A 56,692-nucleotide genomic window follows, 5' to 3' on the forward strand; every position below is an offset into this window, starting at 1 on the left:
CCGCCTGGTAGTGGCGTTCCAGTTCCGCGAGGGAGCACATCGTGCTCGTGTCGATGCGCTTGTCCTCGGCGTGTCGGCGCAGCGTCGCCCAGAACGAGACGACCAGCTCCCAGCGCAGGCTGCGGCGTCGTGGCCGGTTGAGCAGGTCGTGGATGGTCGAACGCGGGAGCCGGGTGACGGGGACGCCGTCCACCACTGCTCTGTTGTTCTGCAACTCCTCGGAGATCTCTTCGATGCGCTGGTAGGTGGGTGATCGCACCATGGTGTGGCAGGTCACCAGCGAGGAAATCAGCGCGTCGAAGCGACGCGCGCGATCGCCGTCCGTCATGCCCTTGTGTCCGATCCATCGCAGGTGAGCACGGTGATTGCCATATTTGCACCATCGCCACAGATGGTTCGCCAAGTTTCACATTTCGCATCCCTCGTCTCCGGAGGAACATCCCATCCCGGATGTTTCCGGCTATAGATCCTTTCGTTCGGACCTTGTCCGGGAGACGCGAACTGGCTGCCGGACGGGCCGTCGGCGGCGCAGAGTAAAGGCGATCATGATGGCCTACAGGAAAGGCACAGGCGATGTCCATCCGTAACACCCGGCCGCGCGAACGGGACGCGACCGCCGACGACGCGCTGATGGCCCTGTCGCTGATCACGGTCTGGTCGATGCGCACCGGCCGTTCGTTGCGTCCGGTGCCCGTGAGCGAGCTGACGGCGCAGGAGCTGGAGGACTTCTGGGCTGATGATCAGATGGTTGCGCCGGACGGTGCTTCTGGTGTGTCCCGGCCGTGAATGGCGGTCGTCTCGGCGTCTCGCCGCCGTCTTCGCTTCTGCTTGATGAGCTGCCGCCGCATATGCACACAACGTTTGTTGGCCTGGACATCTGCGGTTTCGGTGATCCGCGCCGGACGGCCGACGTGCAGCGCCTGCTCCGGGCCACGATGTACGACTTGGCTGCCGAGGCTTTCAGGATGAGCGGCGTTCCGTGGGCGGAGACCTACCAGGAGGACCGTGGCGATGGCGCGCTGATCGTCACGTCGCCTGCCGTTCAGGCCGCTGAGCTTTTGGAGCCGTTGGCGCACCATGCGGCGGTGTTGCTGCGTCGTTCCAACCGGTTGGCGGGCGAGGTGACGCGGCTTCGGCTGCGGATGGCGATGCATGTGGGTGACGTGCAGCGGGATGAGCATGGGCTGATCGGGCGTGCGGTGATTCATTTGCATCGGCTGCTGGAGGCGGAGGCGTTCAAGCGTGTGTTGGCGGCGACGCCGGATGCCGATCTGGGGATGCTGGTCTCCGATGAGCTCTACCGTTCCGGGTTGGAGAGCGGGGTCATCGACGAGGACGCCTATGCGTCTTTGCGGGTCTTGTGCAAGGAGACGCGGGGCAAGGCGTATCTGTGGCTGCCGCCGAGGTTTGCGGGACGGTAGCCGCATGTGCCTGGGGCGTCCGGGTTAGCTTCGCGCCGTCTGGGCGGCACGTCGTAGCCTGAGGCGTGATGAGTGACTTGGCGGGCGAGAGAACAGACGTTGCTCGACTGCCACTGTCTGAAATGTCCGTCTCTTTAAAAGTGCTCACGAATCGTGTTACTCGCTGGTAGAGCCCCAGGTCAGGGAGCCTGCTCCCCGCGCACGCGGGGATGGACCCTCGTGGCCTTCCTTGGTGATGCCGATCGGCTTCTGCTCCCCGCGCACGCGGGGATGGACCCGCCGCCCGCAAGCTTGGCCCGCTACCCGGTGTCTGCTCCCCGCGCACGCGGGGATGGACCCACGATCTGCCCGCCGGTCGTCTCGTTGATCAGCTGCTCCCCGCGCACGCGGGGATGGACCCCCCTTGGCGCCGACGGTGATGTTGTCGGTATTCTGCTCCCCGCGCATGCGGGGATGGACCCACTGCTCCACCGAACAGCAACCCGTCCACCTGCTGCTCCCCGCGCACGCGGGGATGGACCCGCGTTCGCGAAATTCAGCCGAAAAGCGTGGGACTGCTCCCCGCACACGCGGGGATGGACCCATCGACCCGACCGACGGGTCGGACTGGGTGAACTGCTCCCCGCGCACGCGGGGATGGACCCAGGCACTCGCGCGGGGCGACCGGGCCCAGCAGCTGCTCCCCGTGCACGCGGGGATGGACCCCCGAACCCGGGCGGCAGGACAACGCGGGCGCTCTGCTCCCCGCGCACGCGGGCGGGGATGGTTTCTGAGGGGTGTGGGTGCCGGGCTTGAAAGCTGTGTGCGGTGAGAGAGGCAGGGCGTAGGGACTGTCTGAGAGACGCTGGTTGCCTAGTGGAAGGTCCAGTAGCGCGTTGTTCCCGCTCCGCTTGTTGTCGCGAAGCTTTGGCCGTCTGGGGCGAACACGATGGTCTGGTAGCTGTCGGTGTCGCCGGGCAGCGTCGCCGTGTTGCGGCGGGTTGGGACGTGCCACAGGCGGATGTTCTTCTCGTCCGCGCTCACCAGCGTGTCGCCGTCCGGGCTGAACACCAGGGCCTTGATCTCGCCCTCGACGCCTTTCAGGGAGGCGCGGAGGTCACCGTCGGATGCGTCACGGAGTTCTACCGCCCAGTGGCTGCCGTTGGAGAGTGCGATGGTCTCGCCGTCGGGGCTGAACGCCAGGCAGGGGATTGAGCTGGCGGATTCGGAGGAGATCGCGTTGCCCTTGCCGGTGGCGATGTTCCAGCACGTCAGGCGGCCTGACAGGTAGCGCGGGCCAGCGAGGGTCTTTCCGTCTGGGGAGAAGGTCAGCGCGTTGGCGGTGTAGTCCGTCTTCATCTGGGTGTTCTTGTCGGTGGTGGTGTCCCAGATCTCGACGTATGCCGGGCCTTGGCCGCCACTGGCGGCCAGCGAGCGGTTGTCGGGGGCGAACATGAGGGCCTGGTCGCCCTGGGCTTTGGCGATGGTCTTGCGGGCCTTGCCCGATGCCACGTCCCACAGGCGCACGCCGCCGTTCTTGACGGCGCTGGCGAGGGTTCTGACGTCCGGGCTGAACGCCATGGGGCGCTGGTAGCCGTCGGAGTCCTCGATCTCGTGGGTGGTGACCTGCGCGGTGGCCAGGTCCCAGCGCAGGATCGACGCGAAGCCCGCGCCGTACAGCGTCTTGCCGTCGGGGGAGAACGCCAGGTCGAAGACGGCGACCTCCGAGCTTGGCAGGTTGACCGCCTTCGGCACGCCGATCGGGGTCTTCGGGGCCGCGCGCCGTCTGGCGGCGGGCGCGTCCTGCGGCCACAGCAGCACGGTTGGGACGCTGACGGCGGCCGTCGCCGCGACGGCCGCGCCGCCGAGCAGGACGGCGCGGCGTGGCAGGCGACGCGAGGGTGTCGTGGTGAGCGCGGTCAGGACGTCCGGCAGGTTGGGGCGCTGGGCCGGGTTCTTGGCGAGGCAGGCCGCGATCAGGTCGCGCAGGTGCGGGTCGGCGGCCAGGCCGTCCAGGTCGGGCGGTGCGCCGACGATCCGGTGCACGATCGCCGGGATCGTCGGCGCGTCGAACGGGCCGCGGCCTAGGGCGGCGTAGGCCAGCACGCAGCCGAACGAGAACACGTCGCTCGCCGGGCCGGTGACGTCGGCGCGCACCTGCTCAGGTGACATGAACGAGAAGGTGCCCACGACCGCGCCCGTCGAGGTCAGCGCGGTCGCGTCGGTGGCGCGGGCGATGCCGAAGTCGATGATGCGCGGGCCGTCCGGGGCCATGATGACGTTGCCGGGCTTGAGGTCGCGGTGCACCAGCCCGCACGCGTGGATCGCGGCGAGTCCCTCGGCCAGGCCCGCGCCCAGCTCGCGGACGGCGCGCGGCGCGAGCGGTCCTTGGCGCAGCACGACCTGCCGCAGGGACGGGCCGGGGACGAACGCCGTCACCATCCAGGGCGAGGCGGCGTTGGGGTCGGCGTCCACGACCTGCGCGGTGTGGAAACCGCCGACGCGGCGGGCCGCCTCGATCTCGCGGGCGAAGCGGCGGCGGAACTCCGGGTCGGCGGCGTACTGGGCGCGGACGACCTTCACCGCGACCTTGCGCCCGCTCGGCGAGGCCCCGAGGAACACCTCGCCCATGCCGCCCGCGCCCAGGCGTCCTTCGAGGCGGTAGGGGCCGATCTGGCGGGGGTCGTCGTTGCGCAGCGGGTCCACGGGTCAGACCTTCCAGAGGGTCACGGTGCCGTCGGGCTTGCTGCCGCCCACGCCGGCGACGGTGCGGCCGTCGGGGGTGAGGGCGATGCGCTCGACGGACTGGGAGTGGCCGACGAGGGTGGTGGTGAGCGCGCCGGTGGTGGCGTTCCAGACGCGGATGGTGCGGTCGGAGCAGGCGACGATGACCGCCGAGCCGTCCCGGGAGAACTTCACGTCCTTGGCGTTGGCTTCGCCTGTCTTGATGGTGAGGAGGGAGCGGCGGGTGGCGGGGTTCCAGATGCGGACGGTCCCGTCCGCGCCGCTGCTGGCGACGCGCTTGCCGTCGGGGCTGAACGCGACGCCGGTGACGCTCTCGGTGTGGCCGACGAGCTGGCCGCGCTTGCGGAGCGTCCGGCCGTCGAGGAGCAGGACGGTGCTGCCGGGCGGCTTGTTGTAGTAGCCGTCGACGCCGACGGCGACGGTCTTGCCGTCCGGGCTGTAGACGATGGCGTTGACGCCGCTGTGGCCGAGGTCGTGGGTGGCGAGGGTGCGGCCGGAGGCGGCGTCGAAGAGGCGGGCGTGGGGGTTGGCGCCTGCGATGGTGCGGCCGTCGGGGCTGTAGGCGATGGCGTTCAGGCCGAATTCGCTGATGCGGAGGCTCACGCGGATGCGGCCGGTGGCGGCGTCCCAGAGGAGGAGGGAGCCGGGCGTGCTGGAGGAGCTGGCGACGGTCTTGCCGTCGGGGCTGAGGGCGAGGGCGCTGACCCAGCCCGTGCGCTCGATGGTGCGGAGGGCGCGTCCGGTGCTCAGATCCCAGAGGACGATCTTGGCGTCCAGGCCACCGGCGGCGAGGGTGCGGCCGTCCGAGGCGATGGCGACTTCGGAGAGGGTCTTGATGCCTTCGGCGGCGAGCGAGCCGCTGGCGGAGACCAGGCCGTTCGGGCGGGGTGGCGCGGCGGGCGGCGACGCGCCGGCGTTCCCGTCCCGGGTCAGCAGGTAGGCGGCCGGGCCGCCGACGACGGCGGCCGCCGCGACCGCGCCGCCGCCGATGAGCAGCGTGCGGCGGTTGACGGGGGTGGCGGGCGCGAGGGTGGGGGCGTCCTGCTGGCGGGTGGCGACGAACGTGGCGTTGGCGTGCGTGCCGGTGGCGTCGTCGGGCGGGAGGAAGGTGGCGGGCCTTGGGGACAGGGCGACGATGCTCTGCGGCGCGGTCATGAGCGTGTCGAGGGTGGGGCGCTGGGCGGGGTCTTTGGCGAGACAGGCGGCGATGAGGTTGCGCAGGTCGTGGGGGAGCGCGGAGAGGTCGGGCTCGTCGTGCAGGACGCGGTGCACGATGGCGGGGATGGAGGTGGCGTCGAAGGGGCCGCGGCCGGTGGCGGCGTAGGCGAGGACGCAGCCGAGGGAGAAGACGTCGCCGGGTGGCCCGGAGGGTTGGCCCAGGACTTGTTCGGGCGGCATGTAGGCGTAGGTGCCGACGACGACGTTGTGCGAGGTCAGGACGGTGGCGTCGGTGGCGCGGGCGATGCCGAAGTCGATGATGCGGGGGCCGTCGGAGGCCATGATGGCGTTGCCGGGCTTGAGGTCGCGGTGCACCAGGCCGGACGCGTGGATGGCGGCCAGCCCTTCGGCGAGTCCGGCCGCGAGCCTGCGGACGGCGTCGGGATCGAGCGGCCCACGCTCGGCGACGACTTGCTGGAGGGACGGGCCGGGAATGAAGGCGGTGACGAGCCAGGGGGAGTCGGCGTTGGGATCAGCGTCCACGACCTGCGCGGTGTGGAAGCCGCCGACGCGACGGGCCGCTTCGACTTCGCGGGCGAAGCGCTGCCGGAAGCGCTCGTCCTCGGCGTACTCGGCACGGATGACCTTGACGGCGACGCGCCGCCCGCCGGGGGAGACGCCGAGGAAGACCTGCCCCATGCCACCTGCGCCGAGTCGCGCTTCTAGCTGGTAGGGGCCGACCCGTTGGGGGTCGCTGGCATGTAGAGGTTCCACAGGGTCACCCGCCGTTGGGCTCGGAAGCGTCCCCGGTTTTCTAGCAGACAGGGATGTTCTTTCAACACCTTGTTGCTGTTGGTGTGATGCAGTGCATGGAGGTGGCGGTGGAGGGTGTCGGGCTGGTGCGCTTGCCGCTCTTGCTTGACGTCGGCTCGGCTGTCAACGCGCCCGGACCAGTTCGCGACCAGAGACGGGCCACGACTGGGGCGGCACAACAAGTTGGGCTAGCCCCAGCCAGACGCCGTACTCTGAGGCGCGATGACCTACCTGACTTGCCTGACCCACCTGGCGGACGGGAAGACGAACACCGTACAACTGTCGCTGCCCGAAATGTCCGTCTCTCCAAAAGTGCTCACGAATCGTGTTACTCGCTGGTAGAACCCCAGGTCAGCGAGTCTGCTCCCCACGCACGCGGGGATGGACCCGAGCGCGTACCCGTACCAGTCCCGGCCCGGGTCTGCTCCCCACGCACGCGGGGATGGACCCGGATACATGTCGGCGGGCTCCTAGCTCTCGGGCTGCTCCCCACGCACGCGGGGATGGACCCGAGGCTGTGCGCTTGGCGGAGGCCGCTGAGTACTGCTCCCCACGCACGCGGGGATGGACCCGCCGAGCCGATGGCTCTGATCACGTTCGCGGACTGCTCCCCACGCACGCGGGGATGGACCCCGCAGCGGCGGCGCGATCAAGGGCAACCGCTTCTGCTCCCCACGCACGCGGGGATGGACCCGGCCGGACTGCCGACGGGCTACGGAGGAAACCCTGCTCCCCGCGCACGCGGGGATGGACCCGTACTGTTCAGGGACTGGGTCATGAAGAAATGCTGCTCCCCGCGCACGCGGGGATGGACCCCTGGTCCATCGAGTATGTGCCTCTTCTTCAGGCTGCTCCCCGCGCACGCGGGGATGGCTCTAGAGGTCGTGGGTGCCGTGCTTGACGGCGGTGATGAAGGCGGCCCAGGTGGTGGAGGGCATGGCGAGGACAGAGCCGTGCGGGTCCTTGGAGTCGCGAGCCAGGTGGAAGTGCTGGACGGCCGCCACCTCTACGCACTGATCGGTGGCCTGCTGACTGTGGCTGCTCTTCGTCCACTGGGCATGGCTGAAGTCCGGGCTCATCATGGCCGCCTCTTTTCAGCTCGTCCGTACAGGTCGGTGGCAGATCCGACCAGCTCCATAGAAGTAGCCGGGGCTAGGGCTACCGCGCGCAAGTGCTCAAATGCGACGTTAGAGCGTGAACGTTGCCATGTCGATTGAGATAGGGGCCCCGGTGGCGGTGACTTACCTGGCGGACGGGAAGGCGAACACCGCCCAACTGTCGCTGCCTGAAATGTCTGTCTCTTTAAAAGTGCTCGCGAATCGTGTTACTCGCTGGTAGAACCGCAGGTCAGTGAGCCTGCTCCCCGCGCACGCGGGGATGGACCGGCATGGGCATGCCCGAACCGGCGGAGGCCATGCTGCTCCCCGCGCACGCGGGGATGGACCCGCGGTCTCCCACATCCAGCCGCAGTGGCAGTGCTGCTCCCCGCGCACGCGGGGATGGATCCGAAACGGCCCGCCCCTCCCGAAGGAGGAGCGGCTGCTCCCCGCGCACGCGGGGGATGGACCCCGGAACCGACCGGTAGGCAACAGCTCCAGCGTCTGCCCTCGCGTGCGCGGGGATGGCTTAGAGGTCGTAGACGCCGTGTTTGATGTTCGTGATGAGGGTGGCCCAAGTGGCGGAAGGCATGGTGAGGACGGGGCCGTTGGGGTTCTTGGAGTCGCGGGCTAGATGGAGGTGGTGCTGGATCACGGACACTTCGACACAGTCAGAGCCCTCGGCGGAACTGTGCGAGCTCTTGCGCCATCGGGGCTGGGGGGCTTTGAGCATTTTCATTCAGGCATACTCCTCAACGGCTGCAGCGATGAGGTCCACCGATTCGCCAGGCGGCAGGGCCGCATCGCAAATCAGACCGAATCTCCTTTGGAGCCTATCCACTTCCCGTGTGCTCTCCACATAGAGCTCGCCGCCGTGGGACTCGATGTAAGCGATGGCGGGATCATCCGGGTCGCTGTACTCGAGAAGTACGAGAGAACCTCCCAGGCCAGCGTGCACGCCTGTAGAGAAGGGGAGAACCTGGAGAGTGATGTTGGGGCGCTTGTTCGCTGAGACCAGAGCTGTCAGTTGCTCCTGCATGACGTGTGGCGCTGTTGGGCCGCGCCGAATCACGGCCTCGTCCAGTACCAGGTGAAGTTCTGGCGCGGACGGTCGGGTGAGCAGCGCCTTGCGTGCGCTGCGTGCTTGGAGACGGCGCTCCAAGATGGCTTCCTCCTGATCGAAGGCTCCTGCCTTGATGATGGAGTAGGCGTATGCCTCGGTTTGGAGGACGCCGGGCACGAAGTGCGGCTGCCATGCACGGATGGCGGCTGCCTCGTCTTCCAGGGCGACGTATGAGGACTGGAAGACGTCGGAGTACGCACTCCACCAGCCGCGTTGACGAGCTTGTTTTGCAAGTTCGATGAGCTCGGCGCGCTCGGCGAGTGTCGCGCCGTACAGATCGAGGGCGTCGCTCACATCAGACGGCTTCGGTCGGGTGCGGGCAGCCTCGAAACGGACCAATTTGGTACGGGACCATCCGAGTCGGGCAGATGCCGCTTCGGTGGTAAGACCCGCTCGTTCTCGATATATGCGCAGTTCACGGCCCAGCCGACGGTGGCGGACGGTGGGGCTCTTGAAGCCGGTCATGCGTTGGAGTGTGACGACTGAGGCAGGCCGAAACAATCAGTTTCAAGAGAATCATGGAATTTTTGCAGCGTTGCATGGACAGAGCGCCGGAGGCGGGTTCACTATGGCGAGAGCGAGCACGCAACCACGGAGAGCGACCGGGGCGAGGTGGGACCGCCATGATCATTATTAGCAAGAGGGACGGTGTCACTCGACCCTCGCACGCGTCGAGACCCGCACGCGTGATGCGCGTGTAGCGGGCAGTAAGCCGCCGCGCGGCCGGTACAAGTTCCTAGGCTCGGCCCGGCCGCGCGGCTCATCCCCTCACGGAGGACGTCTATGAGAATACGCCGCACAGGTACCGCGCCGCAGGTCTGCGCGGACCTCCAACGTCACCACCTCGACCGCCTTTCCTGGGCGCTCGTCGAAGCCGGCTGGGCCGTCAGCTTCCGCTCCGCCGACCTCATCCCGCTGATGCGCGTCGTCCAACCCGCCTTCCCCCTCGTCGGCGAGTCCGTCACTGTCCACGCCCACCGCTGGCGGCTCTGGTTCCACGACAGCTCCGGCCGCGCCATCGCCCCCGTCTCCGACCTCCGGCGCGCCGTCGCCGGGATCGGCGTCTCGCTCGCCCCCTGCCGCCCCGCCGCCTCCCGGCGGGACGCGGCATGAACGGCGCACCCCACCCAGCCCTCGCCGTCCTCTGCCACCGCTTCCCCGGCGTCGAGATCTGGCGCGGCCGCTACACCGGGCACTGGCTGGCCATCGCGGGCGGCTATCTTCTCCAGGCCGTTCGGCCTGACGACCTGGCCGCCGCGATCGTTCACTTCACCGAACCGCAGGCGCGAGGGCCGTTCCATGGCTGGTGAGCAGCGGCGAGTCTTCACCGCCTCGCCTGAGCAGGTCCGGGTGGCGCGGGGTTGGGTTGCTGATCTGCTCGGCTCTGATCATCCTGCGGCCGACGACTGCGTTCTGCTGGTCTCGGAGACCTTCACCAACGCTGTTTTGCACGGTGGCGGGGCGCGGGTTGAGGTCTGCGTCCAGGTTGGTGAGCGCGCCGTTCGGGTTGAGGTGATCGATGACGGCGGTCGTGGCCTGCCCCATTACGTCGATGATCCGCGTGGCGAAGGTGGGCGTGGGTTGCCCATCTTGCGGGCGCTCGCCAAGGAATGGGGGTTCGAGGTATTGCTCGACGAGCGGCTTCGGGTCTGGTTCCGCATCGAGGCCGAATAGCCAGGAGCCCCGGTCCTGTGACAGGACCGGGGCTCTCTGATGTCACCAGGAGTCGTCTTCGCGTTCCGCCTTCTCGACGCCTTCCTCTGTCGGAGGCAACGAGTCCGACTTGTCCGTGTCCACGCCTGGGACGCCGGTGCCGCTGACGCCCGGTTCGTTGATCTTGCCTGGCACCGTGCGGCCCCGCGCGTCGCTGTCGCGGGTCACCGGGGCGAACTCTTCGTCGTGTGGGTCCTTCGGCTCGTGGCCGAGGTCATCGCGGTCCGTCATGAAGTGGATCTACCCGCTGACGTCCGCTTATGCGTCGGAAGACGCTTTTACACCGCCGCCGCGACGGGCACCGTCCGCAGTGCCTCGTCGTACCGGTGCACGATCAGGTCCGCCACCTCCGGGGCCGCGCCCAGGACGGGAGAGACCGCCGTCGCCCCCGCTGCCAGGGCTTCCCGGCGCACCTTGTCGGCGAAATGGCCCGGTGCCAGGAAGTACGACGCCACCGCCACGCGTGGTGCGCCTGCATCTAGGAGGGCTTGTACTGCCTCGGCCGGAGTTGGGTGTGATGCTGACGCGTAGGCCGGGACCACTCCTCGCCAGCCCCTTCCGCGCCACTGGCGCGCCATCGACCAGATTGTGGCGTTCGCGGATGCGTCGCTTGAGCCCGCTGACACCAGCACTACCGCTGTATTGGGGTCGCCGGTCTCTACGCCTGCCTCAGCCAAGCGGCGTTCTAGCGCCTTGATCAGTAGTGGGTGTGGGCCCAGCGTCGTGGCTATGCGCAGGTCCAGGCGTGGGTGGCGTTGGCGTACCTGGCGTAGTGCGCCTGGGATGTCCGTCTTGCTGTGGTACGCCGCCGTCAGCAACAACGGCAGCACCACGGCGCGGTGCGCGCCCCCGTGCGCCAAGCCGTCCAGCACCGTCGCCGGAGTCGGTGCCGCGTGGTCCAGGAACGACGCGTGCACGGGCAGATCTGGACGGCGTTCGCGCACCGCCTCCAGCAGTTCCGCCACCGTGGCGGCGGCGCGCGGGTCCCTGCTCCCGTGCGCCACCGCCACCACCGGTGTCCTCATCACAGGTGGATGCCGCATTCCGTCTTGCCCATCCCCGCCCAGCGCCCGCTGCGCGGGTCCTCGCCCGGCGCGACCGGGTTCGTGCACGGCTCGCAGCCGATCGACGGGTAGCCGTCGTAGTGCAGCGGGTTGATCAGCACCCCGTTGTCGGCCATGTAGTTGTCCATGTCGTCCTGCGACCAGTCCAGGATCGGGTTCACCTTGACCATGCCGCGCCGCCGGTCCCACTCGACGACGCGACGGTCGCGGCGGCTCGCGGTCTCGTCGCGACGGATGCCGCTGAACCAGGCCATGTAGCCCTCCAGCGCCTTCCCCAGCGGCTCCACCTTCCGCAGGTGGCAGCACAGGTCCGGGTTGCGGCCGTACAGGCGCGGGCCCAGGGCGGCCTCCTGCTCGGCCACCGTCCGGGACGGCGTCACGTTGATCACGTTGACCGGGTAGACGGCCTCCACCGCGTCTCGGGTGCCGATCGTCTCGGCGAAGTGGTAGCCGGTGTCCACGAACAGCACGTCGATGCCGGGCTTCACCTTCGACACCAGGTGGATCAGCGCGGCGTCCGACATGGAGGAGGTCAGACAGATCCGGTCGCCGAACGTGGCCGACGCCCAGCGGATGACCTCCAGCGAGGAGGCCCCCTCCAGGGCGGCCGCGGCCGATTCGACGATGTCCTCAAGGTCGAGCGTAGGTCTGTCGGTCTCCAGCAGCGTCACCGGGGGATCTCCTTGTCTTGCCGGGGCTTGCCCACACCGAGGAACTTCAGGCGGAAGGAGCGCACGCAGTCCGGACAGAACCACGCGCCCTCCTCCTCGCGGGGAACCAGGCGCTCTTCACCGCAGTACGGGCAGTAGAACGGCGCGGCACGTTCGCTCATTCTGTGTCTCCCACGAGACGCCGGGGCGGCGGGCAGGCGCCGTCTTCCCTCGTCGCAGGCCTCTCGGCCCAGACGGCGCCGCGCCCCTGCGGCTCGTTGAACTCGTTCGTTACTTGAGGTCGGCTTCGTCGGCCCGTTGCGTCCACGCGGCGAACGTCTCGCCCTCGGTCCGCTGCGCGTCGTAGTTGCGCACCACCCGCTCGACGTAGTCGGTCAGGCCCTCCGACGTCGTCTTCAGGCCGCGCACCTTCTTGCCGAACGACGCGCCCACCGCGCCGCCCAGGTGGATCTGGAAGCCCTCCACCTGGTCGCCGTTCTCGTCCACCACCAGCTGGCCCTTCAGGCCGATGTCGGCGACCTGGATGCGGGCGCAGGCGTTGGGGCAGCCGTTGACGTTGATGGTCAGCGGCTGCTCGAAGTCCGGCAGCCGCTTCTCCAGCTCGTCCATCAGGTCCATCGCGCGCTGCTTGGTCTCGACGATCGCGAGCTTGCAGTACTCGATGCCCGTGCACGCCATCGTCTGGCGGCGGAAGGTCGACGGCCGCACCTGGAGGTCGTGCTCGGCCAGCGCGTCGGCCAGCGCCTCGGTGTTCTCCTCGGGCACGTCGAGGATCACCATCTTCTGCTCGGCCGTCGTGCGGACGCGGCCCGAGCCATAGCGCTCGGCCAGGTCGGCGATCACGCCCAGCAGGTCGCCGTTCAGGCGGCCCACGCGCGGCGCGAAGCCCACGTAGTAGCGGCCGTCCTTCTGCGGGTGGATGCCGACGTGGTCGCGGCGCGGCAGCGGCGCGGCGGGCTCGGGGCCGTCGGGCAGCGCGTAGCCCAGGTACTCCTTCTCCAGGATCTCCCGGAACTTCGCCGCGCCCCAGTCTGCCATCAGGAACTTGATCCGGGCCCGGTGCCGCAGGCGGCGGTAGCCGTAGTCCCGGAAGATCGAGATGATGCCCTTCCAGACCTCGTGGGCCTGCTCGGGCTTGACGAACACGCCCAGGCTCTGCGCGAACATCGGGTTGGTGGACAGGCCGCCGCCCGCGAACACCTGGTAGCCGGCCTCGCCCTCGGCGTTGACGGTGCCCACGAACGCCACGTCGTTGATCTCGTGGACGGTGCAGTGCGCCGTGCAGCCGCTCATCGCCGTCTTGAACTTGCGCGGCAGGTTGGAGAACTCCGGCGAGCCGATGTAGCGGTCGTGGACGTCGCGGATGTGCGGCGTCGCGTCGATCACCTCGTCCTCGGCGATCCCGGCCAGCGGACAGCCGATGATCACGCGCGGGGTGTCGCCGCACGCCTCCATCGTCGACAGGCCCACCGCCTCCAGGGCGTCCCAGATGGCGGGGACGTCCTCGATGCGGATCCAGTGGTACTGGATGTTCTGCCGGTCGGTGACGTCGGCGGTGCCGCGCGCGTACTTCTGGGCGATGTCGGCGAGCACGCGCGTCTGCGGCCCGTCGAGCTGGCCGCCGTCGATCCGCACCCGCAGCATGAAGTAGCGGTCGTCGAGCTCCTCGTCGGGCAGCGAGCCGGTCTTGCCGCCGTCGATGCCGGGCTTGCGCTGGGTGTAGAGCCCGAACCAGCGGAAACGGCCGCGCAGGTCGGCCGGGTCGATGGAGTCGAAGCCCGCCTTGGAGTAGACGTCGATGATGCGCTGACGGACGTTCAGGCCGTCGTCGTTCTTCTTGTTCTCTTCGTTCTTGTTGAGCGGCTCACGGTAGCCGAGGGCCCACTGGCCCTCGCCTCGCTTGCGCTTGGTCGCAGGTGGCACGGCGCGTCCTAGTCCAGGTCGTCATGGCGGGGTCGTCATGGCGGGACGCGCGGCGCACCGGCAGTCTTGGACAGCCGGCTCGGCGCTGAGCAGGGAGATGTCGAAGGTGACGCCGATGCGCCACGCGCCCACAGAAGATGGGGCGTGGTCGGGGCGTCACCGACAGATGGCGCTGCGAACGCGGAGGAAGTCGACGTGCCGGCGCATCACCAGCAACGGGTCCTCCACAGCAGTCATACGTGCACTCTGACATGCGGTCTCGGGCACTGTCCAGTTGCGTCCGGAATGCGGACGCGTGACAAGGGTCATCCCTGGCGCTTCCAGTTGACCTTCGGTTCGGCCCGGTCGCGCCGGTCCCGGTCCCGCTCCTTCTCGGTGGCCGGACCGCGCTGGTGCTGGCAGTAGCACCACGAGCCGCCACGGCACTCGTCGTGGCGGCGCTCCCGGCAGGGCACGCAGATCATGCCTCCATTGTCGCCGACGGCCTCCGGGCGGGCACGGGCGGCCACCGCGCCGCGTCCAACCGGCTATGGAACGGATCGCCGAAACGGGCGGCGGGGAGGGTTCCGGGCTGGTAACGCTCTACCGTGGAGCGCGATGACGACGGTTTCCGGCGCTGACGACGTCGCGGACACCCCGGCCGAGGGAACGACACGGGCGGGGCGGCTCCGCACGCGGATCAGCGCCGCCCTGCACGCCCTCGCCGCGCTCCTGCGGCGCGGTGGGCGTATCGCCTGGGAGCTGACGAAGGGCACGGCGGTGGCGGGCTTCCGGCACCGCGTCACCGGCCTGGCCGCCGAGGCCGCCTTCTTCGCGCTGCTGTCGCTGCCGCCCCTGGTGATCGGGCTGATCGGCACCATGGGCCACTTCCGGGGCGTGCTCGGGCCGGAGACCGTCGAGGAGGTCCGCGCCTGGGTGATCGCGCAGGCGCAGACGGTGCTGACCGGCCCGGCGGTGGACACCGTGGTCGTGCCGCTGATCGACGACGTGATCAAGGGCGGCAGCCCCGACATCGTGTCGCTGGGCTTCCTGATCTCCCTGTGGGCCGGGTCGCGCGCCACCAACGTCTACGTGGACACCATCACCATCGCCTACGGGCTGTCGGGCCTGCGCGGGGTCGTGCGCACCCGGCTGCGCGCGTTCTTCCTGTACCTGGTCGGGCTGCTGGCCATGCTGATCGTGATCCCGCTGCTGGTGGCCGGGCCCGCGCTGGTGCGCGAGGCGCTGCCGGAGAGCGCCGGGTTCGTGCAGTTGTTCTACTGGCCGGTCCTGGTGACGTTGTCGGTGCTGTTCCTGACGCTGCTCTACCACATGAGCGTCCCGGTGCGGACGTCCTGGTGGCGGGAGGCCCCGGGCGCGGCGGTCGCGCTGCTGATCTGGATCGTGGGCAGCCTCGCGCTGCGGCTCTACCTCGCCGGATCGCTCAGTGGGGTGTCGGTCTACGGGTCGCTGGCCGCCGCGATCGCCGTGCTGGCCTGGTTGTACGTCGCGGCGCTCGCGGTGCTGGTCGGGGCGGCGCTGAACGCCGAGATCGACCGGCGCTGGCCGAGCGCCGGGACGGCCCGCGCGCGGGCGGTGCGCGGGACCGGGGACGGTGGCGGAGCTTCCGCCGTATAAACGTCCCCAAGGTAAAAATCGGGCGCGTGCCCGAAGGTTCAAGGTAAACGTGCCGTAATCTCCGGGTATGACCACCTCCTCCGAGGCGACCGGTCGGCTGCGCACCGTCACCGGCACCATCCCGGCCTCTGTGATCACCGGCGCGGTGCTCGCCCACGAGCACCTCCAGCTCGACCTGCGCTGGCCCGCCCGTCCCGCCCAGGTGGACTCCGACCCCCGCCGCTGGCTGGACGAGGAGAAGTCCGTCACCGCCGAGCTGGCCGCGCTGCGCAACGGGCACGACCTCGGCCTGGTGGTGGACCTCACCTGCTCGGGCATGGGCCGCAACGCCGCCGCGCTCGCGCGCGTCAGCGCCGGGGCCAAGGTCGCGGTGGTCGCCGGGACCGGCTTCTTCGCCGAGCCGTTCCACCCCGCGCTGGTGCGCGACGCCGACGTGGACAAGCTCGCCGAGCGCATGCTGGCCGAGATCGGCTTCGGCATGGACGGCACCAACGCGCTGCCCGGCGTGATCGGCGAGATCGGCACCTGGGGCGAGACCCCCACCGCCGACGAGGAGCGCTGCCTGCGCGCCGCCGCCCAGGCCGCCCGCTACTCGGGCCTGTCGGTGGCCACCCACGGCCGCCCCGGGCTCGCCCAGCTGGAGATCCTCACCTCCGCCGGGCTCGACCCGACCCGCGTCGCGGTCGGCCAGCAGGACCGGGTGGACGACCCCGCCGCGCACCGCAAGATCGCCGAGTCCGGCGCCTACGTCTCGTTCGGCTCGCTGGCCCTGGTGTCCGGCGACCCCGCCGCCCGCGCGGGCCTGGTCCGCAACGTCCTGGAGCTGCTGGACGCCGGGCACGCCGACCGCGTCCTGCTGAGCACCGGCATCGCCCGCATGGCCCAGCTCGCCCGCTACGGCGGCGACGGCTACGGCTCGTTGTTCGAGACCTTCCTGCCCGCGCTGCGCGAGGCGGGGGCCGACGACGCGACCCTCACCGCGATCATGCACGACAACCCGCTGCGCTGGCTCACCGCCGGTTCCTGACCGGCAGGTTCTCCTAGCCCCGGCGAGAGTGGGTAGGGGACGGGACGGAAGCTTTCCGCCACCCCCGAAAGGGGGCCGTCATGCCCGCCGAGACCGTCCGCCTGCCCTACGCCGACCGCGCCGAGGCCGGGCGCGTCCTGGCCGAACGGCTGGTGCCGCTGCGCCTGCGGGACGCGGTGGTGCTGGCGCTGCCGCGCGGCGGCGTCCCCGTCGGTCGGGAGGTCGCTCAGCGGCTCTCCGGGGCTGCCGGGGCCGTTCCGCTGGAGGTCCTGGTCACCCGCAAGATCGGCTACCCGCGCCAGCCGGAGCTGGGCGTCGGCGCGATCACCGAGGACGGGCCGCCGGTCTTCGACGCCCGCCTGCTGGAGCGGTTGCGGCTGACCCCGGACGACCTGGCCGCCACCGTGCGCGCCGAACGGGCCGAGCTGGCCCGCCGCACCGAGGTCTACCGGGGCGGCCGGCCCCTGCCGGAGCTGACCGGACGCGACATGCTCGTCGTGGACGACGGCCTGGCCACCGGGAGCACCGCCCGCGCCGCGCTGGCCGCCGTCGCCCGCCACAAGCCCGCACGGCTCGTGCTGGCCGTCCCCGTGGGGGCCGCCGAGACCGTGGACGAGCTGGCCGCCGAGGGGCGCGGAGAGGGCGGCTTCGAGGTCGTCGTGCCCGTCACGCCCGCGCCCTTCCGGGCGGTGGGGCGGTGGTACCGCGACTTCGATCAGCTCACCGACGCCGACGTGATCGCCTGGCTCGGCCGGGCCGCCGGGGGATGACGGCGGGGAGGCGGTGGGGGACCGCGGCGAGATGGCCCGAACACGCGCGGTGACCATCTGCGGGATAGTCCGTCGGGGGGATCGAGAAATGGTCATCGCGGATTTGCGGAATTGCCCGTCAATCCGCTTCGCCCTGCGGTAGTGGAACGGTGCTGTGCAGATTTGCCGGAGACCGCGCGCCGATGTTGTGACGTTCTCGTGACGGCGACCTCACCGTCCCGTCCCCGGGCACGCAAACGGCCCCGCGAAGCGGGGCCGTAACGTTTTCCGGTGGCGTGCCGGGGTGCGCGATGGGAGCCTTCGAGCGGGCCTGCCTGATCGGTTAGGCGGCGTTCGCGCGACGCATCCGGCGGCGACGCTCAGAGGCGCGCTCGTCTTCGTTCAGACCGCCCCACGTGCCGTACTTCTCGGGCCGGGAGACCGCGTAGTCCAGGCACTCGGACCGCACGGGACACCCCATGCAGATCTGCTTGGCCTTGCGCTCGCGGATCTCACGCTCGGGCTGGCGCTCGCCGTCGGGGCCGAAGAAGAGCACGAGGTCTTCCCCCCGGCACGCCGCGGCGTCCTGCCAGCCCCAGCTGGGACGAGGGAGGTTTGCCTGCCGACGTACCTGAGCCATGGAACACCCACCTTGATTGGTTTTACTGAGCAATTTCGGGACATGGACGCCCGACGAGCTCCGGACGCAATGCGTCAGAAGCGCCGAAAGGTCCAACGTCTGGAGTTGCCGCTCTGTTCCCCGCCCGGTTCTCCGGTACCTGGGGCCTAGCGACAGGGAGACTCTCGAATGGAGCCTCCGAGAGATTACACGAGGGCCGCCTCGTTGAGAAGGGTGAGGTCGCTAACAATGTAGGACTCGACGTTCTCTTGGCAGTCGGGCCCGCACGCGACCGCCGTCACGTCGCGCTCGACCACGACGCGGTAGCGGGCTTCGGGAAGGGCGACGACCGCCTCGAAGGGGCCGGTCCCGGTGACCGACTCCACTCGCACCGCGTCGACCCCGAGCACGCCGGTGTGGGCGCGCACGAAGTGCTCGGCGGCCTGGGCGGGCTCGGGCATCCCCGCCCGGCCGCGCAGCCGGTCGAGGGTGACCTCGCCCCGGAGGTAGGACTGCACGGCCGCGGTCGCCTCGGTGGGGCCGAGGTCGCCGTAGTACACGCCGTGCGGGAGGCAGACGAGGTTGGCGGCGAACCGGTCGCCGCCGACATGGGTGGTCTCCCAGACGAGGCCGCCGAAACGCGACGCGAGGTCGCGCGCCAGCGGGGCCCCGGTCCGGGCGCAGCAGGCGTTGCGCCGCCCGTGCGTGCAGACCAGCAGCACCGGATCGGCGACGGGTTCGCCGATCCCGGGGGGCCGTCCGGCCGCCAGCGCCGCCAGCGCGGGGCCGGTCAGCGTCGCGGCCAGCTCGTCGAGGTCGCCGAACTCGCGGCCCTCCATCCAGACCTGGTCGCCGCTGGAATAGGCGGCGTAGACCTGGACGGGCGGGGTCGCGCGGCGGCGTCCGGTGCGGCGGATGAGCTGGGGCCGCACCCCGGCCGCCTGGGCGGCGCGGACGAGGTCGGCGACGGGGGAGGGGCCGGGCAGTTGCTCGATGCGCTCGGGCCAGGGCCCGGGGTGCTCGACCAGCAGCCAGCTACGGGCCTTGGTCGTCGCGCTGGCCAGGCACGGCCGTGCGCCCGAGTGGCTCCCCGGGCAGTGGTCGCAGCTGTTCAGGCGCGTCAACGGTCCCCCCGTCGCTCGAAAGAATTAGGTTAGGTTAACCTAATTGATTGCTCCCCGCCCAGCGGGAGTGACACACCTCATACCCGTGATTCGATCTTCATCACGGCCGCTGGACGGCGAGTCGCGGACCCCCCGCCCCTCCCCGCAAGCGAAACGGGCAAACGGGCTTCCGGGCCTTTGCGGGGTGATGTAGGACAGCTCACACCCGGGGGTGTGCTAGGCGCGCGCGGTGCCGAACGCCGCCTCGGCGGCGGGCAGGGCGGCTGCGCGGTCGGCGGTGACCAGGCCGATGCGCGTGCGGCGGTCCAGCAGGTCGGCGGCGTCCAGCGCGCCCTCGTGCCGCACGGCCCAGGCCAGCTCCGCGCCCAGCACCGGCAGGCCCGGGACCACCGGCTCCAGCAGCGCCGCGTCGTCGCGGCCGAGCGCGGCCAGCAGCGGGGCCTCGGTGCCATAGCGCTGCACGAGGCGGCGCGGCGCGTCCAGGGCGGCCAGGCGGGTGGGGGAGGCGGCGCCGACGAGCGGGATGCGCGCGGTGCGGCTCGGCCCGGCGGTCACCCGGTTGGACGCCAGCAGCGCGTCCACGGTGTCCTCGGCCATGCGGCGGTAGGTGGTGAGCTTGCCGCCGACGATCGTCACCACGCCGTCGCGGGCGACGATCACGGCGTGCCGCCGGGAGATGTCGGCGGTGCTGCCGTGCGCGTCGTCCAGCAGCGGACGCAGGCCCGCGAACGCACCGATCACGTCGTCGCGGCGCACCGGCACGTCCAGCGCCGAGCCCAGGATGTCGAGCAGGAACCCGATCTCACCGGGCGTCGGCTCGGGCACGTCCGGGACCGGGCCGTCGGCGGGCTCGTCGGTCAGGCCCACGTAGACCCGGCCGTCGCCCTGCGGGATCACCAGCAGGAACCGGCTGGTGGAGCCGGGGATCGGCACGTGCATCCCGGCCGACAGCCCGCGCAGCGTCTCGGCCTTCACCACCAGGTGGGTGCCGCGCGAGGGCCGCAGCCGAACCCCGTCCACCAGGCCGCCCGCCCAGACCCCGGCGGCGTTGACCACCGCGCGGGCGCGGATGCCGAACTCGCGGCCGGTCAGCTCGTCGCGCACCTGCGCGCCGTCGCCGGTGAGGGCGAGCGCCCGCACGCGGGTGAGGATCGACGCGCCGTGCGCGGCGGCGGTCCGGGCGATCGCGGTGACCAGGCGCGCGTCGTCGGCGAGTTGCCCGTCCCACGACAGCAGGCCGCCGCGCAGCCCGTAGGGGCGCAGCGCGGGGGCCAGGCGCAACGTCTCGACGGCCGACAGGCGGCGCGGGCCGGGCAGCAGCGCGGCGGGGGTGCGGGCGGCGACGCGCAGGGCGTCGCCCGCGCGCAGGCCGGTGCGGGTCAGCAGCTCCTGGCCGCGCGAGACCATCGGCGTCAGCGGCATGACGAACGGCAGCGCGCGCACCAGGTGCGGCGCGGTGCGCGCCATCAGGATCCCGCGCTCCACCGCGCTCTCGTGCGCCACGTCCACCTGGCCCGACGCCAGGTAGCGCAGCCCGCCGTGGATCAGCTTGGAGCTCCACCGGGAGGTGCCGAACGCCAGGTCGTGCGCGTCGATCGCGGCGACCGACAGGCCCCGCGACGCCGCGTCCAGCGCGACCCCCGCGCCGGTCGCGCCGAGGCCGACCACCAGCACGTCCACCACCCGGTCGGGCAGCTCGGCCAGTTCGCGGGCGCGGCGGGCGGCGTTGAGCGAGGACCGGCCGGGGGTGGGGGGCGTGCTCATGGGGCGAGGGTCCTCTCAAGGGTGTGGCGGAGTTCGGCGTCGAAGGCGTCGGGCGCGAGCTCGGGGTCGGCGGCGTCGATCATGATGGGGGCCGACAGCGCGAACGACTGCACCACCAGCAGCAGCGCGCGGGCCTGCCGCACCGGGTGCCCGGCGCGCACCGAGCCGTCGGCCTGCCCGGCGGCGACCGCGGCCTCGAACAGCTCCAGGAACGCCTCCTGGCTCGCGCCGCACCGGTCCAGCACGTAGGGCAGCAGCAGCTCGGGATCGACCTCGACGATCTTGCGCAGCAGGGGGTGGTCGCGGAAGGCGCGCACCCCGGCGACCAGACTGTCCACCAGGCGGCCGCGCACCAGGCCGCCGCCCAGGTCCTGCACGTCGGCGGCCAGGGCCGTCCACTCGCGGGTCATCAGGTCGCCGACGATCGTGCGCACGTCCGGCCAGCGCCGGTACAACGTCATCCGCGACACCCCCGCGCGGCGGGCGATGTCGGTCAGCGTGGTGCGGCGCACCCCGACGGCCAGCACGCAGTCGCGGGCGGCGTCGAGCACGGTGTCGTCATGGGTCCTGTTGTGACGATTCGACGTCATATGTCACAGTGTAAGCCACAGCCCGCCGGGCGGGGTGCACAGGGACACGGTGCAAGGGACAGAGCGAGGGAGACGCGGTGGACACGCGCGACATGTTGTGGAGCGGCTGGGGCGACCCGGCCAAGGCCGCGCCGCTGCCGGACTCGGTGGCCGGGCTGCTGCGCGACCTGCTGGGGGTGCGCCCCGCGACGGCGGCCGCCGCCGGGATCGAGGACCTGACGGTCGCCGCCTCGCGCCTGTCGGAGGCCGACCTGACCGCGCTCGCGGGAGCCGTCGGCGGGGCTGCGCACGTGCGCACCGACGCCGAGGCCCGCATCCGGCACACGCGCGGCAAGTCCACCCCTGACCTGCTGCGCATCCGCGCGGGCGAGACCGCCGACGCGCCGGACGCGGTGCTGCTGCCCGGCTCGCACGAGCAGGTGCTCGCGGTGCTGGAGGCGTGCACCGAGCGGCGGATCGCGGTCGTGCCGTTCGGCGGCGGCACCTCCGTCGTCGGCGGCCTCGCGCCGGAGGGCGTGTCGTCGTTCGTCGCGCTGGACCTGCGCCGCCTGGACGCGCTGGTCTCCGTTGACGAGGTCTCGCGCACCGCCGTCCTCCAGCCGGGCCTGCGCGCCCCGCAGGCCGAGGCCCTGCTGCGCGAGCGCGGCTACACCCTCGGCCACTTCCCGCAGTCGTTCGAGTGGGCCACCATCGGCGGGTTCGCCGCCGCGCGTTCCAGCGGCCAGGCGTCGGCCGGGTACGGGCGCTTCGACGACATGGTCGTCGGCCTCACCGTCGCCACCCCGCGCGGCACCCTGGACCTGGGCCGCGCGCCCAAGTCGGCCGCCGGGCCGGACCTGCGGCAGCTCGTGCTGGGCTCGGAGGGCGCGTTCGGCGTCATCACCGCCGTCACCGTGAAGATCCACCCGGTCCCGACCGAGGCCGCCTACGAGGGCTGGCGCTTCGCCTCCTTCGACCTGGGCGCGGCCGCGCTGCGCCGGATCGCGCAGGACGGCCCGCTGCCGGTGGTGCTGCGGCTGTCCGACGAGACCGAGACCATGATCGGCCTCGCCGACCCCACGGCCATCGGCGGCGGCCTGTCGGAGGCGGCGGGCTGCCTGGTCGTGCTGGGCTTCGAGGGCACCGCCGAGCAGATCGCCGAGCGCCGCGCCGTCGTGCGCGCCGTCCTGGAGCAGGCGGGCGGCGAGCGCCTGGGGGCCGGGCCCGGCGAGAAGTGGGTGCACGGCCGCTTCAACGCCCCCTACCTGCGCGACTCGCTGCTGGACGTCGGCGCGTTCGCCGAGACGCTGGAGACGGCGGCGTTCTGGTCGCAGATCCCGGCGCTGTACGCGGGCGTCAAGCAGGCCCTCACCGACACCCTCGCCGCGTCCGGCACGCCGCCGCTGGTGATGTGCCACATCTCCCACGTGTACGCCGCCGGCGCGTCCCTGTACTTCACCGTGGTGTCCGCGCAGGGCGAGGACGCGGTCGCACATTGGGCCAAGGCCAAGCACGCCGCCAACGACGCGATCATCGCCGCGGGCGGCACCATCAGCCACCACCACGGCGTGGGCACCGACCACCGCGACTGGTACGCCCGCGAGATCGGCCCCCTCGGCGTGGACGTGCTGCGCGCGGTCAAGGCGAGCCTGGACCCCGCCGGGATCCTCAACCCCGGGGTGCTGATCGCCCCCGCCGTCCCGCAGGAGTAGCCCGTGCCCTCCCCCCGTACCTTCACCGCGGTCGTCAACCCCACCTCCGGCGGCTCCACCTCGGCGGCCACGCTGATCCCGCTGGCCCGGCTGCTGCGCGAGGCCGGAGCCGAGGTCGCCGTGGAGTACAGCCGCGGCCTGGAGCACGCCGTCGCGCTGGCGCGCGGGGCCGCGGCCGCCGGGCACGTGGTGCTCGGCGTGGGCGGCGACGGCATGGTCGGCTGCGTCGGCGGCGCGCTGGCCGGGAGCGACGCGGTGCTCGGCATCGTCCCGGCCGGGCGCGGCAACGACTTCGCCCGCCAGCTCGCCATCCCCGCCGACCCGGGGGAGCTGGCGGCGCTGCTGCTGGAGGGCGAGCCGCGCCCGGTGGACGCCATCGACGCCAACGGCACCGCCGTGCTCGGCAGCGTCTACGCGGGCGTGGACGCGGTCGCCAACGACAACGCCAACAAGACGCGCCTGCTGCGCGGCTCGATGTCCTACACCGTGGGCGCGCTGCGCGCGGTGCTGGCGTGGAAGCCCGCCGAGTACCGGATCACGCTGGAGGGGACCGAGCACCTGCGGCGGGGGTACTCGGTGGTGGCCGCCAACTCCGGCTACTACGGGTTCGGGCGGCACATCGCGCCCGACGCGCGGGTGGACGACGGGCTGCTGGACGTCGTCATCCTCAAGCACGCCTCCAAGGCGCTGTTCTTCACGGTGCTGAACGAGCTGGCGGCGGGCACGCACGTGCGACGGCCGCAGGTGGAGGTGCTGCGCGGCCGCGAGGTGCGGATCGAGCTGGCCGGCACCGCCGCGATGGCGGGGCGCGTGCTGCCCTACGGGGCCGACGGCGAGCTGCCGGGGGTGCTGCCGGTGACCGCGCGGGTGATGCCGGGGGCGCTGCGCGTGCTGGCCCCGTGACGGGACGGCGGCGAGGGCGCGGCGGAGGCGCGGCCGGGGCGGGCTCCGCAGTTTTGGCCTCGCCGTTTGGGTCGGTTTACGGGGTCATTACAGGCCACCCGTTAGTGTCATTATTAGTCCCGATTGAGGGACATTCGGGTCGTCTGTGGAGGCATCATGGGAAGGCGACAGCTCGCCGTTCTGGGGGGACTCATGATGACCGCAGGCGCCCTCGCCGTGGTGGCGCCGGTGTCTACGGGGGTGGCGCCGGCGACCACCACGTTCAGCCCTGCCGAACGAGCGACCCGGGCCGTGGGGGCCGGGGTCCTGGAGACCAGCCGAGCCTTGGTGGGGCAGGCCCGGCCGTACCCGGTCCGCAGCGTGACCATGCCCGCGGTGGGCGCGGTCCCGGAGCGCCCTTACCCGGTCCGCAGCGTCACCTGACCGTACGTCGGCCGGACCCGGCCGCCGCGTGAAGAGCGCAAGCTCCGCGGCGGCCTTGTCATGTTCGGGGACATGTCCGACGGCATGTCCGGCGTGGTGGTGCGCCGATACCGTCCGGCATCCCACGATATGAAAAAACGGTGACCCGCGCTTTCGGAGACGTGTGCGGGCGAACCCCTAGGGTGTCTGCGTGCGCACCCTCCTCAACGTCATCTGGTTGGTTCTGTCCGGTTTCTGGCTCGCCATCGGTTACGCCGTCGCCGGGATCATCTGCTTCATCCTGATCATCACCATCCCGTTCGGCGTCGCGGCGTTCCGGATCGCGCTGTTCGCGCTCTGGCCGTTCGGCAACACGGTGGTGCGCCGCCGGGACGCCGGGGCGGGCTCGGCGCTCGGCAACGTCGTCTGGCTGATCGTGGCCGGATGGTGGCTGGCGTTGGGGCACCTGTTCTCCGGCATCGCGCTCTGCATCACGATCATCGGCATCCCGTTCGGCATCGCCAACTTCAAGCTGATCCCGGTGTCGCTGCTGCCGCTGGGCCGCGAGATCGTGCCCACCGGCGACCCGCGCTCGTTCGCCGTGGAGTGATCGTCCGGATGCCCCGAATGTGATCCAGATCTCATTCCGGCATCGGCCCCGCATCGGCTCCGTCTCTCTCCGGACGCACCAACCAAGCTTTTGGTCAAATGGCCTGCACCGGCCACTTCCCCCGGGAATCCTGGCCGCCGATACCGGAGAGAGTGTGTGGGGTGATCATTTGCCGGAGGTGCATGTGACTACGGAGTCATCAGGGCCCGCAGGCGGCGGCGGGGCCGCCACCGGGGCCGACAACTACGTCCTGATCGACCAGAGCCCGGAGTTCCAGCGGCTCCGGTCCTCCTTCCGCCGCTTCGTCTTCCCCATGACGGCGGCCTTCCTGGTCTGGTACCTGCTCTACGTCGTGCTGTCGGCCTACGCGCGCGACTTCATGGGCGCCAAGGTCGTCGGCGAGATCAACGTCGCGCTGGTGTTCGGGCTGCTGCAGTTCGCCTCGACCTTCCTCATCGCGGTCCTGTACGAGCGGTACGCGCGCCGCCGCCTGGAGCCGCTCGCCGCGGCCGTCGACACCTCGTCGGTGGCCCTGACCAAGGACGCCCACGCGGGCGCCGGCGCCGTCTCCCCGGTCGACGGCGACGCCCCCGGGGCCCCCGACACCGACGGAACCCAGGAGGGGCGCCGATGACCCACGCGCTCACCGTCGCCGGCCCGGCGGCCCCCGTGCTGGCGGCGACCGAGAACGAGCACCGCACGTTCTCGCTGGTGCTGTTCGCCCTGTTCGTGGCGGTCACGCTCTACATCACGATCCGGGCCAGCCGCCAGAACCGCACCGCCGCCGACTACTACGCGGGCGGCCGCTCGTTCTCCCCGCTCCAGAACGGCCTGGCGATCGGCGGTGACTACATGTCGGCCGCCTCGTTCCTCGGCATCGCGGGCATGTTCGCGCTGTCGGGCTACGACGGGTTCCTCTACTCGATCGGGTTCCTGGTCGCGTGGCTGGTCGCGCTGCTGCTGGTGGCCGAGCTGCTGCGCAACTCGGGCCGCTTCACCATGGCCGACGTCCTCGCCTTCCGGATGCGGCAGCGCCCGGTGCGCGCGGCGGCGGGCATCTCCACGATCGTGGTGTCGATCTTCTACCTGCTGGCCCAGATGGTCGGCGCCGGCGCGCTGGTGTCGCTGCTGCTGGGCTCGCAGAGCGAGTCCACCAAGATCTGGACCATCGTGATCGTCGGCGCGCTGATGATCTTCTATGTCACCGTCGGCGGCATGAAGGGCACCACCTGGGTGCAGATCGTCAAGGCCGTGCTGCTGATGACCGGCGCGCTGGTCATGACGGTGTGGGTGCTGGCCAAGTACGACTTCAACATCTCCACCCTGCTCGGCGCGGCCGCCGACGCCAGCGGCAAGGGCCAGGCGTTCCTGGAGCCGGGCCTGAAGTACGGCGCGACCGACGTGTGGTCCAAGCTGGACCTGCTGTCGCTCGGCCTCGCGCTGGTGCTGGGCACCGCGGGCCTGCCGCACATCCTGATCCGCTTCTACACCGTGCCCAACTCCCGGGCCGCGCGGACCTCGGTGAACTGGGCGATCGGCATCATCGGCGCGTTCTACCTGATGACCCTGGTCATCGGGTTCGGCGCCGCCGCGCTGGTCGGCAGCAAGGCGATCGCCGCGCAGGACAAGGGCGGCAACACCGCCGCGCCGCAGCTCGCCGAGGCGCTGGGCGGCGGGGCCGGGTCCACCGGCGGCGCGATCTTCCTGGCGGTGATCGCGGCGGTCGCGTTCGCCACGATCCTGGCGGTGGTCGCCGGGCTCACGCTGGCGTCGTCCTCGTCGTTCTCGCACGACATCTTCGCCAGCGTGCTGCGCCGCGGGAAGGCCACCGAGCAGGACGAGGTGAAGGTCGCCCGGATCGCCGCGCTGGCGATCGGCGCGATCGCGATCGTGCTGTCGATCTTCGCGCGCGGGATGAACGTGGCGTTCCTGGTGGCGCTGGCGTTCGCGGTGGCGGCCTCGGCGAACCTGCCGACGCTGCTGTTCTCGCTGTTCTGGAAGAAGTTCAACACCAGCGGCGCGGTCGCGGGCATCTACGGCGGCCTGGTCTCGGCCGTCGGCGTGGTGCTGCTCAGCCCGATCTGCTGGGGCGGCAAGTCCGACACGATCCCCAAGGGGAACGTGGACGCGCTGTTCAGCGAGACGGTCGTCGCGCCCATCCCGTTGCAGAACCCCGGCCTGATCTCCATCCCGGTCGGGTTCCTGTGCGCCTACCTCGGCACCGTGTTGTCCAAGGAGCGCACCGACGCCAAGTACGCCGAGCTGGAGGTGCGGTCGCTGACCGGCACCGGGGCGCACTAGGGCGACACCGGCGGGTCGTTTCGTACGGGGGCGTACCGAACGGCTTGACGCGCGGATCACCTCCGGGGAAGGGTTGCAGAACCCCCACCCCCCGGAGGTTTTCTGTGTCCGGCACCCAGCCGCCGCCCGCCAGCTCACGGACGTCGGAGGAGGGCGCGGGCTGGACCCGGGGCACGCCCGGCAGCTTCGAGGAGTTGCTGCCCGCCAAGGTGCCGGCCTTCTCCTGGCGGCGGCCCGGGGTGTTGTGGCGCTCGCGCAACGACGTGCTGGCCCGCCTGTTCGGCGACCCCTCCGACGCCATCCGCCGCCGCTGCGTGGAGGCGCTGGCCGAGCGCGGCGCGCCCGCCGCGTTCACCGTGCACCGGCCCGCGACCGAGTTCTCGTTCCTGCTGATGGGCGACACCGGCGAGGGCGACCGCTCGCAGTACGCGGTGGTGCCGCCGCTGCTGAAGGCGGGCGCGGGCACCGACTTCCTCGTCATCGCCAGCGACGTCATCTACCCCACCGGCGACGCGGGCGACTACCCCGCCAAGTTCTTCCGCCCCTACCGCGACTACCCCGGCCCGATCTTCGCCGTGCCCGGCAACCACGACTGGTACGACGGGCTGCGCGGCTTCCTGCGGGTGTTCTGCGACCTGGCCGCCGACTGCGCGCCGCCGCCCTGGCGTGGCCCGCTCGGCCTGGTGCCCCGGTTGCTGTGGCGGCGGCCCGGCGAGGTGGACGAAGGCGCGCTGGCCGCCGCCCGCGCCGAGCACCGGGGCGCGCCCGGCCAGCAGGCGTCGCTGCCCGGCCCCTACTGGGCGATCGACACCCCGGCGCTGCGGATCATCGGCATCGACACCGGCATCACCGGCGGCATCGACCGCGACCAGGGCCGGTGGTTGCGCGAGGTGTCGGCCGGGCCCAAGGCCAAGCTGCTGGTCACCGGCAAGCCGCTGCGGGTGGACGACGAGGTGCGGCCCGGCCCGATCGAGGGCGGCGGCACCGTGGACGAGATCGTCCGCGACCCCGCGCACCACTACGTCGCGGCGATCGGCGGCGACATCCACAACTACCAGCGCTACCCGGTGCCGGTCGGCGAGGGGCCCGGCGCGCGCGTCGTGCACTACGTGGTGGCCGGGGGAGGCGGCGCGTTCATGCACGCCACCCACACCATCCCGCGCACGGGCGTGGTGCCCGAGGACCGGTTCCGCTGCTACCCGCTGCGCGGCGACTCGTTGTCGCGCTACAGCAAGCTGTACGGGCGGGTGACGCGGCTGCCGAAGGTGTTCGAGCTGACGCCGGAGGAGGCCACCGTCGCCGTCCGGCACCGGCTCGGCATCGAGCCCGCGCGCGGCTACGACGAGCGGATCGCGCCGTCGCGGCGCGCGCTGTTCGTGGCGGCGGTGCTGGGGGTGCCGCGCGGCGACCGCAAGCGTCCCCGGCTGCTGCGGCTGCCGGTGCGCCGCATGCCGCAGCGGTTCCGCTCGGAGCTGGCCGACTGGGACCGGCCGCCGTTCTTCAAGAACTTCCTGCGGCTGGACGTCACCGAGCGCGAGCTGCGCATCCGCTGCCTCGGCGTCACCGGATGGGCCGAGCACGAGGCCGACCCGCCCTGCGAGGACGACGTGACGATTCCGCTGCGGTGAACTGGCCGGAAAAAGCCAGACGAGCACGTTTATTCGGCTTTATGTCTAATGATCACTCCCGTACAGTCTTCCCCCATGAGCTACCCCCAGCCGGGACAGGCGCAGCCCCACCAGCCGCAACACGCGCCGCACCACCAGTACCAGGGCGGGCACGCGCCCGTTCCCGCCCAGCAGCACGCCCCCCAGCACGCCGCCGGCGCGGGCCACAACATGAAGCGCCGCAACCCGCTGGCCGCCTGGCTCGGCCTGCCGATGATCACTTTGGGGATCTACGGCCTGGTCTGGTTCTACAAGACCCACGCCGAGCTGTACGCCTACGACCGCCGCACCGGCGACGCGGCCACCAACGCGCTGCTGTCGATGATCTTCGGCTTCGTCACCCTCGGCATCTGGCCGCTGGTGATGTGGGTGAAGATGGCCGGGCGCATCGCCCAGGCGCAGCGCGCGGCGGGCCTCCAGGGCACCTGCAGCGGCGGGCTGGGCTTCCTGCTGGGCATCTTCGGCTTCGGCGTCCTGTACTACCAGCTCGAACTGAACAAGGTCGTGGACCGGTACGGCTCGGCCCCGGCCGGCCAGCAGGTCCCGCTGGCGGCGTGACCCGCCGGGGCGCGGCCTCCCTGCACCGCGCCCCCTGCCGCCCTGATCGTTGATCGTCCAAGCCGCGCCGGCCCCTCCCGCGCCCCCCTCTCGGGGCGCGGGAGGGGCTGTCGTGCTTCCGGCGTGCTGTTCTGTCAGTGCCGGGCGCGACAATGCGTAGGTGAGGATCGCGGTGGCCGCCGGGGCGGACGGCGGGGGACGGCTGCGCCCCCTCGCCGAGGACGGCACGCCCGCCGGTCCGGCCGAGACCGTGCCCGACCTGGCCGCCGCCGTCGCGGCGCGGGAGCGGGCCGAACGGGGCGACGGCGGCGCGCCCCGCTGGGTCTGGCCCGCCACCGCGCGCCTGTACCCGCGCCTGCTGGCCGCCGGGGTGCGGGTCGAGCGCTGCCATGACCTGGAGCTGGTCGAGAGCCTGCTGTCGGGCCACGCGGGCCGCTACGGCGAGCCCCGGTCGGTCGCGGCGGCGTGGGCGCGGCTGCGCGGCGAGCCGGTGCCCGAGGACGCGCCCCCGCCCGGCGAGCAGGGGCCGCAGGCGTCGCTGTTCGACACGGCGTCGTTCAGCGCGGAGGAGCCGCTCCCGGGCGGCGACGACCTGGAGCAGATCGTCGCCGTGCACGCCGAGCAGCAGCGCCGCGTCGCGGGCCTGGACGGGTTCGCGCTGCTGGCGGCGGCCGAGTCGGCGGGGTCGCTGGTGGCCGCCGAGATGGGCCACGACGGGCTGCCCTGGTCGCGCGAGCGGCACGACGCCCTGCTCACCGACCTGCTCGGCCCCCGGCCGTCCGGCGGGCTGCGGCCGCGCCGCCTCCAGGAGCTGGCCGACCGGATCAGCGCCGCGTTCGGGCCGCGCGTGCACGTCAACCCCGACTCTCCGGTGCAGATCGTCAAGGCGTTCGCCGCCGCCGGGCAGCCTATCACCTCCACCCGCGCGCACGTGCTCAAACGGCTCGACCACCCGGCGGTGCCGCTGCTGCTGGAGTACAAGGAGCTGTCGCGACTGCACACCGCGCACGGCTGGACGTGGCTCGACACCTGGGTGCGGGACGGGCGGTTCCGCCCCGAGTACGTGGTCGGCGGCGTGGTGTCGGGCCGCTGGGCCACCAACGGCGGCGGCGCGTTGCAGATCCCGCGCGTGTTGCGGCAGGCCGTGGTCGCCGACCCCGGCTGGTCCCTGGTGGTCGCCGACGCCGCCCAGCTCGAACCGCGCGTGCTGGCCGCGCTCGCCGGAGACCGCGCGTTCGCCGACGCCGCCGCGCACGGCGACCTGTACGCCGCGCTGTCGCACGCCTTCACCGACGGCGGCGAGCTGACCGCCCGCGACAAGGCGAAGCTGGCGCTGCTGTCGGCGATGTACGGGGGCGGCACCGGCGACGCGGTGCAGTTCCTGGCGGTGCTGAAGAACCGGTTCCCCGACGCGTTCGGCTACGTCGAGGCGGCGGCGCGGGCGGGGGAGCGGGGCCACCTGGTGCGGTCCCTGCTCGGCCGCACCTGTCCGCCGCCCTCGGCCGACTGGCGGGCGCTGACCTCCACCGATGAGGACGACCGGTCGGCGTCGGCGCTGCGCAGCCGGGGCCGCTTCACGCGCAACTTCGTGGTGCAGGCGACCGCCGCCGACTGGGCGCTGGCGCTGCTCGGCACGTTGCGGCTGCGGCTGGCCCGGATGGGAGCGCCGCGCCTGGTGTTCTTCCAGCACGACGAGGTGATCGTGCACGCGCCCGCCGAGCTGGCCGCCGAGGTCGCCGACGCCGTCCGCGCGTCGGCGCAGGACGCCCGGCGGCTGCTGTTCGGCGACACGCCCGTGGTGTTCCCGATGGAGGCGGTCGTGGTGGATTCCTACGCCGACGCCAAATAGCGACCGATACGCCTCTGCCCCCGTTGCGACGGGGGCAGAGGCGAGGGCGCTTTCGGGTCAGGGGGTGAGGGAGGGGCGGGCGTTCAGGGCCGCCACGTCGGAGAAGGACGTCTGCCGGTAGGCGCCGGTGATGGTCTCCAGCTCCTGCGCGCTCAGCACGTCCTCGATGCGCTCGAAGCCGCCGGGGGCGCGCTCGCTGACGGTGTGCAGCACGCGGTCGGCGGGCATGTCGCGGCAGGCCAGCACGATCGTGTTGACCTTCTCGCGGCGCTCCAGCTCGTAGGCCGCCAGGCCCTTCTCGGGGCTGTCGGCGCGGGCCAGCTCCCAGGCCAGGACGCGGGCGTCGATGACGGCCTGCGACCCGCCGTTGGACCCGATCGGGTACATCGGGTGCGCGGCGTCGCCCAGCAGCGTGACCCGGCCCCGGCCCCAGGACGGCAGCGGGTCGCGGTCGACCATGGGGTATTCCAGGATGCGGTCGGTGCGCGACAGCAGCGCCGGGACGTCCAGCCAGTCGAACGTCCAGTCCGCGAAGTGCGGCAGCACGTCCTCAAGGCGGCCCGCGCGGTTCCAGTCGGCGAACTCCGACAGCCGGTCGTCGGGGATCTTGACCTCGGCGACCCAGTTGAGCAGCTGGCGGCCCCCGTCGCGCCGGGCGATCGGGTAGACGACCAGCTTGGCGGCGGCGTTGCTGCCCGCCACCGCCAGCGTCGCGCCGGTCAGGAACGGCTCGCCCTCGGTGACGCCACGCCACATGCGGATGCCGTTCCAGCGCGGCGCGCCCTCGCCCGGGTGCAGCGCCGCGCGCACCGTCGAGTGCAGGCCGTCCGCGCCGACCAGCACGTCGGTCTCGACGGTCTCCACGGTGCCCGACGTGCGGTCGCGCAACCGGACCCGCACGACGTCGCCGTCCTCCTCGAAGCCCTCGCAGGCGGTCCCGGCCCGGACCGCGCCCGCGCCGAGCCGCTCGCGCACCGCGTCGAGCAGCACCATCTGGAGGTCGCCGCGGTGCACCGAGTACTGCGGCCAGTCGTAGCCGAGCGCGCGGCCGCGCGGCTCGCCCCAGATGCGGCCGCCGCGCCCGTCGAAGTGCACCATCTCGGCGGTCTCGATGCCGAGCGCCGCCATGCGCTCGCCGAGCCCCAGCTCGGTCAGCTCCCGCACCGCGTGCGGCAGCACGTTGATGCCGACGCCGAGCGGGCGCAGCTCGCCCGCCGCGTCGACGACCGTGGCCTCGATCCCGGCGGCGTGCAGGCTCAGCGCGGTCGTCAGACCGCCGATGCCCGCGCCGACGATGAGGACGCGCATCGTTGTTCCTTTCCGGTCAGGAGGTCAGGCGCTGCGCGCCGGAGTGCCAGCGCAGCAGGCGCCGCTCCAGCAGCATGAACGCTCCGTTGAACAGCCAGCCCAGCACGCCCAGCATGACGATGCCGGCCCACAGCTGCTCGGTCTCGAAGTCGCGCTGCGCGCTCAGCAGCCGCGCGCCCAGCCCGGCGGTGGAGCCGGTCAGCTCCGACAGCACCATCAGGATCAGCGCGAACGACAGGCTGACCCGCAGCCCGGCGAAGATCTTCGGGGCCGCCGCGGGCAGGATGACGACCAGCAGCCGGCGCAGCGGCGAGATGCCGAACACCCGGGCGGTCTCCAGCTGGAGCCGCTCCACGGTGCGCACGCCGTCGGTGGTGTTGAGCAGCACCGGCCAGATCACGCCGAACGCGATCGTCACCACGTACATCGTGGTGGTGAGCTGGAAGACGATCAGGAAGAACGGCAGCAGCGTCGCGGGCGGGACGGCCCGCGCGAACTGCATCACCGGGTCCAGCAGGGCGTGCAGCGTCGCCGAGCGGCCGATCGCGGTGCCCAGCACCACGCCCGCCAGGCCCGCCAGCAGCCAGCCGGCGAACAGGTGCCCCAGGCTGGTGGAGAAGTCGTCCACCGCCTTGTCGGTGAGGAAGGCGCGCGAGGCCGGGCCGGAGAACCACAACTCCCGCAACTGCGCGACGATCGTCGAAGGGGGCGGGAAGTCGCCCGACTTCACCAGCCGGGTGACCAGCTCCCAGGCCGCGATCAGCGCGACCACCAGCCACGCCCGTCCCGCGGTCCCGCGCAGCGCGCGCACGGCCCTCATGCGATCCCCTCGACCTTGGCGTTGTTCCAGCGGAACGCCACCCGTTCGGCGCCGACCAGCAGCGCGTTGATCAGCAGCCCGAGCACGCCCGACCAGCAGGCCACCGCGAGCATGATCTCGGGACGGCCGCCGCCGGCCTGGCTCTCGGTCAGGAACAGGCCGATGCCGTCGAAGCCGCCCGCCAGCAGCTCGGTGCTGATGGTCACCAGCAGCGCGACCGAGGCGGAGATGCGCACGCCGGTGGCGATGAACGGCGCGGCGCTCGGCAGGGTGACCCGCCACAACACCGCCAGGCGGCCGAACCCGAACGAGGTCAGCGTCTCCTTGGCGACCGGGTCCACGTCGCGCAGCGCGTACAGGGTGTTGATCAGGATGGGCCAGAGCGAGGCGTAGAACACCACCGCGACCGTCGCCCCGGTGCTCGAGGAGATCAGCACCGTCGCCAGCGGGATCAGCGCCACCGACGGGATCGGGCGGCACAGCTCCACCAGCGCCCGCGCGGCCGTGTCGAGCACGGGCACCGAGCCCAGCAGCAGGCCCAGCGGCACCGCGACCGCGACGGCCAGCAGCAGGCCCGCGGCCCAGGTCCGCAGGGAGGCGACCACGTCGACCAGGAACTCCGAGTCGGCGGCCAGCCGGCCGGCCTCCGCCAGGATGGTGGAGGCCGGCGGCAGCGCGGTGGCGTCGACCAGGCCGGTGCGGCTCACGATCTCGACGACGGCGACCGTCCCGAGGACGCCGACGGCGCCGAGCAGCGACCGGCGGGGGCTCATGAGCCGCCGGCCAGCAGCGGCTTGACCTCGAGGCGGGAGTCGACGTACTTGAACTGCTGCATCACGTCGGCGACGCGCTGGAGCCGGGTGTCGCTCAGCGAGGTCGGGTAGGTGCCGAAGCTCATCGTCCCGGCGACCTTGGCGTCGATGCCCTTGGCGTAGGTCGGCAGGACGTCCTGCACGACCTTGCGGTCGGCGGCCATGCCCTGCGCCTTGGCCAGCGCGCGCTGGAAGGCCGCGACGGTCTTGGGGTTGTCGGCGGCGAACTTCTCGCTGGAGGCGTAGCCGGCGATCGGGAAGTCGGCGGTCGGGCCGGTGGACAGGTCGGCCAGCAGGCGCGCGCCCAGCGAGCTCTGGATCTGGGTGCCGAACGGCTCGATGGCCTGGACGGCGTCCACGCTCCCGGACTTCAGCGCCGCCTCCATGGCGGGCGGGGCGACCTCGACGAAGTTCTTGTCCTCGTCCAGCTCCAGGCCGGTCGGCTTGGCGGCCGCGCGCACCAGCAGGGTGCTGATGTTGCGCTTGGTGTTGACGGCGATCTTCTTGCCGGCCAGGTCCTTCACCGACTGGATCTTGGAGTCCTTGGGCACCAGCAGCACGTGGGTCTTGGGACCGCTCTGGAAGCCCTCGGCAAGGATCTTCGGCTTGAAGTCGTTCTTGGCCGCGGCCGACAACAGCGACACGTAGTTGCCGAAGGAGATGTCGAACTGGCCGCCCTTGAGCTTGGGCACGGCCAGGGAGCCACCGGCGATGACCTGGGTCTTGACCTTCAGGCCCTCGGCCTTGAACAGGCCCTTGGAGATGGCCAGCTGCAACGGGGCGGTGTCGGCGACCGCCATGGTGCCGACGGTGATCTCGGACTTCTCCAGCCCGCTGGCGGACTTGGGCTCGTCGCCGCCGCAGGCGGCGGTGGCCGCCAGGGCGAGGGCGAGGACGCCGGACAGCGCGGCCGATCGACGGTGGACTGCAGACATGGTGATGCTCCAGCACGCGGGGGGAAGAACAGGGATGAAAGTGATCTTTCAACGATCCGGGAGCGTAGCGCAGGTTTCCTCGCGTACCGGGGCGTAGAGATCACATCTTGATGGACGAATCGCGAAGCGTCTCGCCTGGTCACCGGCCGGTGACGCAGCGCGGTCCGGGTCGCGACGCCCTGTGGCGGCGCGGCGACGGGGCGGCGCGGAAGGGGTGGGAGAGGGGGAGCGTCCGCGCCGCCGCGGGGGCGTCAGGCCGGCTTGTCGCCCGAGGGGGCCGCCTTCGCGGCGACGGCCTCGTCCTTGCCGGTGGTTGTGGCGGTGGTCTCGCCGGTGGTCTTGGCGTCGGTCTCGCCGGTGGCCTGCTCCGCCTTCTTGGCGGCGGGCTTCTTGGCGGCGGCGGCCGCGATGCTGGTCTTGGTGGTGTCGGGCTTCTTGACGACGTCGGCCTTGCCCTCGGGCTTGCTCTCGGCCTTGTCCTCGGCCTTGTCCTCGGCCTTGTCCTCGGCCTTGTCCTCCGCCTTGTCGGCGGCGTCGGCCTCGGTGTCGGCCTCGGTGTCGGCGTCGGTCTTGGCGTCGCTCTTGGCGTCGGCCTCGGTCGCGCCGCCGCGGACCAGGCGGCCCACCTCCGCGCGCAGCCGCACGAACTCCGGCAGCCCCCGCGTCTCGATCTGGTCGCGCTCGGCGGGCAGCGTCACCGGCAGGTCGGCGCGCACGCCGGTGGGGGACTTGCCGAGGATGACCACGCGGTCGCCGACGTAGACGCTCTCGTCGATGTCGTGGGTGACCAGCAGGATCGTCATCTTCTCCGCGCGGTGCACCTTCAGGACCAGGTCCTCCAGGTCCTCGCGGGTCTGCGCGTCCACCGAGCCGAACGGCTCGTCCATCAGCAGCAGCGACGGCCGGTAGGCCAGCGCGCGGGCGATCGACACCCGCTGCTGCATGCCGCCCGACAGCTGCCAGGGGTACTTGCGGGCGGCGTCGGCGAGGCCGACCTCCTCCAGCGCCTCCAGCGCGGCCTCGCGGCGCTCCTGCTTGGACTTGCCGCGCCGCCGCAGCGGGAGCGCCACGTTGTCGCGGACCGTCAGCCAGGGGAACAACGAGCGGCTGTAGTCCTGGAACACCACCGCGAGGTTGTCGGGCACGCCGACGATCGCCTCGCCGTCCAGGGTCACGGTGCCGCCGGTGGGGCGGATCAGCCCGGCGATGCAGCGCAGCAGGGTGGACTTGCCGCAGCCGGAGGGGCCGACGATGCTGACCAGTTCGCCGTCGCGGACGGTCAGGTCCAGCGAGTCGATGGCGAGGTGCCCGTCGGCGTAGGAATGGGTCAGACCAGCGAGTTCAAGCAACACTGCCACCTTGTGCGATGATTCGTCGGAAACGCCCGGGAGCGTAGCGCACCCCCGCAGAACCCTCCGGGGCGTCCGGCCGGCCCGTCCGGCGACCGTCCGGATAGTTAGCAGTTTGTGACACAGCCGGGCAATGCGGCACAAATTCCCACCATTGTGATCATTCCGCTTGGCCTCGTCGCTCGCTCTGTGTTGCAATGTTCGGCGCTCGTCTGGCGCGACGGGAGCGACAGGACGCGCGACGAGGGACCCAGGTCGCGGATGCGCCGGGAAGCAGACAGCGCGGTGAGAGGTAGCGGAGGGCAGTGCGGAAAGCGCAAGGGGCGCCAGAGCCCCCAGAGACACCCCAGGCATCCCCGCCGACCAGCGCGGAGACCGCGCGGCGCGGCTCGCCCGCCGGCCGGTTCCGGCTGCGCAACTGGCGCGTGCGCGCCCGGCTCTTCGCGCTGATCGCGATCCCGACGCTGGTCGCCGCGGCGCTGGCGGGCTACCGGGTCTCGGTCTCGCTGGACAACGCCGAGTCCTTCCAGCGGCTGGAGCGGCTCGCCACGCTCGGTGAGCGGATGGCGGTGCTCGCCCACGAGCTGGAGAACGAGCGCGACACCCGCGTCCAGTTCGCCGCGGGCGGCACGCGCACGGGCCTCGACCTGGCCGAGATGAGCGCCCGGCAGCGCGCGGTGGACGACGCCGCCGCCAAGGTCCGCGCCGCGGCCGCGCAGGTCGAGACCGGCGACTCCACCAGCCTGCGGCTGACCGTCGGCAACGTGGTGACCCGCATCGAGGTGCTGCCCGCGCTGCGCCGCCTGGCGGGCCAGCTCCCGCCGAGCGTGATCGTGGACAAGTACACCTCGTTCATCACCGACGTGAACAACTTCCACGTCCAGGTGGCGCAGAACGCCCCGCGCACCGACCTGGCGCAGAACGCGCTGGCGCTGTCGGCGCTGTCGCGCGCCAAGGACGCCGCCTCCCGCGAGCGCGCCCTGGTGGCCACCGCGCTGTGGGCGGGCCGCTTCGAGCAGGGCGACCTGACCGCGCTGGAGAAGGCGCGCACCGAGTGGGAGAGCGCGCTGGCCTCGTTCCGGTCGGCCTCCACCGCCGAGCAGCGCCAGCGCTACGACGACACCGTCACCGGCCCCGAGATCGACCGCGCCGAGTACACGCGGGTGACCGCGCTGTACCGCGCGCGGGCGAGCCGGACGCTGGCGGTGCGGCCGCTCGGCTGGCGCAACGCCGCCGAGTGGACCCGCGACATGTCCTTCAAGGTCGACCGCACCCGCACCGTGGAGGCGGGCCTGGCCCGCACGCTGACCGAGCGCACCACCGCGCTGGAGGACGACGCCTCCACCGCCGCGCTGCGCGACGCCGCGCTCGCCCTGATCACCCTGATCCTGGTGCTGCTCACCACCGTGCTGGTCGCGCGGTCGCTGGTGCGGCCGCTGCGCCGCCTGCAAGCGGGCGCGCTGGAGGTCGCGGGCAGCCGCCTGCCGGGCCTGGTGGACCGGCTGCGCGACCCCGAGGCCGCCGCCGGCGGCATCGAGGTCGAGCCCATCGACGTGGACTCCAGCGACGAGATCGGCCAGGTGGCCCGCGCCTTCGACGAGGTCCACCGCGAGGCGGTCCGGCTGGCCGCCGACGAGGCGGTCCTGCGCGGCAACATCAACGCGATGTTCGTCAACCTGTCGCGCCGCAGCCAGTCCCTCATCGAGCGCCAGCTGCGCCTGATCGAGGAGCTGGAGCAGAGCGAGCGCGACGAGGAGCAGCTCGCCAACCTGTTCCGCCTGGACCACCTGGCCACCCGCATGCGCCGCAACTGCGAGAACCTGCTGGTCCTCGGCGGCCAGGAGCAGGTGCGCCGGCGCAACCAGCCGGTGCCGCTGATCGACGTGGTGCGCGCCTCGTTGTCGGAGGTCGAGCAGTACGAGCGGGTCGCGCTGCGCGTGCAGGGCGACATGCGCGTCGCCGGCCCCGCCGTCAACGACCTGGTGCACCTGCTGGCCGAGCTGGTGGAGAACGCCACCACCTTCTCCTCGGAGAACACCAAGGTCACCGTGTCGGGCCAGCTGCTCAGCGGCGGCGGCGCGATGCTCCAGATCAACGACAACGGCGTGGGCATGTCGCCGGAGGAGCTGGAGCAGGCCAACTGGCGCCTGGCCAACCCCCCGGTCATCGACTTCTCGGCGGCCCGCCGCATGGGCCTGTTCGTGGTCGGCCGCCTGGCGGTCCGGCACGGCGTCCGCGTCGAGCTGCGCGCCGCCCAGGGCGGCGGCCTCACCGCGTTCGTGGTGCTCCCGGACGCGCTGGTCGCGCCGGGCGACCCCGGCGTCGGCTCCCGCGCGTTCGGCGCGCCCGCCGCCCCGGCGGCCCTCCCGGCCGGTCCGGCCGGCGCGGGCGGCAACGGGCTGTTCCAGCGCGACGAGCCCGTCCCCGGCCAGCGCCGCTCGCGCGGCGACACCGGCGGCTTCCCCGCAGTGCGAGACTCCGGCCCGCAGCCGGTCTACGGCGGCGCCGCCGCGAACCCGATGTTCGACGGCGCCCGCGACCAGCGGCCGCGCGAGGACACCGGGGCCCACGCCCTGTACTCCGACACGGGCTACGGGGACACGGGCTACTCCGACAACGGGTACGCCGACAACGGCTACTCCGACAACGGGTACGCCGGCACCGGCGAGCACCGCATGGCCGAGAACACCGGCGCGCACCCGCTGTTCGGCGACACCGGCGAGCACCGGGCGGCCGAGGGCACCGGCGCGCACGGCGTGTTCGACGACGGCCGCGACCAGCGGTCCCGCGAGGACACCGGCGCCCATCCGCTGTTCGGCGGCACCGGCGACCACCGGACCGGGGACACCGGCACGCAGCGCGCCCTCGGCGACACCGGCCCCGTGCCCGCGGTCCCGTCGTTCGGCGACACCGGCCCGCAGCCGGTCGTCCCGCCGGCCGCGCCGCCCGCCGACCGGCCCGCGAGCCGCCTCGGCGAGCTGCCGGTCCGCCAGCCCGGCACCAACCTGCCGGGCCGCGCCGGAGCGGCGCCGGGCGGCGCGCAGAACGGCGCCCGGCCCCCGCTGAACGGCGCCCCGGCGTCCCCGCGCGACCAGCGCCGCGACCTGCCGCCCGAGAACGCGCGCCCGGCCGTGCCCGAGGCGCAGCCCGAGGTCCCCGCCCAGCAGCGGCGTCCGATCTCCTGGGAGACCGGACCGCAACCGGCCGTGCCCGAGTCCGGGCCGGCGGGCCCGGACCGGTGGGAGGAGCCCCCCGCGTCCGGCGGCGGGGCGTCCGCACCCGAGCCGTTCACGCTGGAGGAACCCATCTCCGAGCCGCCCGCCGCCCCGCCCGGACCACGCCCCCAGATCCCGCGCCGGCGACCGGAACGGTCGCCGATCTTCGACGCGATGCAGTCGGAGTGGTTCCAGCGCCGGGACGTCGACGAGCCGACCGACGACCTGGCCCGGGGCTGGTCCTCGCCCGCCGACGCCGGTTTCCAGGCGGCCGAGGCGGCCGCCAAGCCGGTGGCGGGCCAGCGCACGTCCGTCGGGCTGCCCAAGCGGGTGCCCGGCAAGAACCGGGTGCCGGGCGCGGTCGCCGGGAACACCACGCCGCCGACCGTGCCGACCGGCACGCCCGGCGGCACGGCGGGCGGCGCGCCACCACAGCCGCGCGGCCAGTCGGCCGACACCGTGCGCAACCGGTTCGCCAGCCTGCAGCGCGGTGTGCACAAGGGCCGTCTGGCCCGCGACGCCGGGCCCGGCGACACGACAGGTGAGGGACCGTCGTACGACGACGGCGAGACAGGAGGAACCCGGTGAGCGGGCAAGATCTCAACTGGTTGGTGACGAACTTCGCGGATCGTGTCCCGAAGGTCGCACACGCCGTGGTGGTCTCCTCCGACGGCCTGCCGATGGCCTACTCGGCGGGGTTCCCGCCGGAGCGGGCCGACCAGCTCTCGGCGATCGCCTCGGGGCTGATGAGCCTCACCCAGGGCGCCGCCAAGATCTTCGACGCGGGCGGCGTGAGCCAGACCGTGGTGGAGATGGACCGCGGGCTGCTGTTCGTCATGTCGATCGCCAACGGCTCGGTGTTCGCCGTGCTGGCCGCGCCCGACTGCGACCTGGGCCTGGTGGCCTACGAGATGACCCTGCTGGTGGAGCGGGTGGGCCGGGCGCTGACCCCGGCGCTGCGCGGCGGCTCCGAACCGCCGTACGGGGGACCGCCGGTCCCGGAGATGGGTCCCGGACCGGCTCGTTACTGATCTGACTGACTCTGACGGAGGTCGGCGAGATGGATCGAGGCGGTCCCTATGGCGCCGGGCCGGGCGGTGGGCCCCCCTGGGGCTACGACCAGCAGCAGCGGCAGCCCGCCCGGCAGCCCGAGCCCGAGGACGACTCCAGTTCCCTGGTGCGGCCCTACGCCGTCACCGGGGGCCGGACCCGGCCGCGGTACGACCTGGCGATCGAGGCCCTGGTGTCGGCGGCGCCCTACCCGCCGCGCGACGTGGCCATGCTGACGCCGGAGTACCGGGCGATCATGGACCTGTGCCGCTCGGCGCGCTCGGTCGCCGAGGTGTCGGCGCTGCTGAAGCTGCCGCTGGGCGTGGCGCGGGTGCTGATCGCCGACATGGCTCTCGAGGGACTGCTGCGGCTGCACCAGTCGCGTCCCGCCGGTACGCAGCCGGACCTCCGTCTGCTCGAAAGGGTTCTCAGTGGACTACGCAAGCTCTGACCGGGTCCCCCCGGCCGGCCCGCCCGAGGCCGAGCTGACCTCGGTCAAGATCGTGGTGGGCGGCGGATTCGGCGTCGGCAAGACGACCTTCGTCGGCTCGGTGTCGGAGATCATGCCGCTCACCACCGAGGCGGTGATGACCGCCGCCAGCGCCGAGGTGGACGACCTGTCGGCGGTGCCCGACAAGACGACCACCACCGTGGCCATGGACTTCGGCCGCGTGTCGCTGGACCGCGAGCTGATCCTGTACCTGTTCGGCACGCCCGGCCAGCACCGGTTCTGGTTCATGTGGGACGACCTGGTCAAGGGGGCCATCGGCGCGGTCGTGCTGGTGGACACCCGGCGGCTGGCCGACTGCTTCGCGGCGGTGGACTACTTCGAGGAGCTGGGGCTGCCGTTCGTGGTCGGCGTCAACGGCTTCCACGGCGAGTTCCAGTACGGCCTGGAGGACATCCGCGACGCGCTGTCGATCAGCGCGCACGTGCCGATCCTGGAGTGCGACGCGCGCTCGCGCGAGTCCACCAAGGCCGTGCTGATCACGCTGGTCAAGCACGCCATGACCATGCACATGAACGCCGGCGGCCCGCCGCCCGCCCAGGGCGGGATGGTCGGCCACCGGGGCTGAGCGGAACGCGCGCCCGGAGACCCGAGGGTCGCCGGGCGCACGACGCCGCCGTCCCGGCCTCACGCCGCCTCGCCGCCGGAGACGATCTTACGGTCGCGTAGGGAGCTGCCCGCGATGCATGATGAATGCACATAAGCAGCGCAGATCCGGCATTTGGGAAGCGTGATGGACGAGACGGAGACGATCGGGACCTACGTCGCCCTCGGCGACAGCTTCACCGAGGGCATGAACGATCCCTACCCCGGCCAGGCCGACGCCTTCCGGGGCTGGGCCGACCGGCTGGCCGAGCACCTGGCCGCCGCCCACCCCGGCCTGCGGTACGCCAACCTCGCGGTGCGCGGCAAGCTGCTGCACCAGATCGCGGCCGACCAGGTGCCGCTCGCGGTGGAGTTGCGGCCGGACCTGGTGACCCTGTGCGCGGGCGGCAACGACATCATCCGGCCCGGCTCGGACCCCGACGCGCTGGCGGTGGAGTTCGACGGCGCGGTGCGGCGGTTGCGGGCCACCGGCGCGCGGGTGGTGCTGTTCACCGGGTTCGACACCCGGGGCCTGCGCTCGGGCCACCGCATCCGCGGCAAGGCCGCCACCTACAACATGCACCTGCGGGCCATCGCCGACCGGCGCGGCTGCACGGTGGTGGACCTGTGGTCGCTGCCGGTCTTCAACGACCCGCGCGCCTGGTACGAGGACCGGCTGCACCTGTCGTCGGAGGGGCACCGGCGGATGGCGCTGCGGGTCGCCGAGGTGCTCGGCGTGCCCGTCGAGGGCGACTGGCGCGAGCCGTGGCCGCAGGTCGACCCGGCGCGCTGGCTGGAGCTGCGCCGCGACGACGTGTACTGGGCGCGCACGTACCTGCTGCCGTGGGTCGCCCGCCGCGCGCGGGGCCGGTCGTCGGGCGACGGCCGCGAGCCCAAGCGCCCGACGCCGCTGCCGCTGTGATCCGGTTGCCGCTGTGACCCGGTAGGACCGCGAGAACGCGACGACGGCCGTGCCCCGGAGACCAAGGATCTCCGGGGCACGGCCGTTCGGCGTTCGGGGACGTTCTCTCAGGGGGCGGCGGAGTAGGAGGGCGGCGGAGTAGGAGGGCGGCGGAGTAGAAGGGCGGCGGTGTGTCCGAGGCGGTGCCTCAGCCCGGTGCGGCGGTGCCGGCCAGCGCCTCTTCCAAGGAGCCGACGACGGTCATCCGGCGGTGCATGCCGGTGATCTCCAGCGTCCGGCGGACGATGGGCCGGGGCGCGGCCAGCGTGAAGCTGCCCCCGGCGGCGGTGACCGCCTTGTAGCAGTGCACCAGGACCGACAGGCCCTGGGAGTCCATGAACTCCAGGTCCGCGAGGTCCAGCACCAGGTGCTCACCGTGGGAGCGGCGGGCGGCGCTCAGGCGCAGCCGCAGGTCCTCGGCGGTGGCGATGTCGAGCTCGCCGCACAGGCGGACCAGCGTGTGGCCGTCGTGCGGGCGGGTGCTCACTTGCAGTGGTCGCACGGGGTGTCCCCTTCCGGGGTCGGGTGCTCTGACCGGAGTCCGGTGAAAGCTTTCCACACGACAACTATCCCGGACCGGGCGCGCGATGCCAACCCGCGACCCGGCGGGGACCGCTCCAAAAGGATGTGTGTGATCGCACCGCGCCGTAGGGTGCTTGTCGGACGCCGTGTCAGGCCCCCGTCCCGCCCAGCGTCGCCCGCACCGCACCGTCCCCCGCCCCTGACGGGCAAGAGAGAAGGACCTCCAGGTGAGCGCCCCCCGGTTGCCGGAAGACCTCGAACTGCTGCTGACCGACGAGCCCGTGCTGGACATCTACGCGCACGGACCCTGGCGGGTGCCGGACGGCCTGTACGGGAGACTGCGCGAGCGCGCGGTCGAGTTCAACGGCGATCCCCGCGCGGTGGTGCTGACCCGGCAGCTCAGCGACTTCTACGGGGCCGACACCTCCACCGCCGGGGCCGAGCTGTGGTCGCTGCTGACGTTCCTGCTGGGCGCCTCGGCGGTGCGCGCCGGGACGCGCGGCGACGTGGAGTACGAGGTGCTGTCGGCCTTCCTGGCCGTCCCCGAGCCGGCCGTCCGCGACCCGCTGGCCTGGTTCAGCCAGGGCGGCCGGTGGCGGCCGCCGGGGCAGTGGTTGCGCGAGCCCGCGGGCGACGACCGGCAGCGCCGCCAGGTGATGTACGACCTGGCCCGCGCGGCGCTCGACGTCCTGGAGGGCCTGGAACCGCTGGAGCCGCGCCGCCGCGCGCTGGTCGCGCTGTTCGACCGGCACGCCGCCGACGCCGCGCTGCGCGAGGCCGACCTCGCCGTCCCGCACGAGCGGCTGGACGAGGTGTGGACCGGCCGCCTGACCGGGCCCGAGCTGGCGCTGCTGCCGGAGCTGGCCGGGCCCGTCGGCCACCTGGACTGGGTGTGCTCGGGGCTGGCGGCGGTGCACCGGCGGCTGCTGGCGGCGGTCGGCGACGGCGACGGGCTGGAGACGGCGCTGGCGCGGCTGCTGCTCGCGGCGGCCGACGACCCGCAGGCGTGCGTCGTCCCGCCGGAGATGGCCGTCGCGCTCGGCGCGCCCGGCTACGAGCAGCTCTGCGAGCGGCTGCGGGCCGCGCGGCCGGAGTTCGCCGTCGAGCGCTGGCAGCGGGACGTGCGCGGCTGGCTGGCGCGCGGCATGGTCGCCGGGGAGGTGGCCGCGTGCCGGGCGTGGCTCGACATGGGCGCGCGCCTGACCGGCGTCGTGCAGGGGCTGCCCGACCCGGCCACCAACCCGCGCTGCCGCCTGCCGATCAGCGCGTTCCAGCTCGACCTGCGGCGGCTGTTCGCGCCGCGCCGGGTGCCCAACGCGCTGGCCGCCCTGCCCGAGCCCGAGCCGCGCCCGAGCGAGCAGGCCGCCACCGGGCAGGCCGCCGAGCAGGCCGACGGGCCGGACGAGAACGGCGGGGAGGGCAAGGCCGCGCGGCCCGTCCCGCCCGCCGTGGAGGGCGAGCCGCTGGTCGGCCAGCCCGACCTGATGCGCGCGCTGCGCGCTGCGCTCGGCGGCCGGATCTCGGGACGGCGCGCGCTGCGGCTGCTGGTCAGCGGCCCCGAGGGCACCGGGAAGGGCACCGCCGCCGAGCTGGCCGAGCGGGCGCTGATCGAGTGCGGCGCGATCCGCGAGGCGTTGTGGGTGTCGGACCAGGTGTTCGCCGCGCTGACGGTGAGCGACGCGGTCCTGTGGCTCCAGGCGCGCGTGCGCGACTGCGTCGAGGGCCGCATGTTGCTGGTGGTGGACGACCTGGAGCGGATGGCCGCCCACGAGCGGTGCGGCCCGGCGGCCGTGGAGGAGCTGCGGCGGCTGATGGCGCGCTCGCCCGGCCTGGACGTGATCGCGCTGTGCCGCGCGGACGGCGACCGGCGGCTGTTCAAGGTCAACCCCGCGCTGGTGCGCGCCTTCGAGGTCGCCCGCACCACCGACTTCACCGCCGCCGGCCACGCCGAGCTGTTCCGCCGCGCGCTGGCCGCGCACGGCCTGGAGACCACCGGTGAGGCCGCCGACGTCGCGGGCGAGCTGCTGGCCCGCACCCCGCCGACGCTGAACCTGCGCGGCGCGCGCCTGGTCGAGCAGGTCGTCGCGCAGAGCGCCGCCGCCGCGCTCGCCCGCGTCCGCGCGTCCGGCGAGCCCGCCGAGGGCCCGCTCCGGGTCACCCGTGACGACCTGCCGCAGCAGCCGCTGTCGGGCCACAACGGCGACCCGCTGGCCGAGCTCGACGCGATGATCGGCATCGGGCCCGTCAAGGACGAGGTGCACGCGCTGGTCGCCGAGGCCAAGGCCGTGCAGCTGCGGCGCGAGGCCGGGATGCCCGCCTCCGCGCGCCCGCGCCACCTGGCGTTCGCCGGGAACTCCGGCACCGGCCGCCGCACCGTCGCCGGGCTGCTGGGCCGCCTGTACGCCGGGCTCGGCGTGCTGAGCAGCGGCCACCTGGTCGAGGTGGAGCGCGGCGACCTCCAGGGCGACTTCCCCGGCGAGAGCGCGCTGAGGATGCGGCGCGCGGCCGAACGCGCGCACGGCGGCGTCCTGCTGGTGCACGACGCGCACCTGGCCAAGGCCGACCCCGCGCACGGCCGCGAGGCCCTGGACGCGCTGGTGACCACGATGCAGGCCAACCCCGACGACCTGGTCGTGGTGCTGACCGGCCCGTCGGACGCGCTGCCCGACCTGCTGCGCGAGAACCCCGACCTGGCCGCGCAGTTCCCGCTGACGGTGCACTTCCCCGACCTCGGCGACCAGGAGCTGGTGGAGCTGTTCGCCGCCCGCGCCGCCGCCGCCGGGTTCGCGCTCGCCGACGGCACCCTCGACAAGGTGGCCCGGCTGGTGCGCACCGCGCCGCGCGGCCCCGGCTTCGCCAACGCGGGCCTCGCGCTCGGCCTGCTCGACCAGGCGGTGGCGATGCAGGGCCGCCGGGTGCTGGCCGACGACGTGGTCGACGACACCGAGCGGCTCGACGAGATCCTGCCCGAGGACGTGCCCGACGCGCTCACCGCCGGGCCGGGCCGCGGCTCCGACGACCCGCGCGGCGAGATCGCCCGGCTGATCGGGCTGGCCGCCGTCAAGGAGGAGGTCGAGCACCTGGTCGCCGAGGCCAAGGCCGCCCCGATGCGGGAGCGGGCCAACCAGCGGCTGCCGCAACCGTCGCGGCACATGGTGTTCACCGGCAACCCCGGCACGGCCAAGACCACGATCGCCCGGCTGATCGCCGCCGTCTACGCCGAGCTGGGCCTGCTGTCGTCGGGCCACCTGGTGGAGGTGACGCGCGCCAACCTGGTCGCCGAGTACGTCGGCCAGACCGCGCCGCGCGTGCGCGCCGTCGTCGAACGCGCCCTGGGCGGGGTGCTGTTCATCGACGAGGCGTACACGCTGACGCAGGCCACCGGGGACGGCCGCGACTTCGGCGCCGAGGCCGTCGCCGAACTGCTGCTGCGCATGGAGGAGCACCGCTCGGACCTGGTCGTGATCGTCGCCGGGTACGGCGAGCAGATGGAGGAGTTCCTGAACTCCAACCCCGGCCTGCGCGAGCGCTTCCCCAAGAAGGTGCACTTCCCCGACTACAGCGACGAGGAGCTCATCGAGATCTTCGAGTACATGGCGGGCGGCCACGGCTTCGTGCTGGCCGACGGCGTGCTGGAGACGTTGGAGCGGCGGCTGGCCGCCCACAAGCGCGACAAGGCGTTCGGCAACGCGCGGCTGGTGCGCAACCTGCTGGAGGGGGCCATCTCCCGGCAGGGACGGCGGATCACCGAGGCCGAGCGGGAGGACCCCGGCAGCGTCGGCCCGGCCGAGGTGCGGCTGCTGCGCCCGGAGGACCTGCCCCCGGCGATCGGCCCGCGCCCCTATCCCACCGGTTTCTTCGGGTTCCGGGACGTCCCCGAGAACCGGTAGTCGCCGCCGGGCGTGCCCCGTGAGGGGGACACGCCGGGCGGGGCCCGTCGCAGTACAGGCTGATGACGATCTGTCAACATCATGCGCCGGATGGACGCGGGCACCGGCCCGTTTTGTCTAAGGTCTACCGCAGTACCGCCGACCCGGTCCTGTAGGCCGGGCACGACAAGGAGGACGCCCCGTGGCGCGCAACCGGCCATCATCCGCTCCGGCGGGGGACCCGTACGCCTACGAGGGCGACCAGCTCCGCGGGTACGGCGGCGACGCCCGCGACGGCTACGACGGCGACTACCCGCCCGCCGGGCGCACCCGCCGCCGGGGCCGCCGCTGGCCCAAGATCCTGCTGGCGGTGCTGGCCGTGCTCCTGCTGCTGATCGTCGGCGGCTACTTCTACCTCGACTCCCGGCTCAAGCGCGAGTCGGTGCTGCAGGACTACCCGGGCCGCGTGCCCGACACCCCCGGCACCAACTGGCTGATCGTCGGCTCCGACTCCCGCGAGGGCCTCACCGCCGCCGACCGCAAGCGCATGGCCACCGGCAAGGCCGAGGGCCGCCGCACCGACTCGATGATGTTGCTGCACTACGGCGACGGCGGCACCACGCTGGTCAGCCTGCCGCGCGACTCCTACGTGCCGATCCCCGGGCGCGGCTCCAACAAGCTGAACGCCGCGTTCGCCTTCGGCGGCCCCAAGCTGCTGGTGCAGACCGTCGAGCGCACCACCGGCGTGCGCATCGACCACTACGCCGAGATCGGCTTCGGCGGCTTCGTGGGCGTCGTGGACGCCATCGGCGGCGTGGAGATGTGCCTGAAGCGGCCGATGAAGGACCCCAAGGCGGGCCTGAACCTGCCCGCGGGCTGCCAGGAGCTCGACGGCGCCAAGGCGCTGGGCTACGTGCGCACCCGCGCGGGCGGCCGCGCCGACCTCGACCGCGTCGAGCGGCAGCGGCAGTTCTTCGGGGCGCTGATGAAGCGCTCGACCAGCCCCGGCGTGCTGTTCAACCCGTTCCGCAGCGTCCCGCTGGCGATGAACGCCACCAGCAACTTCCTGGTGGACGAGAACGACCACCTGCTCGACCTCACCCGGATGATGTGGGCCATGCGCGGCGTCACCGGCGGCGACGGCGTCACCACCACCGTCCCGATCGGCGGCGTCGGCTCCTCGGCCGCCGCGGGCTCCTACATCACCTGGGACCGCTCGAAGGCGCTCCAGCTGTTCGACGCCCTGAAGAACGACCGGCAGGTGCCCGCGAGCGTGATCACCAAGTAGCCGGGCCGCTAGAGTCGGCGGCATGACCGAACAGACCCCGGACAGGGCCGCCGAGCTGGACGAACTTCCCACCGCCGAGCTGTACGACCGGGCGATGGGCCTAGCCAAGGAGCGCAAGGACGTCGGGTTCCTGTGGCGGCTGCTGAAGTCGATCCCGGCCGCGGCGGCGGCGGGCGGCGACGTCGGCCGCGCCGAGTTCGACCTGCTGCACGCGGCCTCGCTGCTGGAGGAGTTCACCCACGCGGACGAGGGGAAGGTCGGCGAGGCGCTGCGCCCGCTGTACATCGAGTACCTGGCCGAGCACGAGGCGGACGCGTCCTGACCTCCGCCTGACCCGGAGGGCCCCCGGCGGCCTCCCGGCGGGCTTCTGGCGGGCCCCTGACGGGCCTCCGCCCGGCCCTTCCGCGACCCCTGTCGGAGCCCGTTCGCGCGGGATCCGGCGGGGGTTGCGGTGCAGGTTGCACCGCAAGGGGGCTTTGTCAGGTGGGCGCGGAGTGATGGCAGGGGTACCGGAAGGCTAGGTCACCCTATCTTTACCCGGCGTTGATCTGTGATCGCCGTCACTCGGGGCACTACCCTAGGCGAGTAGGCAACTACACAGGGTGGTGGACCGTGAACAAGAAGCACATGAAGCTGGCCGCGATCGCCTTCGCCGCGTGGTACGTGATCAGCCGGCCCGAAGGAGCGGCCAACCTGGTCAACAGCGGTCTGGGGGGTCTGGGCGGGGCCGCCGAGTCGATGTCACAGTTCGTGAGCGCGATTCCCTGACCACCGTCCGCCCGCCCCGTGCCCCTGGTGGGCGCGGGGCTTTTTTCGCCTCCGGCCATCGACCGCTGGCCCCGCCGTCACAGTAAAATCCCGCTTTGCGGGTCGGAGCAGATGGGCACAATCTGAATCGGGTCAGTGTGTCGCTGCGCTATACCAGGGACGGCGTCTGATGAAGAAGAACCTCCGTTATGTGGCCATCGCCTTCGTCATCTTCTACTTGCTGAGTTCGCCGCGGGCCGCGGCCGGGGTGGTGAACAACGCCTTCGACCAACTCGGTGAGGCCGGGCGGCAGCTCGCCACCTTCGTCAACTCCCTCGGCACCTGACCGGGCCGACCGCGGTGACGGGGCCGGTCGGCGGGGAGCAAGATCTCCTAAGATCGGCCTCATGTCTGTCTACGAGGTAGAGATCGGCGGTCTGCAGGGCGGTTCTGCGGACCTCGGGCAGTATCGCGGCACGGCCGTGCTGGTGGTGAACGTGGCCTCCAAGTGCGGCCTGACCCCGCAGTACGCGGGGCTCGAACGCCTTCAGGAGCGTTACGCCGGGCGCGGCTTCACCGTCCTCGGCGTCCCCTGCAACCAGTTCATGGGCCAGGAGCCGGGCACCCCGGAGGAGATCGCCACCTTCTGCTCGGCCACCTACGGCGTCACCTTCCCCCTGACCGAGAAGGTCGACGTGAACGGCGACGGGCGGCACCCGCTCTACAAGGAGCTGGTGGACGTCCCCGACGCCGAGGGCCGCACCGGCGACATCCAGTGGAACTTCGAGAAGTTCCTGATCGCTCCGGACGGCTCGGTGGCCGCCCGGTTCGGCCCGCAGGTCGAGCCCGAGGCCTCCGAGGTGGTCTCCGCGATCGAGGCCAACCTCCCGTCCTGACGCCGTCCGGCGTTCCCGCGCGCGGCTTCTCCGCGCCCTTCCGGGGCCGGGGGAGTCGCGCCGTGACGTGCGCCACATCGGAGCGGCGCGCTTGTCGCTATTCGACGTCGCGTCTAGCTTGGGTTTCCGGGCATCGAGATATGACGTGGAGCAGGAGTCGCGGCATGGGCGGATGGAGCACGGCGGACATCCCGGACCTGGACGGGCGGCGGGCGATCGTCACCGGGGCCAACAGCGGGCTGGGCTACCACACGGCCCTCCAGCTGGCCCGGCGCGGCGCGGCCGTGGTGCTGGCGTGCCGGAGCGCCGAACGCGGGCAGGCCGCCCACGACCGCATCGCGGCGGCCGTCCCCGGCGCCGCGATCACCCTCGCCCCGCTGGACCTCGCCGACCTGGCCTCGGTCCGCGCGTTCGCCGAGCGCCACGGCGACGGGCCGCTGGACCTGCTGGTCAACAACGCCGGGGTCATGGCCCTGCCGCGCCGCACCACCGCCGACGGCTTCGAGATGCAGTTCGGCACCAATCATCTCGGGCATTTCGCGCTGACCGGGCTTTTGCTGCCCGCCTTGCGCGCCGCGAAAACGCCGCGGGTGACCACCGTTTCCAGTGGATTCGCATGGGCGGGCCGGTTGCGCTTCGACGATCTGCAGGGCGAGCGCCGATATGGACGATGGTCCGCCTACGCGCAGTCGAAGCTCGCCAATCTCCTGTTCGCCAAAGAACTGGACCGCCGCTTTCCGGAAATCCTCAGCAATGCCGCCCATCCCGGATACGCCAATACCAATCTCCAGGCGGTCGGACCGAAGATGCGGGGGCGCAGGCTGGAGGAGCGCGTCAACGCGTTCGCCAACGCCGTCGTCGCGCAGTCGGCGGCGATGGGCGCGCTGCCCACCCTGTACGCGGCCGTCGCGCCCGAGGCGCGCGGCGGGGCCTGCTACGGGCCGCGCGGGCTGCAGTACCGGGGCGCGCCGACCAAGGTCGTCATGCCGCCGCAGGCCGGGCGGGCCGAGCTGGGACGGCGGTTGTGGCAGGTCTCGGAGGACCTGACGGGCGTCGGCTACGAGGCCCGCGCCGCGGGCTGACCGGCGTCGGGCCGAATGCCGACGCAGCCGTGCACCGCCTGCGCGACGGCCGCCTCGATCACCGCCCCGGGCCGGTCGCTGCGGCGCTGCGCCGCCGTCGCGGCCGCGTCCACGATGCCCTGGACGAGCTCGGCGCGCAGCTCGGGGTCGGGCACCCCGCTGTCGGCCAGCGCGTTGACCAGCGGCCGCAGCAGCTGCGCGTGCCCCTCGCGGATGCGCTCGCGGGCGGGCTCGGCGAGCGCGTGCTCGACCAGCGCCACCGCCGCCGCGTGCCGCCCGTCGGTCATGACCTCCAGCTGCACCCGGATGTAGGCGGTGACCTTGCCGACCAGGTCCGGCGGGTCGGCGAGCGCCCGCTCGACCAGCGCGGCCCAGCGCGGCAGCTCCTCCTCCACGATCGCGGCGACCAGGTCGTCCTTGGAGCGGAAGTACTCGTACAGGCTCGGCCGGGACAGCCCCACCCGGCGGGCGAGGGCGGCCAGGGACAGCGCCTCGATGCCCTCCTCGGCGACCAGGGCGCGGGCGGCGTCCAGCAGGGTGCGCAGCTGGCGGGCGCGGTGCTCGGCGACGGTGGGCTCGCTGATTCTCGGCACGCCCGCATTCTACGTTTCCCGGCATGGCCGGGCGCGGTCACGGACCCCGCTCGGGGTCCCAGTCCAGGGTGGCGGGGAGCGAGCCCTCCAGGGTGAGGAGCCACCGCTTGACCTCGACGCCCGACCCGCCGCTGTAGCCGCCCAGCCCGTTGGAGGCCACCACGCGGTGGCAGGGCACGATCAGCGGGATGGGGTTGCTGCCCATGACCTGGCCGATCGCCTGCGCCGGGACCCCGGCCTCGCTGCGGTCGCCGAGCTGGCCGTAGGTGACGACCTTCCCGTAGCCGACGGTGCCGTAGAGCGTCTCCAGCACCTGGCGCTGGACACGGGAGGTCAGCCGCCAGTCGATCGGCAGGTCGAACTCGGTCCGGGCCCCGGTGAAGTAGGCGGTGACCTGCTCCAGCGCGGGCGCGAGCCGTTCTGGATCGTCCACGACGGGGAGCCGGAACGCGGCGGTGGCGCGGGCGCGCTCGGCGGGACCGTCGCCGAAGGCGAACCAGGCGACGCCTGCCTCGGTCGCGCCGACCAGGACGCGTCCCAGCGGCGTGTCGACCGCGCCGAACGCGAGGGTGCCCGTCATGACGGCGGCGTCGTTCATGGTGCCCTGCCTTCCTTCCGGTGTCCTGTCTCCGGTACGAACACCGGCCCGATCCCCATCGTTGCAGGGACCGCCGACGGTTTCGGCCGCGTCTCAGTCCCGGAAGTAGGCGAGCAGCAGCGCCGCCGTCATGGGCAGCACCAGCACCACCGCGACCGTGGCCAGCGTCCCGTAGGACAGCGCGGTCACGATGGCGCCCGCCGCCAGCCCGCCGACCGCCGCGCCGCCGTTCATCAGCAGGTCGGACAATCCCTGCACGGCCGGACGGTCGGCGACCGGCACCGACTCGGTCAGCAGGGAGGACCCGCCGACGAGGCCGAACGACCAGCCGAGGCCCAGCAACACGAGCGCGACCGTCAGCCGCGTCACCTGGTGCGGTGCCGAGACCGCCGCCAGCGCCGCAGCGGCCGCGAGCAGTGCCATCCCGACCAGCAACACCGGAATCCGGCCGAACCGATCGGCCAACCACCCCGGCAACGGCGACAACGCGTACATCCCAGCGATGTGCAGGCTGATGACCACACCCACAACCGTGAGCCCGGCATGCCCATGATCCAGATGCACCGGCGTCATGGTCATCACGGACACCATCACGACATGGCTGACCACGATCGCGGCAACCGCAAGCCGCGCACGGGAATTACTCCGTAGAACGGCCCATCCGCCACCCCGCGCGACCTTCCCGCCGCCCTTCCCGTCGACCTTGGCCGCCGAGCCCTGACCGCCTTCCTGTGCTGGGACCTGCCCGTCCTTTCGTGCCGGGGCCGCCCCGGTGACCTTCGTCAGGGGAAGAGGCTGCCCGGCGGGCTGCGCCGGGGACTTTCCGTCGAGCTGGGCGGCCATGTCGGCGGCCAGCCGGAGCGGGTCAGGACGCAGCAGTGCCAGCACGCCCAGTGCCGAGATGCCGAACGTGACCGCCGCCAGCGTGTACGGCCCCGCCCACGCCGCGAGCCCCAGGCTGCGGCCCAGTTCGTCGGCGGGGTGGGCCAGGTTGGGACCGGCGACCGAGCCGATCGTGGTTGCCCACACCACCACCGACAGGTCGCGCGCCGAGCGTCCGGGCGGTGACAGGTCGGTGGCCGCGTAGCGGGCCGCGAGGCTGCCCGCCGTGCTGCCGCCGAACAGGAACAGCCCGGCCAGCAGCAGCGGCCACGTGTGCAGGGCCGCCGCCACCGACGCGATCACCGCGCCGAGCGTGCCCGCGCCGTAGGCCAGCGTGAGCGCGGCCCGGCGGCCTCGGCGCGCGGCGGCGCGCGCCATCGGGATGGCCAGCACGCCCGCGCCCGCGACGGCGCTGGTCTGCGCCATGCCGCCGATCGCCTCCGAGCCCGACAGGGTGGAGGCGGCCAGCGTGCTGATCGCCACGCCGGTGGCCACGCCGATGCCGCCCAGCACCTGGGTGGCGGTGAGCACCGCCAGCACCCGCCGCTGCGCCGGGTGCCGTCCGGCGGGGGACGCCGCCGGGCTCGCGGGGGTGTCCGCCGGGCTGCTGCTCAGGGCCGTCATGGCTTCCGTCCCGTCAGGAGTGAATAGGGGGATCGTTCATGAAGTGCCGGATCAATGTACGGGCCGGGGGTATATCTGGCAAGACGCGGACCGGTCCTCCCGCACCCCACCGGCATGGGGACTGCCTTCCCTGGCGGGTGAGGACGCGGCGCGGTCGTGCCGCCTCGGCCCCACAACGCCCGGAAGCGGAGCTGGCGTTGGCGAGCGAGGCCCAGTGCAGCCGCGCCATTTTGCCCTTAGGACGCCTGGAGGCGGAGCTGCCCTCTTGGTGGGCTAGGGTGCGGGGCGGTCGCTTCGCCTCGATCCTTGAGACACCTGATGCGAAACAGTCCTCCTTAGGTGAGGGCGCGGTGCGGCTGCGCCGTCCTGGCTCTTACGACACTCGGATGTGGAGTTGGCCTCCCTGGCGGGTCAGGGCGCGGTGTAGGCGTGCCGCTTCTGATGCCGCTCGGTTGTTGCCGCCTCGGGTTGCGAATGCCGCCAGTTCTGGCACCACCCCGCCCACTCGCGTGGTCTCTACCGTGCGGGTGGCCAGGGCCAGTAGGGCGGGCAGGCCGGGCAGAGGGCGCTCGCCGGGGGCTGGGAGCAGGGCGGGGAGGGCCGCCTTCAGGGCCGTCCACACGTGGATGTGCGCGCCCGCGTCGGCGGCCTCCGACAGTGCCTCCACCACCCGGTCCAGCTTGATCAGTTCGCGCCGGGCCAGCGTCGCCAGCGCCTCGCCCAGGCCGGCGGGCGGGCGGTTGCGGGCGCACAGTGCCAGCAGCGCCCGCACCGCGTCCGCGCGTTCGGCGGGTACCCGGGCCGACAGGCCGTACAGCAGGGCGGTCGCGGTCGCCGCCCCGGCGGGGCCGTCGGCCTCGGCGAGGCCGAGCAGGGTCGTGCCCTGCCGGTAGTCGCTGTCGAGGCGTTGTGCCAGGTGGGGCAGCAGGTGCGCGGCGACGATCTCGCGGTGCGACGGCAGGATCGCGGGCCACCACTCGTGCGGGCCGTAGAAGGCGGGCGTGGGGCGGTCCGGCCACAGGCCCTCGGCGGTGATGGTGCACAGCCGGTCGATGGCGGGCGGCACGGCCGTCGGCAGCGTGACGGTCGGGGTGCCGTCGGCGTCCACGGTGACGTCGGGGTCGGGCAGGCCGCCGTGGGCCAGCCAGGCGCGCAGCGCGCGTCCGGCGGGGGAGGACAGGTGCGCGGTGCGGGCCGTGACGCCGCGCGGCAGCCGCAGCAGGGCCTGCACGAGGTCGGCCGGGCCCGGTTCGATCCCGGCGGCCTCCAGCCGTTCCAGCCGGGTCACCAGCGCCGCCGGGTCGAGGTGGCCGCTGCCCTCGGTCGGGGTGGCCAGCAGCAGCGGGGAGCGGCCCACGGTGCTGACCAGCTCCCGCATCCGCCAGATCAGGAAGCGGTGCATGACCGGCTCGTCGGGGGAGCGCTCGTGCCAGGCGACCTTGCGGTGGAAGGTCATCAGGGAGTCGAAGCCGTCCTGGCGGCGCGGCGTGAGCACCGCGCGGACCGCCCCGGCCGTCCAGTCGGCAGGGGAGTTGAGGCTGAGGGTCGCGGTGACGTTCGCCGCCCAGGGCGTGGTCTCCGGCAACGCGCGGCGCAGCAGCTCGCGCAGGCTGTGCGGGTCGCGGACGGCGAACCGGACCAGCGCGTCCAGCAGGCATTCGACGGCGGGCCAGGAGTGGTCCTGCGCGGCGAACGCGGCGGCGGCCTCGGCGGGGGTGGCGATCGGGGCGGGCAGCGTGCGCGGCTGGAACGCCGGGGGCCGGGCCGGGGGCGGCGGGGTGTCGGCGGGCTGGGCCACCAGCCCCCACAGGTGGGGCGGCAGGTGCTCGGCGGCGTCGTTGACGTAGCGGAGGGTCTCGGCCGCCGCGCGGCCCGCGTGCTTGGCGACGGCCTTGGCGGCGCGTTCGCGCAGGCCCTCGTCGGACGCGGCGAACAGCGCCGTCAGCACGTGCAGGGTCACGTCGACGCGGTCGCGCTTGCGGGCCGACCGGTCCAGCCAGGTGATCGCGGCACCGGCGAGCTTGCGTTCGGGGCGCGACAGCAGCGCGTCGGCGGTCTCGACGAACGCCTCGCCGGTCAGCTGCCCGGCCTCGTCGATCCGCCGCACCTCGCGGAACGCGGCCGTGGCCACGGCGGGCGGCGATTCGGGCAGCAGCCGGACGTAGTCGCGCAGCCGGGCTGCGGTCTCTTCCAGCGTCGGCTCCAGCGCGTCGTGCAGCCGGACGAACCAGTACAGATCCTGCGGGCGGCCACCGGACAGCAGCCGCTGCACGCAGCCGTCCAGGATCAGGGAGCGCTCCAAGCGGCCGGAGGCGACCAGGTCGAGCAGCGCATCGGCCCAGGACGCCTGCCGGGCGTCGCCGGGCTTGTCCCACACCAGGCGGCGGCCCAGTTCCTCGACCTCGAACAGCCGGGGCACCAGCGCGTCCAGGAACGGGTCGTCGGCGAGCCGGTCGGGCCGCCCGCCCCACACCACCCAGTTGACGACGAACCCGTCGCAGGTGGGCGGTTCGATCCCGGCGGCCCCGGCCAGGGCGGCGGCCGCGTGCCACAGGGAGGCGTCCTGCCAGCGCAGGTCGGCGGCGCGCAGCCGTTCGGCGGCCAGGGCGGCGGCCTCGGCGCGCCACTCGGCCGGACGGGCGGCGGCGACGGTGGCGAGCGGCCCGGTCAGCTCGGCGTAGGAGGCCGACCACAGGCGCAGGTCCGCGCGCGACACCCAGGCGGCGGCGTGCTCGGCGGACTCGATCGTCGCGACCCCGGCCACCAGCAGCGGCAGCACGGCCCCCGCTTCCAGGGAGGCGCCCTCCGACGCGCCGTGCAGGGCGCTCAGGTGGCCCGGCAGTTCGCGGGCGACGTCCTGGCGGGCGGCG

General features: G+C 72.7%; 52 protein-coding genes, 2 pseudogenes and 2 CRISPR repeat arrays (2 of these 56 running past the window's edge). Of the genes and pseudogenes, 28 read left to right on the top strand and 26 right to left on the bottom strand.

The window, feature by feature from the left end; translation table 11 throughout:
• Window positions 1-403, bottom strand: the start of a protein-coding gene (locus AH6_RS19855; protein ID WP_157431589.1) for a DUF5753 domain-containing protein. It extends 791 nt beyond the left edge of the window; 403 of the gene's 1,194 nt are visible here — the first part of the coding sequence; it begins with the start codon at window positions 401-403; its stop codon lies beyond the left edge, outside the window.
• Between the two features lie 170 nt (window positions 404-573).
• On the opposite strand from AH6_RS19855, the gene AH6_RS19860 reads away from it, so the two are divergent.
• Both AH6_RS19860 and AH6_RS19865 read left to right on the top strand, forming a co-directional pair.
• Window positions 574-786, top strand: coding sequence for a hypothetical protein (locus tag AH6_RS19860; RefSeq protein ID WP_067481950.1), 213 nt, complete (start codon window positions 574-576; stop codon window positions 784-786).
• Entirely contained in the window at window positions 783-1,421 is a 639-nt protein-coding gene (locus AH6_RS19865) for a hypothetical protein (RefSeq protein WP_157431590.1), read from the top strand. The genes AH6_RS19860 and AH6_RS19865 overlap by 4 nt, the downstream gene beginning before the upstream one ends.
• A gap of 188 nt (window positions 1,422-1,609) precedes the next feature.
• Window positions 1,610-2,126: direct repeats of the CRISPR family, unit length 29 nt; unit sequence CTGCTCCCCGCGCACGCGGGGATGGACCC.
• 147 nt (window positions 2,127-2,273) lie between these two features.
• On the opposite strand, the gene AH6_RS19870 is transcribed toward AH6_RS19865, so the two are convergent.
• The 5 genes and pseudogenes from AH6_RS19870 to AH6_RS19890 form a co-directional block, all read right to left on the bottom strand.
• Window positions 2,274-4,106 carry a WD40 repeat domain-containing serine/threonine protein kinase gene (locus tag AH6_RS19870; RefSeq protein WP_067481954.1) on the bottom strand — a complete coding sequence of 611 codons (1,833 nt, stop codon included), beginning with the start codon at window positions 4,104-4,106 and terminating at the stop codon, window positions 2,274-2,276.
• 3 nt (window positions 4,107-4,109) lie between these two features.
• Window positions 4,110-6,077 (bottom strand): WD40 repeat domain-containing serine/threonine protein kinase, encoded by a 1,968-nt coding sequence (locus AH6_RS19875; RefSeq protein ID WP_067481956.1) that lies wholly within the window; start codon window positions 6,075-6,077, stop codon window positions 4,110-4,112.
• A gap of 399 nt (window positions 6,078-6,476) precedes the next feature.
• Window positions 6,477-6,994: a CRISPR direct-repeat array (repeat unit 29 nt; unit sequence CTGCTCCCCGCGCACGCGGGGATGGACCC).
• A gap of 30 nt (window positions 6,995-7,024) precedes the next feature.
• Window positions 7,025-7,198 (bottom strand): annotated as a pseudogene (locus AH6_RS19880) (DUF397 domain-containing protein); the annotation flags it as partial.
• A 544-nt stretch (window positions 7,199-7,742) separates the two neighbouring features.
• Entirely contained in the window at window positions 7,743-7,952 is a 210-nt protein-coding gene (locus AH6_RS19885) for a DUF397 domain-containing protein (RefSeq protein WP_067481958.1), read from the bottom strand.
• On the bottom strand, window positions 7,953-8,801 hold the full coding sequence (locus AH6_RS19890; protein WP_067481960.1) for a helix-turn-helix domain-containing protein: 849 nt from the start codon (window positions 8,799-8,801) through the stop codon (window positions 7,953-7,955). It lies immediately after the preceding gene.
• Window positions 8,802-9,119: 318 nt separating this feature from the next.
• Here AH6_RS19890 and AH6_RS19895 point away from each other — a divergent pair, with 318 nt between their 5' ends.
• Genes AH6_RS19895 through AH6_RS19905 form a run of 3 tightly spaced genes read left to right on the top strand, consistent with a single transcriptional unit; the run spans window position 9,120 to window position 10,010 of the window.
• Complete coding sequence (locus AH6_RS19895; RefSeq protein ID WP_067481962.1) at window positions 9,120-9,449, top strand: hypothetical protein; 330 nt, start codon at window positions 9,120-9,122, stop codon at window positions 9,447-9,449.
• Entirely contained in the window at window positions 9,446-9,646 is a 201-nt protein-coding gene (locus tag AH6_RS19900) for a hypothetical protein (RefSeq protein WP_067481964.1), read from the top strand. Before AH6_RS19895 ends, AH6_RS19900 begins: the two co-directional genes overlap by 4 nt.
• Window positions 9,636-10,010 (top strand): ATP-binding protein, encoded by a 375-nt coding sequence (locus AH6_RS19905; protein WP_067481966.1) that lies wholly within the window; start codon window positions 9,636-9,638, stop codon window positions 10,008-10,010. Before AH6_RS19900 ends, AH6_RS19905 begins: the two co-directional genes overlap by 11 nt.
• Before the next feature lie 42 nt (window positions 10,011-10,052).
• On the opposite strand, the gene AH6_RS19910 is transcribed toward AH6_RS19905, so the two are convergent.
• The 6 genes from AH6_RS19910 to AH6_RS43890 all read right to left on the bottom strand — a co-directional run bounded on the left by AH6_RS19910 (window position 10,053) and on the right by AH6_RS43890 (window position 14,171).
• Window positions 10,053-10,280: a hypothetical protein gene (locus AH6_RS19910; protein ID WP_067481968.1), complete on the bottom strand. Its 228-nt coding sequence runs from the start codon at window positions 10,278-10,280 to the stop codon at window positions 10,053-10,055.
• Between the two features lie 47 nt (window positions 10,281-10,327).
• Complete coding sequence (locus AH6_RS19915) at window positions 10,328-11,074, bottom strand: sirohydrochlorin chelatase (protein ID WP_157431591.1); 747 nt, start codon at window positions 11,072-11,074, stop codon at window positions 10,328-10,330.
• Complete coding sequence (locus tag AH6_RS19920) at window positions 11,074-11,784, bottom strand: phosphoadenylyl-sulfate reductase (RefSeq protein WP_067481972.1); 711 nt, start codon at window positions 11,782-11,784, stop codon at window positions 11,074-11,076. The genes AH6_RS19915 and AH6_RS19920 overlap by 1 nt, the downstream gene beginning before the upstream one ends.
• Window positions 11,781-11,945, bottom strand: a complete 165-nt coding sequence (locus tag AH6_RS19925) for an Insertion element protein (protein WP_067481974.1) — start codon at window positions 11,943-11,945, stop codon at window positions 11,781-11,783. Before AH6_RS19925 ends, AH6_RS19920 begins: the two co-directional genes overlap by 4 nt.
• Before the next feature lie 109 nt (window positions 11,946-12,054).
• Window positions 12,055-13,707 carry a nitrite/sulfite reductase gene (locus tag AH6_RS19930; RefSeq protein ID WP_067481976.1) on the bottom strand — a complete coding sequence of 551 codons (1,653 nt, stop codon included), beginning with the start codon at window positions 13,705-13,707 and terminating at the stop codon, window positions 12,055-12,057.
• A gap of 305 nt (window positions 13,708-14,012) precedes the next feature.
• Entirely contained in the window at window positions 14,013-14,171 is a 159-nt protein-coding gene (locus tag AH6_RS43890) for a hypothetical protein (RefSeq protein WP_157431593.1), read from the bottom strand.
• A gap of 133 nt (window positions 14,172-14,304) precedes the next feature.
• On the opposite strand from AH6_RS43890, the gene AH6_RS19935 reads away from it, so the two are divergent.
• From AH6_RS19935 to AH6_RS19945, 3 genes are all read left to right on the top strand, one after another.
• On the top strand, window positions 14,305-15,324 hold the full coding sequence (locus AH6_RS19935; RefSeq protein ID WP_083983212.1) for a YihY/virulence factor BrkB family protein: 1,020 nt from the start codon (window positions 14,305-14,307) through the stop codon (window positions 15,322-15,324).
• Between the two features lie 67 nt (window positions 15,325-15,391).
• Complete coding sequence (locus tag AH6_RS19940) at window positions 15,392-16,351, top strand: phosphotriesterase family protein (protein ID WP_067481978.1); 960 nt, start codon at window positions 15,392-15,394, stop codon at window positions 16,349-16,351.
• Window positions 16,352-16,431: 80 nt separating this feature from the next.
• Window positions 16,432-17,121 carry a phosphoribosyltransferase gene (locus tag AH6_RS19945; protein WP_067481980.1) on the top strand — a complete coding sequence of 230 codons (690 nt, stop codon included), beginning with the start codon at window positions 16,432-16,434 and terminating at the stop codon, window positions 17,119-17,121.
• Window positions 17,122-17,443: 322 nt separating this feature from the next.
• On the opposite strand, the gene AH6_RS19950 is transcribed toward AH6_RS19945, so the two are convergent.
• The 4 genes from AH6_RS19950 to AH6_RS19965 form a co-directional block, all read right to left on the bottom strand.
• Window positions 17,444-17,740, bottom strand: a complete 297-nt coding sequence (locus AH6_RS19950; RefSeq protein ID WP_081640018.1) for a WhiB family transcriptional regulator — start codon at window positions 17,738-17,740, stop codon at window positions 17,444-17,446.
• Between the two features lie 185 nt (window positions 17,741-17,925).
• A complete protein-coding gene (locus AH6_RS19955; RefSeq protein ID WP_067481982.1) occupies window positions 17,926-18,843 on the bottom strand; it encodes a ferredoxin family protein in 918 nt (305 codons plus the stop codon).
• 216 nt (window positions 18,844-19,059) lie between these two features.
• Complete coding sequence (locus AH6_RS19960) at window positions 19,060-20,607, bottom strand: glycerol-3-phosphate dehydrogenase/oxidase (RefSeq protein WP_067481984.1); 1,548 nt, start codon at window positions 20,605-20,607, stop codon at window positions 19,060-19,062.
• Window positions 20,604-21,197, bottom strand: coding sequence for a TetR/AcrR family transcriptional regulator (locus tag AH6_RS19965; protein WP_067481986.1), 594 nt, complete (start codon window positions 21,195-21,197; stop codon window positions 20,604-20,606). The genes AH6_RS19960 and AH6_RS19965 overlap by 4 nt, the downstream gene beginning before the upstream one ends.
• A gap of 92 nt (window positions 21,198-21,289) precedes the next feature.
• Between AH6_RS19965 and AH6_RS19970 the strand changes: the two genes are divergently transcribed.
• The 8 genes from AH6_RS19970 (at window position 21,290) to AH6_RS20010 (ending at window position 31,178) form a co-directional block, all read left to right on the top strand.
• Window positions 21,290-22,888, top strand: coding sequence for an FAD-binding oxidoreductase (locus AH6_RS19970; protein ID WP_067482117.1), 1,599 nt, complete (start codon window positions 21,290-21,292; stop codon window positions 22,886-22,888).
• Window positions 22,889-22,891: 3 nt separating this feature from the next.
• Window positions 22,892-23,791, top strand: coding sequence for a diacylglycerol/lipid kinase family protein (locus AH6_RS19975; protein WP_067481988.1), 900 nt, complete (start codon window positions 22,892-22,894; stop codon window positions 23,789-23,791).
• 613 nt (window positions 23,792-24,404) lie between these two features.
• Window positions 24,405-24,803 (top strand): YccF domain-containing protein, encoded by a 399-nt coding sequence (locus tag AH6_RS19985; RefSeq protein ID WP_067481992.1) that lies wholly within the window; start codon window positions 24,405-24,407, stop codon window positions 24,801-24,803.
• Between the two features lie 184 nt (window positions 24,804-24,987).
• Entirely contained in the window at window positions 24,988-25,437 is a 450-nt protein-coding gene (locus tag AH6_RS46950; RefSeq protein WP_083983214.1) for a DUF485 domain-containing protein, read from the top strand.
• A complete protein-coding gene (locus AH6_RS19995) occupies window positions 25,434-27,104 on the top strand; it encodes a monocarboxylic acid transporter (protein WP_067481994.1) in 1,671 nt (556 codons plus the stop codon). The genes AH6_RS46950 and AH6_RS19995 overlap by 4 nt, the downstream gene beginning before the upstream one ends.
• A gap of 104 nt (window positions 27,105-27,208) precedes the next feature.
• Window positions 27,209-28,732, top strand: a complete 1,524-nt coding sequence (locus AH6_RS20000) for a metallophosphoesterase family protein (protein ID WP_067481996.1) — start codon at window positions 27,209-27,211, stop codon at window positions 28,730-28,732.
• A 75-nt stretch (window positions 28,733-28,807) separates the two neighbouring features.
• Window positions 28,808-29,329, top strand: coding sequence for a DUF4234 domain-containing protein (locus tag AH6_RS20005; RefSeq protein ID WP_067481998.1), 522 nt, complete (start codon window positions 28,808-28,810; stop codon window positions 29,327-29,329).
• Between the two features lie 160 nt (window positions 29,330-29,489).
• Window positions 29,490-31,178 carry a bifunctional 3'-5' exonuclease/DNA polymerase gene (locus AH6_RS20010; protein ID WP_067482000.1) on the top strand — a complete coding sequence of 563 codons (1,689 nt, stop codon included), beginning with the start codon at window positions 29,490-29,492 and terminating at the stop codon, window positions 31,176-31,178.
• A 57-nt stretch (window positions 31,179-31,235) separates the two neighbouring features.
• On the opposite strand, the gene AH6_RS20015 is transcribed toward AH6_RS20010, so the two are convergent.
• From AH6_RS20015 to AH6_RS20035, 5 genes and pseudogenes are all read right to left on the bottom strand, one after another.
• Window positions 31,236-32,486 (bottom strand): flavin-dependent oxidoreductase, encoded by a 1,251-nt coding sequence (locus AH6_RS20015; RefSeq protein ID WP_067482002.1) that lies wholly within the window; start codon window positions 32,484-32,486, stop codon window positions 31,236-31,238.
• 16 nt (window positions 32,487-32,502) lie between these two features.
• Entirely contained in the window at window positions 32,503-33,306 is an 804-nt protein-coding gene (locus AH6_RS20020; RefSeq protein ID WP_067482005.1) for an ABC transporter permease, read from the bottom strand.
• Complete coding sequence (locus AH6_RS20025) at window positions 33,303-34,079, bottom strand: ABC transporter permease (protein WP_067482007.1); 777 nt, start codon at window positions 34,077-34,079, stop codon at window positions 33,303-33,305. Before AH6_RS20025 ends, AH6_RS20020 begins: the two co-directional genes overlap by 4 nt.
• A complete protein-coding gene (locus tag AH6_RS20030) occupies window positions 34,076-35,053 on the bottom strand; it encodes an ABC transporter substrate-binding protein (protein WP_067482009.1) in 978 nt (325 codons plus the stop codon). The genes AH6_RS20025 and AH6_RS20030 overlap by 4 nt, the downstream gene beginning before the upstream one ends.
• A gap of 605 nt (window positions 35,054-35,658) precedes the next feature.
• A pseudogene (locus AH6_RS20035) lies at window positions 35,659-36,402 on the bottom strand (ABC transporter ATP-binding protein); the annotation flags it as partial.
• Window positions 36,403-36,827: 425 nt separating this feature from the next.
• On the opposite strand from AH6_RS20035, the gene AH6_RS20040 reads away from it, so the two are divergent.
• From AH6_RS20040 to AH6_RS20060, 5 genes are all read left to right on the top strand, one after another.
• Entirely contained in the window at window positions 36,828-40,205 is a 3,378-nt protein-coding gene (locus tag AH6_RS20040) for a nitrate- and nitrite sensing domain-containing protein (RefSeq protein WP_067482011.1), read from the top strand.
• A complete protein-coding gene (locus AH6_RS20045; RefSeq protein WP_067482013.1) occupies window positions 40,202-40,648 on the top strand; it encodes a roadblock/LC7 domain-containing protein in 447 nt (148 codons plus the stop codon). The genes AH6_RS20040 and AH6_RS20045 overlap by 4 nt, the downstream gene beginning before the upstream one ends.
• A 29-nt stretch (window positions 40,649-40,677) precedes the next feature.
• Window positions 40,678-41,118, top strand: coding sequence for a DUF742 domain-containing protein (locus tag AH6_RS20050; protein ID WP_067482015.1), 441 nt, complete (start codon window positions 40,678-40,680; stop codon window positions 41,116-41,118).
• Window positions 41,119-41,152: 34 nt separating this feature from the next.
• The gene (locus AH6_RS20055; RefSeq protein WP_067482119.1) at window positions 41,153-41,743 is read left to right on the top strand and encodes a GTP-binding protein; all 591 of its coding nucleotides are present in this window, start codon (window positions 41,153-41,155) and stop codon (window positions 41,741-41,743) included.
• Window positions 41,744-41,908: 165 nt separating this feature from the next.
• The gene (locus AH6_RS20060) at window positions 41,909-42,682 is read left to right on the top strand and encodes an SGNH/GDSL hydrolase family protein (protein WP_067482017.1); all 774 of its coding nucleotides are present in this window, start codon (window positions 41,909-41,911) and stop codon (window positions 42,680-42,682) included.
• 187 nt (window positions 42,683-42,869) lie between these two features.
• Here the strand turns inward: AH6_RS20060 and AH6_RS44735 are convergent, their stop codons facing one another.
• Window positions 42,870-43,223 carry an STAS domain-containing protein gene (locus AH6_RS44735; RefSeq protein ID WP_067482019.1) on the bottom strand — a complete coding sequence of 118 codons (354 nt, stop codon included), beginning with the start codon at window positions 43,221-43,223 and terminating at the stop codon, window positions 42,870-42,872.
• 247 nt (window positions 43,224-43,470) lie between these two features.
• Here AH6_RS44735 and AH6_RS20070 point away from each other — a divergent pair, with 247 nt between their 5' ends.
• The 7 genes from AH6_RS20070 to AH6_RS20090 all read left to right on the top strand — a co-directional run bounded on the left by AH6_RS20070 (window position 43,471) and on the right by AH6_RS20090 (window position 51,125).
• Window positions 43,471-47,133, top strand: coding sequence for an AAA family ATPase (locus tag AH6_RS20070; RefSeq protein WP_067482021.1), 3,663 nt, complete (start codon window positions 43,471-43,473; stop codon window positions 47,131-47,133).
• Between the two features lie 181 nt (window positions 47,134-47,314).
• Complete coding sequence (locus tag AH6_RS20075) at window positions 47,315-48,400, top strand: LCP family protein (protein ID WP_067482023.1); 1,086 nt, start codon at window positions 47,315-47,317, stop codon at window positions 48,398-48,400.
• 22 nt (window positions 48,401-48,422) lie between these two features.
• Window positions 48,423-48,722 carry a hypothetical protein gene (locus tag AH6_RS20080; protein WP_067482025.1) on the top strand — a complete coding sequence of 100 codons (300 nt, stop codon included), beginning with the start codon at window positions 48,423-48,425 and terminating at the stop codon, window positions 48,720-48,722.
• 290 nt (window positions 48,723-49,012) lie between these two features.
• Window positions 49,013-49,168, top strand: a complete 156-nt coding sequence (locus tag AH6_RS43895) for a hypothetical protein (RefSeq protein ID WP_157431595.1) — start codon at window positions 49,013-49,015, stop codon at window positions 49,166-49,168.
• A gap of 169 nt (window positions 49,169-49,337) precedes the next feature.
• Window positions 49,338-49,493, top strand: coding sequence for a hypothetical protein (locus AH6_RS44740; protein WP_169807883.1), 156 nt, complete (start codon window positions 49,338-49,340; stop codon window positions 49,491-49,493).
• Between the two features lie 61 nt (window positions 49,494-49,554).
• Window positions 49,555-50,043 carry a glutathione peroxidase gene (locus AH6_RS20085; protein WP_067482027.1) on the top strand — a complete coding sequence of 163 codons (489 nt, stop codon included), beginning with the start codon at window positions 49,555-49,557 and terminating at the stop codon, window positions 50,041-50,043.
• Between the two features lie 164 nt (window positions 50,044-50,207).
• On the top strand, window positions 50,208-51,125 hold the full coding sequence (locus AH6_RS20090; protein WP_067482029.1) for an oxidoreductase: 918 nt from the start codon (window positions 50,208-50,210) through the stop codon (window positions 51,123-51,125).
• Here AH6_RS20090 and AH6_RS20095 read toward each other — a convergent pair.
• The 4 genes from AH6_RS20095 to AH6_RS20110 all read right to left on the bottom strand — a co-directional run.
• On the bottom strand, window positions 51,101-51,718 hold the full coding sequence (locus AH6_RS20095) for a TetR/AcrR family transcriptional regulator (protein ID WP_067482032.1): 618 nt from the start codon (window positions 51,716-51,718) through the stop codon (window positions 51,101-51,103). The two genes, AH6_RS20090 and AH6_RS20095, sit on opposite strands and share 25 nt — an antisense overlap.
• 37 nt (window positions 51,719-51,755) lie before the next feature.
• A complete protein-coding gene (locus tag AH6_RS20100) occupies window positions 51,756-52,316 on the bottom strand; it encodes a methylated-DNA--[protein]-cysteine S-methyltransferase (protein ID WP_245679385.1) in 561 nt (186 codons plus the stop codon).
• 93 nt (window positions 52,317-52,409) lie between these two features.
• Window positions 52,410-53,822, bottom strand: a complete 1,413-nt coding sequence (locus AH6_RS20105) for an MFS transporter (RefSeq protein ID WP_067482034.1) — start codon at window positions 53,820-53,822, stop codon at window positions 52,410-52,412.
• 373 nt (window positions 53,823-54,195) lie between these two features.
• Window positions 54,196-56,692, bottom strand: the 3' portion of a protein-coding gene (locus AH6_RS20110; RefSeq protein ID WP_067482036.1) for a DUF6493 family protein. 83 nt of this gene lie beyond the right edge of the window; only the last 2,497 of its 2,580 coding nucleotides appear in the window; its start codon lies beyond the right edge, outside the window; it ends in the stop codon at window positions 54,196-54,198.

This window comes from Actinomadura hibisca NBRC 15177 (assembly GCF_001552635.1).
GTDB lineage: Bacteria > Actinomycetota > Actinomycetes > Streptosporangiales > Streptosporangiaceae > Spirillospora > Spirillospora hibisca.

Bases quoted from the DNA above. Each gene is read 5' to 3' on its own strand.
- AH6_RS19860 (WP_067481950.1), top strand. From the start codon at position 574: ATGTCCATCCGTAACACCCGGCCGCGCGAACGGGACGCGACCGCCGAC.
- AH6_RS19885 (WP_067481958.1), bottom strand. From the start codon at position 7,952: ATGAAAATGCTCAAAGCCCCCCAGCCCCGATGGCGCAAGAGCTCGCAC.
- AH6_RS19890 (WP_067481960.1), bottom strand. From the start codon at position 8,801: ATGACCGGCTTCAAGAGCCCCACCGTCCGCCACCGTCGGCTGGGCCGT.
- AH6_RS19895 (WP_067481962.1), top strand. From the start codon at position 9,120: ATGAGAATACGCCGCACAGGTACCGCGCCGCAGGTCTGCGCGGACCTC.
- AH6_RS19900 (WP_067481964.1), top strand. From the start codon at position 9,446: ATGAACGGCGCACCCCACCCAGCCCTCGCCGTCCTCTGCCACCGCTTC.
- AH6_RS19905 (WP_067481966.1), top strand. From the start codon at position 9,636: ATGGCTGGTGAGCAGCGGCGAGTCTTCACCGCCTCGCCTGAGCAGGTC.
- AH6_RS19910 (WP_067481968.1), bottom strand. From the start codon at position 10,280: ATGACGGACCGCGATGACCTCGGCCACGAGCCGAAGGACCCACACGAC.
- AH6_RS19915 (WP_157431591.1), bottom strand. From the start codon at position 11,074: ATGAGGACACCGGTGGTGGCGGTGGCGCACGGGAGCAGGGACCCGCGC.
- AH6_RS19925 (WP_067481974.1), bottom strand. From the start codon at position 11,945: ATGAGCGAACGTGCCGCGCCGTTCTACTGCCCGTACTGCGGTGAAGAG.
- AH6_RS43890 (WP_157431593.1), bottom strand. From the start codon at position 14,171: ATGATCTGCGTGCCCTGCCGGGAGCGCCGCCACGACGAGTGCCGTGGC.
- AH6_RS19935 (WP_083983212.1), top strand. From the start codon at position 14,305: ATGACGACGGTTTCCGGCGCTGACGACGTCGCGGACACCCCGGCCGAG.
- AH6_RS19940 (WP_067481978.1), top strand. From the start codon at position 15,392: ATGACCACCTCCTCCGAGGCGACCGGTCGGCTGCGCACCGTCACCGGC.
- AH6_RS19945 (WP_067481980.1), top strand. From the start codon at position 16,432: ATGCCCGCCGAGACCGTCCGCCTGCCCTACGCCGACCGCGCCGAGGCC.
- AH6_RS19950 (WP_081640018.1), bottom strand. From the start codon at position 17,740: ATGGCTCAGGTACGTCGGCAGGCAAACCTCCCTCGTCCCAGCTGGGGC.
- AH6_RS19960 (WP_067481984.1), bottom strand. From the start codon at position 20,607: ATGAGCACGCCCCCCACCCCCGGCCGGTCCTCGCTCAACGCCGCCCGC.
- AH6_RS19965 (WP_067481986.1), bottom strand. From the start codon at position 21,197: ATGACGTCGAATCGTCACAACAGGACCCATGACGACACCGTGCTCGAC.
- AH6_RS19970 (WP_067482117.1), top strand. From the start codon at position 21,290: ATGTTGTGGAGCGGCTGGGGCGACCCGGCCAAGGCCGCGCCGCTGCCG.
- AH6_RS19995 (WP_067481994.1), top strand. From the start codon at position 25,434: ATGACCCACGCGCTCACCGTCGCCGGCCCGGCGGCCCCCGTGCTGGCG.
- AH6_RS20005 (WP_067481998.1), top strand. From the start codon at position 28,808: ATGAGCTACCCCCAGCCGGGACAGGCGCAGCCCCACCAGCCGCAACAC.
- AH6_RS20015 (WP_067482002.1), bottom strand. From the start codon at position 32,486: ATGCGCGTCCTCATCGTCGGCGCGGGCATCGGCGGTCTGACGACCGCG.
- AH6_RS20020 (WP_067482005.1), bottom strand. From the start codon at position 33,306: ATGAGGGCCGTGCGCGCGCTGCGCGGGACCGCGGGACGGGCGTGGCTG.
- AH6_RS20025 (WP_067482007.1), bottom strand. From the start codon at position 34,079: ATGAGCCCCCGCCGGTCGCTGCTCGGCGCCGTCGGCGTCCTCGGGACG.
- AH6_RS20030 (WP_067482009.1), bottom strand. From the start codon at position 35,053: ATGTCTGCAGTCCACCGTCGATCGGCCGCGCTGTCCGGCGTCCTCGCC.
- AH6_RS20050 (WP_067482015.1), top strand. From the start codon at position 40,678: ATGGATCGAGGCGGTCCCTATGGCGCCGGGCCGGGCGGTGGGCCCCCC.
- AH6_RS20060 (WP_067482017.1), top strand. From the start codon at position 41,909: ATGGACGAGACGGAGACGATCGGGACCTACGTCGCCCTCGGCGACAGC.
- AH6_RS20080 (WP_067482025.1), top strand. From the start codon at position 48,423: ATGACCGAACAGACCCCGGACAGGGCCGCCGAGCTGGACGAACTTCCC.
- AH6_RS44740 (WP_169807883.1), top strand. From the start codon at position 49,338: ATGAAGAAGAACCTCCGTTATGTGGCCATCGCCTTCGTCATCTTCTAC.
- AH6_RS20085 (WP_067482027.1), top strand. From the start codon at position 49,555: ATGTCTGTCTACGAGGTAGAGATCGGCGGTCTGCAGGGCGGTTCTGCG.
- AH6_RS20090 (WP_067482029.1), top strand. From the start codon at position 50,208: ATGGGCGGATGGAGCACGGCGGACATCCCGGACCTGGACGGGCGGCGG.
- AH6_RS20100 (WP_245679385.1), bottom strand. From the start codon at position 52,316: ATGAACGACGCCGCCGTCATGACGGGCACCCTCGCGTTCGGCGCGGTC.
- AH6_RS20105 (WP_067482034.1), bottom strand. From the start codon at position 53,822: ATGACGGCCCTGAGCAGCAGCCCGGCGGACACCCCCGCGAGCCCGGCG.